Genomic DNA, 57,671 nt, shown 5'->3' on the forward strand with positions numbered 1-57,671 from the left:
GGGCCTAAGCAGCAGCCGGGCTGCCAGCAGGATATCGTCGTCATCGTCGACGATCACGCAGCGATCAAATTCAGGCCCCATCCCGTCCGCTCTCGTACAGTCACCGTTCGACTTCGGACAATCAAGTCTTGTGCCAGCCCTATCAAGTGACAGTCTTTCAATACCTTGACCGCCATTGTCCGATTTTCCGCGTCGGCGCCTCTTCCTAAACCTTGGCGGCTATATCCTGAAAGTCGGGTAATTTCCGGTGTCGCAGCGGGCGGAACCCACAACGGCGCGGCGGGCCTTGATTGCAATCCGACGTTGGCCGGCGAGGGTTCGCCCGCATCTGGCACGCCGCCTGCAAGTGGCCGCGCATGACTAAAGCGCCTCTTGCCCGTTTGATGCTGCTCCTCGCCATCACGATGGCCTGCGCTGCCCTCGTCAGGGCGCCGGGAGGAGCGGCCACGCCGATATTTGCACTGTCACTGACCACCCCGAACCTCAGCTTCTCGGTGGCGTTGTGAACCGTTCGTTTTCGCACACTCCTGTCCGGAAGCGGACGCGATGAGCGTCTTGCGCATGCCGCAGGATCACGCGGCGGAGCCGCGCGCCGTGTCCGGCAGCGGCATGGACCGCGTGGTGGCCCGCAAGCACCTGCCCCGGTCCTGGATATTCGCTGGCGCCGCGGTAATCCTCGCGGTCGCGATGCTCCTGTTCTGGTGGCTTGCGCCACGGCCCGGCACGCAGTCCATCGCCGCAGACCGCCTGACGATCGCCGCCGTCCAGCGAGGTACGTTCGAGGACTACATCCCGCTGCGCACGCGGGTCACCCCGCTGCTGACCGTCTATATCGACGCCATCGAGGGCGGGCGCGTGGAAAAGGTACTGGTCGAGGATGGCACCATGCTGACCCAGGGTCAGCCAATCGCCATTCTGTCCAATGCCGAACTTCAGCTGTCCACGCTCGCGCGCCAGACCGAGGTCGAGCAGCAGATCAACAACATGCGCTCTCAGGAATTGTCACTGGCGCAGACCCGCGTGCTGAACGAGCGGGCCGTACTGGAGGCGCAGCTTGCTCTCGAAAAGGCGCAGCGTCAGTTTGATCGCGAAGCGCCGCTCGCTGCACGGGGCTTTGTCGCCGGCCGGCAGTTTGCCGATACGAGCGATCAGTTGCGCTACGAGCGGCAGCGGCTGTCCGTGGTCCGTCAGGGCCGCAGTACGGACGAGAAGTTGCAGCGCGGCCAGCTGGCACAGCAGCGCGCCTCCACCGCATCGCTTCAGGCCGGCCTCCAACTGGCACGCGCCAACCTTGATGCGCTGAACCTGCGTGCCCCCGTTTCGGGGCAGTTGTCGGGCTTCTCCATTCAGGTCGGCCAGTCCATGTCGCCCGGTGAGCGGATCGGCCAGATCGACTCACCAGGGCGAAACAAGCTCCAGGCCGGTGTGGATGAATTCTTCCTCGGCCGTGTGGAGGTTGGGCAGAAAGCGCGGATCGATGCCGGCACCCGCACTCATATGGCCCGCGTCACCAAGATCTTCCCGCAGGTCCAGAACGGCCAGTTCCAGATCGAGCTTCAGTTCCTCGGCGTCGAGCCGGAGCGGCTGCAGCGCGGCCAGACTGTGCAGGCCCGCCTGACGCTCAGCGATCCGTCACCGGCCCTGCTGATCCCCAACGGCGCCTTTTACAACGACACCGGCGGCGCCTGGGTCTTCGTGGTGGCGCCCGATGGCCGCTCCGCCGTGAAGCGCCAGGTACGGCTTGGCCGACGCAACAATGATCATGTCGAGGTACTCGACGGGCTCACGGCGGGTGAGCGCGTGATCACCTCTCCCTATACCGGGTTCGCCGACAAGGACGCGCTCGATCTCACCCAAGGAAAGGATGTTTGATGCTGCGGATGCGTGACCTGATGCGGCTGTATCGCACGGACAGCGTCGAGACGGTGGCGCTGGACGGGATCGACCTGGACATCGCCGCGGGGGAGTTCGTCGCCATCATGGGGCCGTCCGGATGTGGGAAGTCGACGCTGCTGAACGTCGTCGGCTTGCTCGATAGCCCGACCAGCGGCTCGTATGTCTTCGATGGCACCGAAGTCGCCGGCCTGGGCGAGGCGAAACTGGCGGAGTTTCGCAAGGCGCACATCGGGTTCATCTTCCAAAGCTTCAATCTCGTCGATGAGCTGACTGTTCGGGACAATATCGAGCTGGCGCTACTATACCACGACGTCTCCGCCAAAGAGCGGCGGGCGCGGGCGGAGGAAGTGATGGACCGCGTCGGCATCGGGCATCGCGCCCGCCATCGTCCCAGCCAGCTTTCCGGCGGCCAGCAACAGCGCGTCGCCGTGGCCCGGGCCCTGGTCGCCGCGCCCAAGCTCATTCTGGCAGACGAGCCCACCGGCAATCTCGACACCAATCACGGCGAGGAGGTGATGCGTATGCTTCAGCAACTGAACGCCGAAGGGTCGACCATCGTCATGGTCACCCACTCGCCGGCTCATGCCGATTATGCGAGCCGTGTGGTCAACATGCTGGACGGCCGCATCCTCCAGGAACGCCGCCGCGCCGCATGACCGCGCTCGCTGCCCTGATCCAGCCTGTCGGACCCGCCTAGGAGGCGCCCTGCCATGTGGCGAAACTATCTCACCGTCGCGATCAACGCTCTGGCCAAGAACCGCGCTTATTCGATCATCAACCTGTTGGGTCTGGCGATCGGCATGGCCGCCTGCCTGCTGATCCTCGCCTTTATCCGCTATGAAACCAGCTTCGATCGCTGGATGCCGGATGGCGAAAACACCTATCAGTTGCAGACGTGGTTCCCCAACCCGCGCGATGGACCGCCGTTCTTCTTGCAGATGGCAAGCTACGTTGCGGAAGAGCGAATCCGGAAGGATTTTCCGCAGGTCGAGAGCACGGTGTACCTGCTCGCGGGCAGCCCGACGATCGTCAAGGATGGGCAGGTCACGACCGCAAAGGATTATCTGGTCGCCAACGGCGACCTCCTGTCGGTGATCAACCTGCCAGTGATCAGGGGATCGAAGGGGGCTCTCAACGCGCCCGACACCGCGATCCTAACGCGGTCGGAAGCGATGCGGCAGTTCGGTACCGATGATGTGGTGGGCCGCACGATCAGCCTCATCCAAAAAGGCAAAACCTATGATTACCGCATCAACGCGGTACTCGCGGATCTGCCGAAGAATTCACACCTAAAAATCAATGCAGTCGTCCGCCGTGATTTTGCGTCCTATTTTGCGCAGGAGCGGGAGTTTCTGAGCTGCTGGGGATGCCAGTCCGGCTGGGTTTATGTGAAGCTGAAGCCCGGCAGTGACGTGAACACCATCAATGCGCAGATGCCCGCCTGGGAAAAACGCAACATCCCTGATGAGAATTTCGGTGGTAATCGCTTCAATCAGGGCGATGATGCGGACTGGAAGCTCGTGCCGGTCGCCGATGTGCATCTGGGCAAGGCGCAGTCCGGATCGCTGACGCCGGGCAATGATCGCGGCACGATCGTGACCTTCGCGATCATCGCAGCATTGATCCTCAGCATGGCAGTGGTGAACTTCACCAACCTGGCGACGGCCAGGGCCGGTCAACGCGCACGGGAGGTGGCGCTGCGTAAGGTGCTCGGGGCCACGCGCAAGCAGCTGATCGGGCAGTTCGTTGGTGAGTCCCTGCTGGTGGCGCTGATTGCAGTTGTCATCGCCTTAGCGCTGGCGGAACTGCTGATCCGGCCGTTTGCCAGCTTCCTCGATGCCGATCTTACCTTTGATTATTTCGGATCACGCGGAATGCTGCTGCCGGCCGTATGTCTGGTAGGCATCGTCGGCTTGCTCGGCGGGCTTTACCCGGCGTTCTTCCTGTCGCGTTTCCAGCCGGCAAGCGTGCTGAAGGCCAACAAGTCCTCGGCGGAAACGCCGGGAAGTGGACGGCTGCGCAGCGTGCTTGTGGTGGGGCAGTTTGCGATCTCCATCGCTCTCATCATCTGCACGGCCATCGTCTATGGCCAGACGGTGTACGCGCGCTCGGTCGATCCCGGCTACAAGCGCGATCATATTCTGCAGGTGGAGAATATGAGCCGGTACCAGCTGATCGGCCGCGGCGAGCAACTGGCCGAGCGGATGAAGCGCGTGCCTGGCGTGGTCGCGGTGGGCCGGACAGACATCGGCGTTGCGACGATGAACAACAGCAACACTGGCGTGCTGGTGCCCGGCCGTTCGGAGCCGGTTTCACTGGGGCGCTACCGCGTCGATGCAGGTTTCCGCGACGCGATGGGGCTGGATGTTGTCGCGGGCCGCTGGTTCGACCCGAGTCGCCCGATGGACGACCAGACCCTCTCGTTTCCTGAAACTCCTGAGGAAACGCGCGCGCTTGTCGCCAGGGGATCCAATGTCGTGATCAACGAATATGCGGCGCGAAAGCTTGGCGCGAGCACGCCGCGTGAAATCATCGGCAAGACCTTTCGGCTCGGCATGGGGCCCGAAGTCGGCGAAATGCCGATCACGGTTGTCGGCGTGGTGAAGGACTCGCGCTTCCGTTCGGTGCGCGAACCCCTGGATCCGATCGTGTTCCTCGGCACGCGGGAAGGCACTACTCATATGGTGATCCGCTACGATGGCGATCCCGCCGCGGTGCGCGCCGGCGTCGAACGGGTGTGGAAACAAGCCGTCAGCGACGTACCGTTTGAGGCACAGTTCAGCGAAGCGATCGTCGAGGATCTCTACAAGGCGGAAGAGCGGCGCGCGCAAATCTTCGCCGGCTTTGCGATCCTGGCGGTGGTGATCGCCTGCCTCGGGCTGTTCGGGCTCGCCGCTTTCACGGCCGAACGGCGCACCAAGGAGATCGGCATTCGAAAGGTGCTTGGCGCCCGCACGCTCGACATCGTTCGGCTGCTGGTCTGGCAGTTCAGCCGGCCGGTGCTGGCGGCCAATGTCATCGCCTGGCCGATCGCTTGGTGGGTGATGCGGGACTGGTTGAACAGCTTCGACACGCGAATGGCCATGACGCCCGTGCCGTTTCTGTTGGCGGGTTCGCTGGCGCTGTCGATTGCGGTGATCACGATCGCGGGCCATGCCTTCAAGGTCGCACGGGCCAATCCGATCCGGGCGCTCCGCTACGAATGAGGTGGGAGCAGCCTGCGGTTGAGCGGGGAGGGGGGTGACGAGAGTGGATGGGGCCGCGTAAGCAACGCCGATGCGGCACCGCCTCCCTTCGTCAATCCTGCGCGAATATGACATTCGCGGTACTGTCGGCCAATCGCTGAGCGCCCCAGATGCAATGGCGATAGGGCGTGCCTTCGGATCGATTGTTCGAAGAGGCGGAGGTGCCCGGGTGGTGGTTGGCCGCGACGGCCGCCTTTCCTCGCCGATGCTGGAAGCAGCGCTGGTTGATGGCCTGCTCGGCGCCGGGATCGACGTGGTTCGGATCGGCGTCGGCCCCTCCCCGATGCTGTACCATGCCGAACGCCACCTCGACGTGGACGGGGGTATCCAAGTCACCGGCAGCCACAATCCCCGCGACGACAACGGGTTCAAGATGGTGCTTGGACACCGCCCGTTTTTCGGATCGGACATTACGGCACTGGCCGCGCTCTCGGAGCAGGGTGATGTGGAGAGCGGCGCTGGACGCGTTAGCGAAAGGGCGATGCTTCCCGACTATGTCGGTCGTCTCGCTGCGGCCGACGGTCTTGTTCCGCTCCGTATTGCCTGGGACGCCGGCAATGGTGCCGCCGGGCCGGCGATTGAGCGCCTCGTTCGATTGCTGCCGGGTGAGCACCATTTGCTGTTCACGGACGTGGACGGCAATTTTCCCAACCATCATCCCGATCCTACCGAAGAGGCAAATCTCGCCGACCTGAAGGCGCTGGTCGCGCGGGAAAGGCTCGATCTCGGCGTAGCTTTCGACGGGGATGGCGATCGCATCGGCGCGGTTGATGGAGAAGGGCGGGTGATCGCTGGCGACCAGTTGCTTTCCATCCTTGCAGGACCAGTGCTTCGCGAGCGCCCTGGAGCGGCCATCGTGGCGGATGTGAAGGCGAGCGGCACCTTGTTTGACCACATCGCCGAACTGGGTGGCCGACCGGTGATGTGGAAGAGCGGTCACAGCAATATCAAGACGATGATGCACGAGGTTGGCGCGCCACTGGCCGGGGAGATGAGCGGGCATATCTTCTTCGGAGAGCTTGGCGGGCACGATGACGCACTCTACGCCGCGATACAGCTGATCCGCGCTATCGGAGCGAGCGGCAAGACCTTGGCGGCGTTGCGCGATGCCATGCCGAAAGTGGTGGCCACGCCTGAGCTGCGCTTCCCTGTGGATGAGGCGCGGCGAGAAGCGGTGGTGCAGGAGGTACTGGCGCGCCTAGCCGCAGATGGGGCTGAGGTCGACCGCACCGATGGCGCCCGTGTCACCACTGCGGATGGCTGGTGGCTGCTGCGTGCGTCCAACACGCAGGCGATGCTGACCGCTCGTGCCGAGGCGCGGGATCAAGGCGCGCTTGATCGGCTCGTCGCCGCGATTGACCGCCAACTGGCGCTCAGCGGGGTAAGCCGCATCCAATAAGCCGCGCGGCCTATCGATGCTTCAACTCGGCCGACGGATCGCAGAGCGTGCGCCGCAGTTCGAACGCGACGTCCTGAGCGGTCCGGGAGACGCTCGCCGCCGCGGAATTCGGCGCGGGTGCGTCTCCCAAGCGATTATCACGTCAGGCTGGCATCCGGTGCATCGCACACAGCTTGTTGCCGTCAGGGTCGCGGAGATAGGCGAGATACAGGCTGCCGAAGCCACCGGTGCGCACACCCGGCGCGTCCTCGATCGAAACGCCGCCGTTCTCGACGCCGGCCTTGTGCCACGCATCCGCCTGCTCGGGTCCGGACATGGCGAAGCCGATTGTGCCGCCGTTGGCATGGGTCGCCGCCTCGCCGTCGATCGGCTTGGTGACCAGGAACAGCCCGCCATTGTGCATGTAGATCAGACGGCCCTTGTCATCCTCGATCGCCGGGTTGCCGCCCAGCGAGCCAAACAGGGCGTCATAAAATTTGCGCGAACGAGCAATGTCGTTCGATCCAACCATTACGTGGCTGAACATCGGTCCTCTCCCCTAGATTTAGGGAGCTGTCATGCCTACCCGCCGTGCAGGAGTCGAGGGGCGGGCTGGATTTCGCCCGTCCCTCCATCATCCGCTCGCGACTGGCTCAGTATACCACGACGCTGCGAATGCTTTCCCCGGCATGCATCAGGTCGAAACCCTTGTTGATGTCGTCCAGGGTCAGCCGGTGCGTGATCATGGGATCGATCTGAATCAGGCCGTTCATGTACCAGTCGACGATCTTCGGCACGTCGGTGCGGCCGCGCGCGCCGCCGAACGCGGTGCCCTTCCACACTCGTCCAGTGACGAGCTGGAACGGGCGGGTCGCGATCTCTTTCCCGGCCTCTGCTACGCCGATGATGATCGATTCGCCCCAGCCGCGATGTGCGCTTTCCAGCGCCTGGCGCATCACCACCGTGTTGCCGGTGCAATCAAAGGTATAGTCACCCCCGCCGTCGGTCATCGCGATCAGATGCTGGACGATGTCGCCAACGTCCTTGGGATTGACGAAGTCTGTCATGCCGAACCTGCGGCCCCATTCCTCCCGGTCCGGGTTGATATCCACGCCCACGATCCGCGCTGCGCCCGCGAACTTGGCGCCCTGGATCACGTTAAGGCCAATACCGCCGAGGCCGAAGACGATAACAGTCGCGCCGGGCTCCACCTTGGCGGTGTTCACCACCGCGCCGACACCAGTGGTGACTCCGCAGCCGATGTAGCAACTGGTGTCGAACGGCGCATCGGTGCGGATCTTGGCCACCGCGATTTCGGGCAGGACGGTGAAGTTCGAGAAGGTCGAGCAGCCCATGTAATGAAAGATCTGCTGGCCCTTGTAGCTGAAGCGGCTGGTGCCGTCCGGCATCAGGCCTTTGCCCTGAGTCGCGCGGATCGCGGTGCAAAGGTTCGTCTTCTGGCTGAGGCACGATTTACACTGGCGGCATTCCGGCGTGTAGAGCGGGATGACGTGATCGTCGAGCGCGACGCTGGTCACCCCGGGTCCAACCTCGCGCACGATACCGCAGCCTTCGTGACCGAGGATCGAAGGGAAGATGCCTTCGGAATCGAGGCCGTCGAGCGTGTAGGCGTCGGTGTGGCAAATTCCGGTCGCCATGATCTCGACCAGAACCTCGCCGGCCTTCGGCCCTTCAAGGTCGAGTTCGACGATCTCCAGCGGCTTCTTCGCCTCGAATGCGACGGCTGCACGGGTTTTCATTGGGGCGCTCCTTGGTTGGGCTCGCCCACCTTCTAGGATGAAATCCAGGGATTTCTACCACCTGCCCGTCCATTGGGCAGCCTCAAATCAGGCGAGCGCCGCCCGCAGGATAGCGCGGGTGCCGCGATGCGACGGATCATATTCGACGCTCGACTGCAGGCTTTGTGCCATAGCCCGGATCAGCTTTGTGCCGACACCGGTTCCGCCTGGCGAGATGCCGCCCGACATGCCGACACCATCGTCCTCAACCGCCAGCAGAAACACGTCATCGCCTTCCCGATGCAGGGCAATACGAACTTCGCCGCTGCCGGCAGGGTAGGCATATTTGCAGGCGTTGCTGACGAGTTCGGTTACGATCACGCCCAGCGACACGGCCCGGTCTGTCGGCAATCGGATCGGTTCTGCCGCTAGCCGGAGCGCGCGCGGGCGATCGACGGTCGACCATGTTTCCGCAAGCTCGTCGACCAGCGTGCCGAGATATTCGCGCATGTCGACATGTTCGACGTCGCCGCCGGTGTAGAGCCGACGATGCACCTGAGCGATGGCGCTGATCCGGCGTTGCGTATCTTCCAGCGCAGCCCGTGCGCCGGGATCGGTGAGGGCACCCGCCTGCAACCGCACCATCGCCGATACGAGCTGCAGCGAATTGGCGACCCGGTGGTTTACCTCCGCCAACAGCGCTTCCAGCCGTGCGTTGGAGACGCGCAGCGACTCCTCGGCGGCGGATTTCTGCTTCTCCAGCTGGGCATGCGCCACAACTGCCCGGAATGATGCGTCGAGCAGGTCGAAAAAGTCGTCGCCTACCGATTTCACGACATAGTCGGAAGCACCGGCACGCAGCGCGGCTACGGCGACCCGTTGCTCTTCCGAACCGGTGACATAAACGACGCTTGGCGGATCGGGCAGCTGCCGAAGGCGTGCCAGCGTTTCCAGCCCGTCGATTCCGGGCATGTAATGGTCGACGGCGACGAGATGAAAGCGCTGCTCGGCGGCGATGCGCACCCCCAGTTCGCCACCGTCTGCCGTCGTAACGTCCCACCCGCGACGAGCCAGGGCGCGCGAAGCGAGGCGACGAATACCCTCGTCATCGTCGATGTAGAGAATGCGATCCATCAGGCGCTCGCATCCAGATCGGCCTCAGAACGCACCAGGCGACGACCGACGCCCGCAAGATCCGCCGCTGGGCCAAGGCAGCCGCTCGCGCGGCCGCAATCGCGCGGCTGACCACTAGACACGATCGGAGAACCGCCGCGCATCATCCCTCGAGATCGGGAACCTGGATCACGGACAGGAAGAGGCCGAGCTGGCGGATCGCCTGAGCGAAGCTTTCGTAGTTCACCGGCTTGGTGATGTAGACGTTGGCGCCAAGATCGTAGCAGCGCTGAATCTCGCGGCTATCGTCTGTCGTGGTCAGGACCACCACCGGCGTGCGCTTAACCGGCCCATCGGACTGCTTGATCTTCGCGAGAATATCCGTCCCGCTCATGTCCGGGAGATTGAGGTCGAGCAGCACCAGCGCGGGGCCGTTCAGGGCCGGGCCGTCAGGCGCGTTGAACAGATAGTCGAGCGCGCTGGTCCCGTCGAGAAAATGCTTGATGTCGTTGAGGATGCCCGCACGACGGATGTTCTTTTCGATAAGGCGCGCGTGGCCTTCGTCATCCTCGATCATCACGATGCTGACGGATTGATGTGCGTTCATCTCAAGATTTTTCCTGCAAGGTCAGCGTCGGCGGCAGCGATAGGCTGAAGGTTGCCCCTTCGCCAAGCGCAGACCGCAAAGTAATCGTACCGCCGAGGCGATAGGCAAGAGCGCGGACATGGGCGAGGCCAATGCCTTCGCCGGGCTGGTCCTGCGTGCCGGACCGACGAAACAGATCAAACACACGCTCGTGATCGCGCGGGTCGATGCCGCGGCCATTGTCAGAGACGGCGATCCACACCCGGTCACCCGCCGTGCCACCACTCACCTGTACTTCGACGGGGCGGTCAGGGTGGCGATATTTAACCGCGTTCTCGATCAGGTTCGACAGGATCTGCTCGATTGCCACGCGATCGCTGACCAGCGCCGGTAGGATGCCGTCAACATTGATACGGGCGCCCGTCTCATCCAGTCGGTGCGCCATCGAATCGCGGATCTGGCCCACCATCCGCATCAGATCGAGCGGCTCGGGCGCAAGCACCCGCCGCCCTTGTCGGGATAGGGCGAGGATCGCGTTGATCAGCCGATCCATCTTCTGGGTCGATGTGCGAATAAAGCCGATCGCTTCAGGCAAGTCTTCCTGCGCGGCAAGGCGGGCGTCATCGGTCAGGATGGCCGGCGCATCCTGCTCCACACGCTCGACCAACGCGCGCAAAGCCGCTGCCGCTGCTTCCAGTTCGGAAGTGAAGCCCATCACGTTCACGAGCGGCGAGCGAAGATCGTGGCTGACGATATAAGCGAACCGCTGAATCTCGTCATTGGCGCGAGAAAGATCCGCCGTGCGATCCACCACGATCGCTTCAAGGCTTTCGTTCAACTGCTGGAGTTGCTCGCGAGACTGCGCCAGATCGCTGGTGTAGCGCACCACCACCAGAAGCGCCGCCACCGCCACTGCAACCAGCAGCACCCCCGCCACCGCCAGGACCGTGTAGAACAGGCCGATGCTGCGTTCCTGTTGCGCATCACGCGCCGCCAGCAATTCTCGTTCCTCCCGTGCCATGGCATCGAAGACAGCGCGGATTTCGCCAAGGCGGGTACTGCTCAGTTCGGCCTGAAAGCGCTCGTTCGCTTCCTTCACCTTACCGCCGATGATGAGCTCCACACTTTGCGCGCGCAGCGCTAGCAACTCGCGAAGGTGCCGTTCCAGCGTGCGGATGTGTGACTGTTGCCGCGGATTGTCGTACGTCAGCTGCCGCAGCCTTTTGGCCGCGCGTGGCAGCGCTGCCGCCGCCTCATTGTAGGATTCAAGGAAGCTCGGCGTGTCCGGAGACAACAGGAACCCGCGGCGCGTCGTCTCGCCCTGCTCGATCAGGCGGCGGGTGTCCGCGATCGCCAGCTCGACCTCATAGGTATGCGAGACAGCCTGGCTGTGCCGCGCCAGCTCGCCCGTCACCCATGCAGCGGCAAAGCCTGCGGCGATCAGCGCAAGAAAGCCGACCGCCATAAAGGCGATCAGCACGCGCCCGATCTTGCCTTCGCTGGTAGCGAAGTTTTGCCCCCGTTCCCCGGCCATCGCAGATGCGTCTAGGAGCGGATCGGAGAAAACGCCAGAGCTGCTGTCCTGACTTTGCTAAAGCAGCAGTTCCTGGGCGCTCATCCGGCCGACGAGCCCACCACCACGGCGGCGGGCCAACTCGGTTTCGGCGGTGAACCGCACGTCCGGATCACGATCAGTCAGGAACTTGATCAGGCTCTCCTCCTCGATCTCGTTCCACGGCTTGCCGCGGTCTGGGCCGAAGCGCACCCGTGGCAGCAAGGCCGGTATGCTGGACCATTCAATCAGCTGCTCAACACTGGCTTCGTTCAATTGATCCCGCAGATGGTGGGCCGTGACATAGGCGTCCGGGAACGCGCGGTGCGCCGGCAAGCCACGCTCATGGTCCAGGCCCTCCGGCTTGCGCCAGTATCGTAGCACCTGATTGGAAAAACTGGGCGAGTCGGGCCAGAGGCGTAAAGCGCACTTCCATGTGCAGATCCACTGCGCACCGTGGGTGAGCGCGGGCGTGCAGAATTGCTGCTCGAAATCGGCGCGATGCGCAGCGAGCGCAACGCGGCGGGGATAGGGATCCAGGACGTTTCGGGCGACGTCATGCCACCATGGCGCGTCGGCCACATCCTCATCGCGAATATGATGGATCGCTTGTGTGATCGGCGGCATGGACCGGCCCGGATTGACCAGCCGCTGCCCGCCTTCGCCGTACAGCTCCCATCGTCCGTCTGGTCCGAGCGCCACATCCTGCCAACCGATCTCACATACGCCATGCTGGGGCGGAGCGTTGCCGGTGGTTTCGAGATCGATGACGCGGATGATGCTTGGTTGGCGACGCATGATGCCCATGTGGGGACTTGCGGCGGCGCTGTCATCCGTCCCGCGCAAGTTCCCTCGCGCCGCCGATCAGGCCGCGACCATTACCGACAGCAAATCATCCACATTCCCGACGGCAAAGGCGCTGTACTCGTCACCAATCGCATACGGCAACAGGATGCGCCTGCGGTGAAGCAGCGCACCGCAGCTATAGGTGACATTGGGCACGTAACCGCCCCGCTGCTCGGCGCTGGGAAACAGGAGCGGTGAGGGGGTGCGTGCCAGCACACGGGACGGATCGGCCTTGTCGAGCAGACAGGCACCGACGCAATAGCCGCGCACCAAGCCTACACCGTGGGTGAACACCAGCCAGCCTTCGTCGATTTCGATGGGCGAGCCGCAGTTCCCCATCTGGACGAACTCCCATGGATATTTGGGCGCGAGGATCCGCACGCCGTCGTCCCAATGTTCCAGCCGATCGGACCGGAGCAGCCAGATGTTCTCATTGTCCTGACGGCCCAGCATCACGAACTGGCCGCCGATCTTGCGTGGAAACAGCGCCATGCCCTTGTACCCGGACATGGCGCCGGTCAGCGCGCGCATCTCCACGGTGCGCATATCGACCCCGCGAAGCATCTCCTGCCGGGCGGTCACCCCGTCGAAGGCAGTGTAGGTCCCGATCACGCTGCGATTCCCGTCATCGTCGGTGAAACGAACCATGCGCAGATCCTCGATGCCTGAGCGTTGGCTGGGCAGCACCGGAAACAGCACGGTTTCCGAAACATCATCGCTCTCGTCGCACAGCAGCCGGATCCATCCGGCTTCTTCCTTGTCTATTCGCGGCGGAACACCTTGTTGGCTGGCCGGATGGACGATGACCTGGTCGCCCGCATCCCATGTTCCCGTGCGGAATGTCACGGAGGAAATATGACCCTCCCCGATCCCCCTCAGGGATAGCAGAAAGGCAAGCGAGTCGTCGTTCTCGTCCGCATCCGGCAGTGGAATGATGCTGGGATTGAAGAGAGCGGCCGACTCGAAGGCATATTCCTGGCTGAAGTAAGCGCCGATCAGCAGGCGGTCCGTCTCGTCGAGATTTGGCGGCAGCTTCAGATCGCCGGCGACATCAGCGAAGCGGCGCAGAAAGGTGGCGTCTGCATTGCGGTGGCGTTCATGCATCGGCCGCTGGAGCAGCATGCGCATTCGTTCACGCATCGGCTTGTCGAGCGACAGCAACCGATCGGCCACCTGCTGCATCCGCTTGGGGCGGTCTTTGCCGAATGGCTCGGGATAGGCGAAGCTGAACGGGCGGATGACGGTGCGGGACGGGTCCGGCTTCAACTCGATCGATAAGGTGCTGAACACGTCCGCTGCGTTCATCGTGGTATCCCTTGCGGTTGAAGTGGAGATCAGGAATTCTCGGGCGGTGCACTGGAATGCGCCATCGGCCCGTCTTGGTCGGCGATTGGCGGCTTTGGCGCCAGAAACAATGTGCGGGTCGGAACGGCGATGGTGATACCGGCCGCGCTCAGCCGCTCGTAGATCGACAGCAGCAAATCCTGCCGCACGGTCGTGCTTTCCCCAAAGTCACTGAGTGCGATGTAGGAAAATACCTCAATCTCCAGTGCGCTTTCCCCGAAGTTGTTGAACCGCGCCCGCGGCCCATCCTTTGAGATGTTCTCGTTCGAGAGCAGCACGTCCTCAATGATCGCCACCGCCTCCCGGATTTTATCGGGGGTGGTATATTCGATGTAGATCTTAGGCGCGAAAAGGAAGCGGTCCCGTTTGGCGAAATTCTCGATCTGACGGGAGGAGAAATCGCCGTTCGGGATGGTGACGATCGTCCGATCATTAGTGCGAATACGAGTGGATCGGATGCCGACGTCCTCCACCGTACCGACTACGTCTCCCACTCGGCAAAAATCGCCGACCTGAACGGGACGATCGGCAATCACGGTGACACTGCCGACCAAGTTCTCGACTGTCTTCTGCGCGCCTAGTGCGAGGGCGATACCGCCAATACCCAGTGCCGCAATGCCGGTCGTGACATCGATGCCGAACGTGTCGAGCACGGCGACGATGCTGAACACCAACAGCAGGATCTTCGCCGCCCGCCGCAACAGCGTGACGACCGAAACGGCCTGACGGCGGGATCGGCGATGCATCCGTGCAATGGCGACATCCGCGACTGCATCGACCAAGCGAAGGCCGAACCACACCAACGCAATGGCCGCGACCCCGCCGGCGTACCGCAGCAGCGTCTGGCGGGCGACGATCGCTACCTGAAGGCGCTCGGCCCAAGTGTAAAATGCCATGACCGCGATGAAGAGGCTGAGCGGCGGCAGAGCGGCGTGGAAGAAGCGATATACTGCATTCGCATCCGGATCGGTGATGCCGCGGCGCATTACGGCCAGTGCAGCGGCAGCAATCAGTCGTAAGATCACAAAGCTGAGCGCAGCAATGCCGATCAGCAATGCCCAGTCTTCGGCCGGTGCGCCGGCAACGTCGATGCCGACGACGGCGTCGGTCGTAGGGGCGGCGACCTTTGTGGCCGGCACTGCCATTAACTGCCGGATCGTATCATGTGAGATCCGCCACACGGAGCGACCGTTCAACGATCCATGGGTCAGCAAGATCGGCGCGTCGCCGGTGCTTCCCTTGAGATCGCCGGCAAGTTCGCGGTCGAGCGGCAGGTCGTCGTCGATGCGCCCCGCAGGCTCATTGGATAGCCGAGCAAACGGCAACAGCGTGCCGCCACTGTCCAGCAGCACTTGCAACCGGCGGGCCAGCTCCGACGCGCCGTCCATCACTCGCGCGTCGTCCTGCACCGGCAGGTCGAAGTAATTGGCGGCTCGGTTATAGTCGCGCTTCGCGAGTGCTTCGATCAATCCGCTTACGGTGGAACGCGGCGTTTCACGACCAAAAGGGTCCGCCGGGATGGTCGGCGCGGTACTATTCGCGGGTGCGTCCTGAGCCAGCGCAGGTATGCCGGTCATCGTGGCGAGAAGGAGAATGAGGAGGAAACGACGAAGATAGCTGAGCACGGTCACCTGCGGCGTTTAAGACGTCCGTGAAGGGAACGCCGTTGCCCGCCGAAAGGTCGCACCATCCATGGTGTCAGGACAACGCTTCGCCCCCCGCGGCTGATATAGCCGCTCGCGCAGTGCCCGGCGGCCGCACCGCTCAGTCCCGCGACGATCGCGCTTCGGCGATTGCTTCCCGCAAACGATCAAAGGGCAAGGCGCCAGAGAGTACCTTATCACCCACTACCCACGCCGGCGTCCCGCTGATGCCCAACTTCGCAGCCAGGCCCAGATTGCCTGCGATCTCCGTGTCGACGTCATCAGGCATTTTGGTGAGGTCCACGCCGGTGCTCCGCGCCGCGGCGGCGATCGACTGCGCACTTACTGCCCCGCCTGCGTATAGTGCCTGGTGAAAGGCCGGAAACCGTCCTTGTGCAGACGCGGCAAGGGAAGCACGGGCCGCATCCCGACTTTCTTCGGCCAGAATCGGCAGCTCGCGGAACACGACCCGCAACTTTGGGTCGCTCTTCACCAGTCGATCGATGGTCGGCAGGCTCGCCCGGCAATAGCCGCAGTTGTAATCAAAGAACTCGACGAGAGTAACGTCGCCATTTGGGTTGCCCATCACCGCGCCCCGATACGGCGTTTCGATTCGGGACCGATTGGCCGCCACCGCACGGCCGCTTTCGCGCTCCTGCAACTTCTGCATCGCCTGCGGGATTATCTCGGGATTGCTGAGGAGGTAGTCATGCACCACCTTCTCGATCTGCGCCTTGTCACTTACGCGCAGGTCACCGGGGGCAGCCCGTTCGGCCAGCCACATGCCCACGGCACCGAAGGTCGCGCCCAGCAGCACGACCAGCAACAGGGTAAGTCGGTTCATTTGCGCTTGCGCTTGTCGCCGTCGAGGGAATTGGCAGATGTCATCGCGATATCCTGTGCCCGGATCCAGTCAGGCGTATTTTGTGGGATGCCTGCAAGGGCATAGCGTGCGCTAGCCGCAGCCGTGCGGTGATCGCCTACCATGCTGGCGCGTTCGGCCGTGGCGAGCGCTGCCCGCGCAGGATCGCCGGTGCGCTCGTAAACGGTACCGAGTTGATACCAGGCGAAGGGGTTCTGATCATCGCGGGCGACGGCCGTACGCAGCACGCGCTTGGCTTCCTCGTAGTTCGCCTTGTCCTCCGTTGCGATCAGTGCATGGCCGAACGTGGTGGCGATCAGCGGGTTGTTGCGCGATCCGTCAGTTGCGGCGCGCAGCGGCGCCAAGGCCTCCTGCGGCTTGCCTGCCTCAAGCAGGATCTGGCCCTTGATCTCCAGGAAGTAGGGATCGTTGGGCTTGTTGGCGACCAGGGCGTCGGCCTCAGCGTCTGCCTTCTCGGGATAGCCGCTGCGGTGATAGGCATAGGCGCGGGCGTAGTGCGCGTAGATGGTCTGGGTGCCCTCCGGATATTTCTGGAGCGCCTGCGCGGGCGGTAGCAGATAACCGTCCAGTTTGGCCTGGACCCGCTTGAAGCGCTCTTCCCAATCCTGATTGAGCGGCTTGTTCCAGGCTGCCGAAGCCTGCAGCGTTTCTGAAACCGCCGCCACGCGTTCGGACGAAACCGGGTGGCTGAGCATGTACTCAACTTTGCGGGTGATGCCGTAGCGATATTCAAGCTGCTGCATCGTCTTGAAGAAATTGAGATATCCCTTGCCGCTGATCCCGGCGGCGTTGAGATATTTCGCGCCGGCGGCGTCGGTCGAGGCCTCCTGCTGACGCGAGAAGGCGAGATACTTGGTCATGGCGGCTTGCTGCCCGGCAGCGAGAACGCCGGCGCCCGCTTCCCCGGCACCAGCGGCCATTGCCGCCAGGCCCAGCACCATGGAAAGGATGGAGATGCCCGTCGCTTCCTGAAAGCCGCGGCCGGCAAGCGAGACGTGCCCGCCCGTAATGTGGCCGAGTTCATGGGCGATGACGCCCTGCACTTCGTTGGCGGTCTTAGCCGCCTGGATCGTGCCAGAGTGCACATAGACGATCTGACCGCCCGCTACGAAGGCGTTGATCGAATCATCGTTGACCAAAACGACCTTCACGTCGCTGGGCCGCAACCCGGCGGCGGTGATGAGCGGAGCCGTCATGTCCGCCAGCAACGTCTCAGTCTCGGCGTCGCGCAAGATCGACTGCGCCTGGGCAGCCTGTGCCATGGAAACGCAGGCCAGGGCCGCAGCGGCCAGTAGGCGAAGAGCAGCGGAGCGGCGGGTCACAGCTGCGGGCGCTGCATGATCGATCGGCGAGCGACGGACATGCGCCGAACCCAGCATGATGGTGGCTTAACCATCGCTGAAGCCCGGCGCATGTCGATCACCGGCAACGTGTCACAACCGGCGGTTTACGCACCGAAGGTCCGCTGCCACCAGCCGCGGCGCGGCGCTGCGGCGGGTTCCTCGGCGGTGCCTTCTCCGGTTTCGGCCGCAGTGCCGGCAGTAGCCGCATCGGCAGCGTTAGCGTCGCTGGCCGGGGTGGCTGCCGCGTTCGACGGTGCAGCGCCAGCGTCCGCTGCGGGCATATCCGCGGCGCCTTCTGTCGCTGCATCCGCCTTCTTGCGCCGGGTGCGCTTCGGCTTGGCGGGTGCTTCCGTCGCTTCGGCTGGCGCTGCCGCCTCGGCTGCGGCGGTGGCATCCGTGGTCGGAGCGTCCGTTTTCTTGCGCCGAGTGCGCTTCGGCTTGGCCGGTGCGCCTTCCTCCGTCGCCGGCGCGATCGCGTCGATGCCGGGCGTTTCGATGACCGCCGGTGCCTCTGCCGGCGCAGCGACAGGTGCCTGCTCGACCGCCTTCTTGGCACGCGGGCGACGCCGGGTCTTCGGGGCCGGCTGCTCCGCTTCCGCAGCTGCGTTGGCGGTCGCGTCTGCGCTTGCTTCGGACGCGACGGGCTCCACAGCAGGAGCTTCGGTGATCGCGGTCTCGACCAACGGCGCTTCCGCGGTCTCCGCTTCCACGCTCACCTCGGCCGCGGTGGAGACGCTGTCGCCCTCGACGCGATTGGCGTCGCGTTCGGCCCCATTCTCACGGCGCCGCCGGCGCCCGCGGCGATTGCGCCGGCGACGACCGCCTTCGCCCTCTGCCGTGCCCTCGGAATCGTCGTGGTCGGAAGTAGCTTCCGCTTCCGCCGCATCGACAGCCTCGTCTTCGCTGGCGGCGTCGCTTTCATCACCTTCGCTGAGGTCCGCGTTCGACGCGGGCGCTGCGCCGGCTTCGCCATTCGTCCGACCGCGCCGGCCACGACGGCGACGGCGCTTGCGACCGCCCTCACGCTGCTCGTCACCCCGTGCTTCCTCGGCGCGGGGCGCCTCGTCCTCGGCCTCGAGCTCTTCCTCTTCTTCCTCCTCGATCTCCTCGGGGAAGTCTTCCTCAATCTCCTCGAGCGGCGGCGCGAATTTTGGAGCATAGGCCGGCGGCGGACCCGATGCCTCGACCGACATGCGCGCGCCTTCCTGCTCACCATCCGGCAGGATTTCCACGGCTACGCCATAACGATCCTCGATCTCGGCGATGTCGGCCCGCTTGCGATTGAGCACATAGAAGGCGGCTTCCTGGCTGCAGCGCAGCGTCAGCAGCGAGCCACGGCCACGCGCGGCTTCGTCTTCGATCAGGCGCAGCGCGCTGAGGCCCGCGGACGAGGCGGTGCGGACAAGACCGGTGCCTTCGCAATGCGGGCAGGGGCGGGTGGAGGCCTCGAGCACGCCGGTGCGCAGGCGCTGGCGGCTCATTTCCATGAGGCCGAACGACGAGATGCGGCCGACCTGGATGCGGGCGCGATCGTTCTTCAGCGCCTCCTTCATCGCCTTCTCGACCTTCCGGACATTGGAATTGTTGTCCATGTCGATGAAGTCGATGACGACGAGACCGGCCATGTCGCGCAGGCGCAACTGACGCGCGATTTCCTGTGCCGCCTCGAGGTTCGTCGCGGTCGCGGTCTGCTCGATATTATGCTCGCGCGTCGAACGGCCCGAGTTGATGTCGATCGAGACCAACGCCTCGGTCGGGTTGATGACGAGGTAGCCGCCCGACTTCAGCTGCACCACCGGGTGGTACATGGCGGCGAGCTGATCCTCGACATGGCAGCGCTGGAACAGCGGAATGGGATCGCTGTAATGCTTCACCCGCTTGGCGTGGCTTGGCATCAGCAGGCGCATGAAGTCCTTCGCCTGGCGATAGCCTTCGTCACCCTCGACGATGACCTCGTCGATGTCCTTGTTATAGATGTCGCGGATCGCGCGCTTGATGAGATCGCTGTCGCCATAGATGAGCGCTGGTGCCGCGCTCGTCAGCGTCTTTTCACGGATGCCGTCCCACAGGCGGGCGAGGTAATCGAAATCACGCTTGATCTCGGTACGCGTGCGGCTGAGACCTGCGGTGCGCACGATGCAGCCCATTGAGGGCGGCAGTTCCATTTCCGCCATGATCGACTTCAGCCGCTTGCGATCGGCCGAATTGCTGATCTTTCGGCTGATCCCGCCGCCGTGCGAGGTGTTGGGCATCAGCACGCAATAACGGCCCGCCAGCGACAAATAGGTCGTCAGTGCTGCGCCCTTGTTGCCTCGCTCTTCCTTCACGACCTGGACCAGCAGCACCTGGCGGCGGCGGATCACGTCCTGGATCTTGTAGCGGCGGCGCAGGTTCATGCGGCGCTGGCGCAGCGCCTCCACCTGATCGTCGTTGATGCCGGTGGCGGCGCGGGCGGGGCCCTCTTCGCTATCGACATCGCCCTCGATTTCGTCACCGCCGTCCGCGTCGTTGTCCGCCTCGTCCTCGAACTCGGCATCACCCTCGGGGGCGTCAAGGTCGGCGTCTTCGGCGGCCTCCTGCTCGGCACGCAGCTTTGCTTCCTCGGCTGCATGCTCCGCTTCTTCGCGCAGCAGTGCCTCGCGATCCTCCTTGGGGATCTGATAGTAATCGGGATGGATTTCCGAAAAAGCGAGGAAGCCGTGGCGATTGCCACCATAGTCGACGAACGCCGCCTGCAGCGACGGCTCGACCCGCGTCACCTTGGCAAGATAGATATTTCCCTTGAGCTGCTTGCGCTCGGCACTCTCAAAATCAAACTCTTCGATGCGGTTTCCCTTGACGACGGCCACGCGGGTTTCCTCCCGGTGGCGTGCGTCGATCAGCATGCGCATGGTCATTATATGGTCTCCGCGCGCGACTCGCGCCGCCGGACGGCGGGGTCACGCGATGATAAGGCGCTGCCGGCTCTCGTTCGCCGGGCAAGCGGATGGTGGTGACTTGTGCCTTCGTTCGCCGCGCACGTCCGGGCGCAACGCCCTGGATCAGCCCCGCGCCCGCGCCGCCGGCAAGAGCCGGTCGAAACTGCGGTGGGGGAAAATGCGACATGCGAACGTCAACCTGATGGCCCGGGCCGGCGTGAACAGCCGGTCGGGCGGTGGGTCGGCAGCGGGCGCAAAGGCCTGCAATCCGATCAACGTGGTGACTAGCAAGTCGTTTGTCATTCGGCAACCGGAACGTCCTTGCCGGACAAGCGGCAAAAACGTGCCGAACAGCTTGTTAACCCCAATGAGCAACTGCGATTTGACCAGCAGCGGCGTAACCCGAATCGGGCAGGGAAGAAGGGTTTGCGTATCATGGCTTTTCGCTGGACCAGCGAGCAGCCGACGCGGCATGCAGGGCAAATGTCGATGCTGCTCGCGTTCTTGGCTGGTCTTTCATTCGGCACTCCGGGCTGGGCCGCGACGGTGCAGCGCGTGGACGTGCGAGAGGGGCGGATCACGATCCGTTTCGATGAAGCGGTGCGCGGCGCGTCCAGCTTCATCCTGAACGGGCCGCAGCGCATTGCGATCGATATCGACGGCGCTCGTCCGGGCCGCGCGAGTGGCGGCGACGGGGCGATCACGGCGGTGCGGCAGGGTTGGCGCGGGGCCGATAGCGCGCGCGTGGTGCTGGACCTTGCTGAACCGATGATCGTATCGAAGGGCGAGTTTCAGGATGATGGGCGCACGCTGGAGCTGTCGCTGCGCCAGGTTGACGGGCGCCGCTTCGCCGCGGCCAGCGTGGCCTCGCCGTTAAGTTTCCTTCCGTTCGGCTGGGGAAAGGCCAAGCCCAAGTACAAGGTGTCGATCCCGGTGCCGCCCGCGCGCAAGAGCGCTTTGCCGCGTGTGCAGGGGGATGACAGCCGGCCACTGGTGGTGATCGACGCCGGTCACGGCGGAAACGATCCGGGCGCGATCAATGCCGAAACGGGTCTGCGCGAAAAGGACGTGACGCTCAAGATCGCCCGCGCGATCAGGGATGAGCTGCTGGAGTCCGGACGCGTCCGCGTAGCGCTGACGCGTGATGATGATCGCTACATCCTGCATCGCGAGCGATTCGGGGTGGCTCGTCAACTAGGCGCGGACCTGTTCATCTCCATTCACTGCGACAGTGCCGGCAACGTCGAGGCATCTGGCGCCACCGCCTACACGCTTTCGGATGTCGCGTCCGACAAGGAGGCCGCGCGGCTTGCCGCGCGCGAGAACAAGGCAGACATCATCGCTGGGGTGAACCTGGATGAGAGCGAGGACGTGTCCTCCATTCTCATCGATCTGACCCAGCGGGAAACGATGAACGCGTCGGCCGGATTTGCGCGCCTGCTCGGTCGCGAGGCAAAACCTTTGATTCCGGTGAAGAGCAACTTCCACCGCATGGCTTCGCTGCTGGTGCTAAAGGCGCCCGACCTGCCTTCGATCCTGTTTGAAACCGGCTATATCTCCAACGCTCAGGATGCTGCATTCCTTGACAGTCGCGAGGGGCGCGAACGGATCGCGCAAAGCGTGCGTCGGGCGGTGGAAATACACTTTGCGCGCCGGATGGCTCAAACCGCTGCGCGTTAATGTTTGCCGGGCGGTGAGCGGACCACATGGACGTGTTCGCCCGAAGGTGTGCGGTGCGGCGCTATGGGCGACGGTTCTCGATCCGGCGCGCGGCGTACGGGCTTGATGTTGCCAGCCGCACGGCCGCTCCCTAAACACCGGCGTCGCGTATGGCGTCCACTCCCCCCGAACCCATGACGGTGCAACGGCGCACCAGCGGCCTTGGCGAGCGCTTGTCGCGGCTGTGGGCGCGCTGGTGGGTGAAGGTGCTGGCCGTGCTTGCCGCGATCGGGCTGCTCCTGCTGGGCGGCGGCTGGTATTTCATCACCCGCGATCTGCCGTCGGTGGAACAACTGCGTACGTACGAGCCGCCGCTCCCTACCAATGTGCGCGGCATCGATGGTGCTCCCGTCTATTCCTATGCGCGCGAGCGGCGGGTCGAGCTCTCCTTTGCGGAATATCCCAAAACGTTGGTTCAGGCGTTCCTGGCCGCGGAGGACAAGACCTTTTTCGAACATCACGGCGTCGACTATCCGGGCCTTGCCGGTGCGGTGGTGGATTATGTTTCCAAGCTCGGCAGTGGCCAGCGCGCGCGCGGCGGGTCCACGATCACGCAGCAGGTCGCCAAGAACCTGCTGATCGGCAACGAATATTCGCCGACCCGCAAGATCAAGGAAGCGATCCTCGCGTGGCGGATCGAGGACACGCTGTCCAAGCAGCAAATCCTTGAGCTCTATCTCAACCAGATCTTCCTTGGCCGGAATGCCTATGGCGTCGAAGCGGCCAGCCACGCCTATTTCGACAAGGAACTGGATGAGCTGAGCCTTTCGCAGATGGCCTATCTTGCCATCCTGCCGAAGGGGCCGGCAAACTATGATCCGTTCCGGGATACCGAACGGGCGCTGGAGCGGCGCAACTGGGCCCTGGGTGAGATGGAGCGCAACGGCTTCATCACGGCAGCGCAGCGTAGCGAGGCGCAGGCGCAACCGATTGGCGCGATCGTTCGGCGCGTGCCAAAGTTCGAGCGGGTCGGCGGCTACTTCGTGGAGGAAGTTCGGCGCGAGCTCATCAGCCGGTTCGGCGAAACCGCTCGGGACAGCGCCAATAGCGTTTATTCCGGCGGTCTGTGGGTGCGCACGTCGCTGGACCGGCGCGTTCAGGCAGCGGCGGCTGAAGCCTTGCGGGACGGCTTGCTGCGCTATGATCGCGGCCGCGGCTTTTCGGGCCCGCTCCGCCATGTGGAAATCGACGGGGACCGGTGGCAGGTCGCGTTGCTGAACACCAACATCAACCTCGATCATGCGGACTGGCGCGCGGCCATTGTGATCTCGCGGGGAGACAGCGAAGCACAGATCGGCTTCGCTAACGGGGACCGGGGTACATTGCCGCGCTGGGGCGCGCAGATGCCGACCCGCGGCAGCAGCACGCCGGCTTTCGGCACGCTGAAACCGGGCGATGTGATCGCGGTCGCCCCCTCGGGCAGTCAGTTCGCCCTGCGGTCCGTGCCCAAGATCTCTGGCGGGTTCGTGGTGCAGGAGCCGGAGTCTGGCCGCATCCTGGCGATGCAGGGCGGCTTCGACGCGTCGCTTCAGTCGTTCAATCGCGCCACCCAGGCGATGCGGCAGCCGGGCTCCACCATCAAGCCGATCGTCTATGCCGCTGCGCTGGAACACGGCATGACGCCCGCCTCCATCATCGTGGACGGGCCGTTCTGCGTGGATCAAGGACCACGGCTTGGCCAGAAGTGCTTCCGCAACTTCGGCAATTCGCGCGGTGCCGGGCCGCATACGATGCGATGGGGCGTTGAGCAGTCGCGCAACCTGATGACGGTGCGTGCCGCGGCGCAGACGGGCATGGCGAATGTCGTCCGCCTGATGAAGGCGATGGAGATCGGCGACTATCAGCCCTATCTTTCCTACGCGCTGGGCGCCGGCGAGACGACCGTTATGAAGATGGTCAACGCTTATGGTGTCCTCGCTAACCAGGGCCGGTGGCACGCACCCACGTTGATCGACTTCGTTCAGAACCGTCGCGGCCAAGTGATTTGGCCGGAGAATTGGCGCGCCTGCGATCGCTGCAACATGCCTGATTGGGATGGAAAGCCGATGCCGCGTCCCGCGCGCCGTGGCCGGCAGGTGCTGGATGCCATGTCGGCCTATCAGATGGTGCACATTGCCGAAGGGGTGATCCAGCGCGGCACCGCGACGGTGCTGCGGGATCTCAATCGCCCGATCTTTGGCAAGACTGGCACCAACTCGGGTCCGAAGGACGTCTGGTTCATCGGCGGTACGCCGCAAATGGTGGCGGGTGTCTACATCGGGTATGATTCGCCGGTGAACCTGGGTGGCTACGCCCAAGGCGGAACGCTCGCCGCGCCGATCTTCAAGCAATGGGCGATCAAGGCTTATGAGGGAATGGACCCGCTGCCGTTCCGCGCCCCGGCCGGGATCCGCATGGTGCGGATCGACCGGGCCAGCGGTCGACCGGTGTTCGGCACGTTCCCGAACGACAATGATCCGAAGCCCGCGGTGATCTGGGAAGCGTTCAAGCCGCAGGCGGAAGCGCGCCGCGCGCCGCGTAGGCCGACCGCCCAGCCCACGGCCGCGCCGACCGCCACCGGTGCCCGCACGCAGCCGAGCGACAGCGACTTCCTGCAGCGCGAGGGCGGCATTTACTGAGCGGTCGGCGCTGGCATTGTCCTGCCGCCGTTCTGGTCCTAAGTCCGCCAACCAAATATCGTCATCCCAGCGCAAGCTGGGATCTCCCGGTTACGAAGCATTGCTCGTGCCGCACGAGATTCCAGCCCGCTGGAATGATGTAAGAAGTGGAGAAAGATAATGCGCGCCGAAGCGCAGGCCCATGCCGACACGATCAACGAGGCGCTCGCGCTGCTCCGGCGCAGTCTCGACTGGGATCGTGCGCTGCGGCGGCTCGATGAACTGAATGCGCGGGTCGAGGACCCGACGCTGTGGAACGATCCCAAGGCGGCTCAGGACGTGATGCGTGAGCGTCGCCGGCTGGACGAGGCGATCACCGCGACCCGCACCATCGAGCGCGAACTCAGCGACACTGCAGAGCTGATCGAGATGGCAGAGGCCGAGGGCGACGAGGAAATGGCGTCGGAGGGCACGGCTGCTCTCGCCCAGCTTGCGGAGCGCGCGCAGAAGGACAAGGTGAAGGCGCTGCTGTCGGGCGAAGCCGACGCCAACGACACGTATGTGGAGATAAACGCCGGCGCAGGCGGCACGGAAAGCCAGGACTGGGCCGAAATGCTCCAGCGCATGTACACGCGCTGGGCGGAGCGCCAGGGCTACAAGGTGGAGTTGATCGACTATCACTCCGGCGAGCAGGCGGGCATCAAGTCTGCCACGTTGCTGGTGAAGGGCGAGAACGCCTATGGCTATGCCAAGGTGGAAAGCGGCGTTCACCGACTGGTTCGCATCAGCCCGTATGACAGCTCGGCACGTCGCCACACCAGCTTTTCGAGCGTTTGGGTCTATCCGGTAATCGACGACTCGATCGACATCGAGATCAATGACAGCGAGCTGCGCATCGACACCTATCGCGCTTCGGGCGCGGGCGGACAGCACATCAACACGACCGACTCGGCCGTGCGTATCACCCACTTGCCCACTGGCATTGTGGTCGCCTGTCAGAACCAGCGGTCCCAGCACAAGAACAAGGCGGAGGCGTACAACCAGCTGCGTGCGCGCCTGTACGAGCATGAGCTGCGTAAGCGCGAGGAAGAGGCGAACACCGTCAACGCCGCCAAGACCGATATCGGCTGGGGGCACCAGATCCGCTCCTACGTGCTTCAACCGTATCAGCTGGTGAAGGACCTGCGTACCGGTGTCACGTCAACGTCGCCGGGGGACGTGCTGGACGGCGATCTCGATGATTTCATGGCGGCCGCGCTTGCCCAGCGCGTCACGGGCGAAGCGGTCGAGGTGGAGGACGTCGACTGAGGATGCTCGGCGCCTCATCGAATTCCTGTCGAGGGGAGCGAGCGCCCGCGCTTGGGTGTCGTTCCGCTGCTTCTCGCCCGCGGCATGGCCGCAGCATGGCGCGATCCCTCGCTGCGGCTGCTCTCCTGCTGCTGGTGGCCGGCTGCGAGGGCGGTGAGCCCTTGCTCAAGAATGAGCCCAAGGATCCGGGGCCGTTCCCAGCAGCCGACCGGCCAGTGGCTCACATCGTGTCGTCGCGCTGGTCAAACGAGGAAGCGCGCGATCGTTTGAACGAGGCGGGCACGGTGATGACGCGCGCCGCCATCACACCGGGCATGACCGTCGCGGATATCGGCGCCGGCGAGGGTTATTACACCATGCGTCTCGCCCAAAAAGTGGGCGAAGAAGGGCGAGTACTGGCGCAGGACGTTGTTCCGAGCGTCCGCGATGCTCTTGCCGAGCGCGTCGCGCGCGGGCGTCTCGACAATGTGAGTGTGAAGCTCGGCGCACCGGCTGACCCGAAGTTGCCTGAGGCGAGCTTCGACCGGATCTTCATGGTGCATATGTATCATGAAATCGAGCAGCCCTATGAGTTCCTCTGGCGGATGCGCCCGGCGCTCCGGCCGGATGGGCTTGTGGTGGTGGTCGACGCCAATCGCACCACCGTCAATCACGGCACGCCGCCTGCGCTCCTCCGCTGTGAATTTGCAGCCGTAGGCTACGAGCTGGTGACGATGACCCCCATGCCCTCGGCCGGTGGATATTTCGCTACCTTCCGCGCAATAGGACAGCGGCCCGAGCCGGAGGCGATCCGGCCTTGTCGCCTCGACCAGTCACAGCAGGCCCCGCGCCCGAAAGCTGACAATGCTGTCACCGGCCAGCACGAGATGGTCGACCAGCCGGATCCCTAGGCTGTCCAGTGCTTCCGCCACCCGGCGGGTGGTGCGAAGATCCTCCGGCGAAGGCTCGGCATCTCCGGATGGATGATTGTGCGCCATCACGACAGCACGCGAATCATGGGCCATGGCCACCGCCACGATGGTGCGTAGCGGCACGTCGACTGATGACACGCTGGCCGACAGGATGTGATGCAGGCCGAGCGTGCTTCCGCGCTCGTCGAGAAAAACGAACGCGATCGATTCGGTCAAGGCGCGCGCCATCGCGGCAAGATGTCCGCTGATTGCCGGATCGAAACCATACATGATGACGGAGTCGTTGGCTGCGATCGGCCGCGCAAGGTATCTGCGCCGGAACGGATCGGTTCACGAGCGGCTTGGCGTGGCCGCGGGGCGGCTGTAGCGTCCGGCCCATGCGCCAATATCTTGATCTCATGGCCCGCGTGCTCGACTCGGGCGCGCAGCAGATGGATCGCACGGGCACGGGCACGCTCAGCGTTTTCGGGCACCAGATGCGGTTCGACCTGGCTCAGGGCTTCCCTGTGCTCACCACCAAGAAGCTGCATCTGCGCTCGATCATCGTGGAATTGCTGTGGTTCCTGCGTGGCGACACCAACGTGCGCTGGTTGCAGGATCGGAAGGTCAGCATCTGGGACGAATGGGCTGACGAACAGGGTGATCTCGGCCCGGTATACGGCAAGCAGTGGCGCGACTGGGTGGCGGCGGACGGCCGGCATATTGATCAGATCAAGGGACTGGTGGAGGACATCCGAACCAATCCTGCATCCCGTCGCCAGATCGTGACCGCGTGGAATCCCGGCGATCTCCACGCGATGGCGCTGGCGCCCTGCCATTGCCTGTTCCAGACCTATGTGGCGAACGGCCGATTATCGCTTCAGCTGTACCAGCGGTCGGCCGACATCTTCCTGGGCGTGCCGTTCAACATCGCGAGCTACGCCTTGCTGACCCATATGCTCGCGCAGCAATGCGGATTGGAGCCCGGCGAGTTCATCTGGACGGGCGGCGACTGCCACCTGTACGCCAACCACCTGGAACAGGCGCGCCTCCAGCTTGGCCGTGAGCCCGGCACGCTGCCGCGGCTGGAAATCCGGCGCAAGCCGTCTGCGATCGACGCCTATGAGCTCGAGGATTTCGTGCTGCACGATTACGTCGCCCAGGCTCACATCAAGGCGCCAGTCGCTGTATGACCGCTTCGTTCACCCGGGGTTCAGCCGTATCGACTACAACCGTAGTCGAAGAGAGGGAGGCTGGCATGCGGGATTATCTGATCACGATTGCAACGGCCACGCTGGCTGCCATGCTGCTGCAAGTCGGCAGCCCGCCGGCATGCGCTGACGCGCGCTCATCCTCTGACGCCGTTCACGGCCGGTGACGGTTTCGCTTCATCTTGCTCGCGCCAGCAACGGCGTGATTGGTCGTGACGGTGGCCTGCCGTGGCATCTGCCCGCCGACCTGAAGCGGTTCAAGGCGCAGACGATCGGGCGGCCGATGATCATGGGGCGCAAGACGTTCGAAAGCTTCCCTGCGCCGCTGCCGGGACGCCGGCACATCGTCCTGACCCGCGACCGCGCTTGGTCTGCTGAAGGAGCGGAAGTGGTGCATGGACCTGCCGAAGCACTGGCGGCAGCCGGCGAGGATGTCGCGGTGATCGGCGGCGCGGATGTATTTGCCTTGTTCCTGGATCTTGCCGATCGGGTCGAGCTTACCGAGGTCCATGCCGCGCCGGCTGGAGACACGATCGTGCCGCCCTTTACCGGCTGGCGCGAGACCGGGCGCGAAGATCATCCGGCCGTTGGCGACCTGCCGGCCTATAGTTTTGTAACACTGGTGCGCTGACGCGAGCGTCGCTATGCGCCCGTGCCATGGATCGGCATGGGATCATCCGGCTGGGCAAGGGCGAGGCGCTGTCGGATGCGTTGCGCGGTGGTATCGTCGCGCTTGGCAACTTCGACGGCTTTCACCTCGGCCATCAGGCTGTCGTCGGGCGAGCCGTCGAGCGCGCGCGTGCCGAAGGGCGGCCAGCATTGGTCGCGACCTTTGATCCTCACCCGATGCGTTTCTTCAAGCCGGACAGTCCTTGGTTCCGGCTGTCCACGTTGGAACAGCGGGCGGAGCTGATGCAGGCGGCGGGCGTCGATGCGATGCTCGTCTTTGCCTTCGATGCCGAGCTTGCCGCCTTGTCGGCGGAGGCGTTCGTCACCTCCCGGTTGGTACAGGAGATCGGCGCCGCCGGTGTGGTGACTGGTGCTGACTTCACCTTTGGCAAGGCGCGGTCTGGCGATGTCTCGTTGCTTGCGGCGCTCGGGCAGGCGCATGGCTTCTCCGCTGACACGGTGGGCGCCGTCACATATGAGGGAGGCACCGTCTCCTCCACCCGGATCCGCGCCGCGCTGCGCGAGGGTCGGCCACGCGACGCTGCACGGCTGCTGACGCGGCCCTTCACCATCCGCGGTGAGGTGCGCCACGGTGACAAACTGGGCAGGGAGATTGGCTACCCCACCGCCAATGTCGATCTCGGAAACTACCTGCGTCCCGCCTACGGCATCTACGCGGTACGCGTGACGCTGGAGGACGGGCGCGTCTTCAACGGTGCGGCAAACCTTGGTATCCGGCCAAGCTTCGATCCGCCCAAGGAATTGCTCGAACCTTATCTGTTCGACTTCTCCGGTGACCTTTACGGTCAGACGATCGACGTGGCGCTGATCGACTATCTGCGGCCCGAGGCGAAATTCGATACGCTCGAAGCGTTGAAAGAGCAAATGGCGGCGGACTGCGACCGGGCGCGAAAGTTGCTCGCGCGCTAACCCTTCTTGCAGGGAGGGGAGGTAAAGCCGTAATGCGCGCGGCACTCATGGCCGACGATACACCCTCCGCAGCGACTGCCGATCAGAAGGATTGGCGCGACACCGTCTTCCTGCCGAAGACCGACTTCCCGATGAAGGCGGGTCTGCCGCAGAAGGAGCCCGCGATTCTGGAGCGGTGGCAGCGGCTCGGCCTGTACCAGCGGCTGCGCGAGCAGCGCGCGGATCGTGAGAAGTTCATCCTCCACGACGGCCCGCCCTATGCCAATGGCGACATGCATATCGGCCATGCGCTGAACCATATCCTGAAGGACATGGTGGTGCGCACCCAGACGCTCATGGGCAAGAACGCGCCCTACGTTCCCGGATGGGACTGCCACGGCCTGCCAATCGAGTGGAAGGTCGAGGAAGAATATCGCAAGAAGAAGCTGAACAAGGACGAGGTGCCGCCGGCGGAATTCCGCGCCGAATGCCGCGCCTATGCCCAGAAGTGGGTCGATACGCAGCGTGAGCAGCTGAAGCGGCTGGGCGTCAACGGTGACTGGGACAAGCCGTATCTGACCATGGACTTCGCCGCGGAAGCGACGATCGTTGCCGAGCTGATGAAGTTCGCGGAGACGGGCCAGCTGTATCGCGGCGCCAAGCCGGTGATGTGGAGCCCGGTCGAGAAGACCGCGCTGGCCGAAGCCGAAGTGGAATATGAGGACGTGGTGTCGACGCAGATCGACGTCGCGTTCGAGATCACCGAGGCGCCGAACGCGCCGGAGCTGGTCGGCGCGCATGCGGTGATCTGGACGACGACGCCGTGGACGATCCCGGTGAACCAGGCGCTCGCCTATGGCCCGGAGGTCGAATACGTCCTCGCGCGCTTCGACGACATGGTGGAGGGGCCGCGCACCCTGCTGGTGGCGCGCGATCTGCTGGAGAGCTTCGGCGCCCGCATCGGCCACCCGGTGGTGGTGAAGATCGGCGATGCGGCGGGCACGGTGACGGTGCTGGCGGCGTTCAGCGGCGAGAAGCTGGCGGGCGCCGTCGCGCGCCATCCGATGCATGAGCTGGGCGGCTTCTTCGCCAAGCCGCGTCCGTTCCTGCCGGGCGATTTCGTCACCACCGATGCCGGCACTGGCCTCGTCCATATGGCGCCCGACCATGGCGAGGACGATTTCGAGCTGTGCAAGGCACATGGCATCGATCCGGTCTTCGCGGTGGATGCGGGCGGCATGTACCGGCCGGACTGGCTGTGGCTCGGCGGGCAGGGCAGCGTCATCAACAAGAAGTTCGTCGCCGCTGAGGGGCCGATCTGCACCGACCTCAGCGAAGCGGGCGCGCTGATCGCCGCGAGCGACGATTTCAAGCACAGCTATCCGCACTCCTGGCGCTCAAAGGCGAAGGTGATCTTCCGCTGCACCCCGCAATGGTTCATCGCGGTCGACAAGCCGATCGAGGGTGGCGACACGCTGCGGCAGAAGGCGGTGGCCGCGATCGCCGCGACTCGCTTCGTGCCCGAGAAGGGGCGCAACCGCATCGGCGCGATGGTCGAGGGGCGGCCGGACTGGGTGATCAGCCGGCAGCGCGCCTGGGGCGTGCCGATCGCGCTGTTCGTGCATCGTGCGACGGGCGAATTGCTGGTCGATCCGGCGGTGAACGCGCGCATCGTCGAAGCCTTCCGCGAGAAGGGCGTCGATGCCTGGACCGACGAGGCGACGGCTGGCTTCCTTGGCGAGGGGCGTGACCCCGCCGACTACGAGCGCGTCACCGACATTCTCGACGTCTGGTTCGATTCGGGCTGCACCCATGCCTTCGTGCTGGAAAGCGGGCGCTGGCCGGAACTCAGCTGGCCAGCGGACCTTTATCTAGAGGGTTCGGACCAGCATCGCGGCTGGTTCCAGTCGTCGCTGCTGGAAAGCTGCGGCACGCGCGGGCGGGCGCCTTATGATGCGGTGCTGACGCACGGCTTCACCATGGACGCCAAGGGCATGAAGATGTCCAAGAGCCTGGGCAACACGATCAACCCGCTTGATCTGATGCGGGATTACGGCGCGGACATCCTGCGGCTGTGGGCGCTGTCGGTGGACTTCACCGAGGATCACCGCATCGGCAAGGAGATCTTGGCCGGCGTCGCGGATCAGTATCGCAAGCTCAGGAACACCTTCCGCTACCTGCTGGGTGCGCTCGACGGCTTCGACGAGGCGGAGAAGCTGCCGGTCGCCGAGTGGCCGGAGCTGGAGCGATACATGCTCCACCTGGTCCATGCGCTGGACCAGCAGCTCAAGCGCGCGATCGCCGACTTTGACTTCAACGGCTATGTCCGCCTGCTGAGCGATTTCGCCAACGAGGACCTGTCGGCCTTCTTCTTCGATATCCGCAAGGATTCGCTCTATTGCGACGCGCCGGACGACGTGAAGCGCCGGGCGTATCGCACGATGCTGGACGTGCTGTTCCACGCCATGGTGCGCTGGGCGGCGCCGGTGCTGGTCTTCACCGCCGAGGAAGTGTGGCAATCGCGCTTCCCGAGCGAGGATGGCTCGGTGCACTTCCTCGACTGGCCGGAACTGCCGGCGGAAGCGGGCGAGGATGTCAGCGCCCGCTGGCTCGAGGTGCGACGCCTTCGCGAGCGCGTGACCGAGGCGATCGAGCCGCTGCGGCGCGAGAAGATCGTGCGCTCCAGCCTTGAGGCGGACGTGATCGTCACCGAAACGCCGCTGCCGGTCGACCAACTGGCCGAGGCGTTCATCGTGGCGAAGGTATCGCCGGGCGATGAGGTGACGGTGAGCCGGACCGATTATCACAAGTGCGGGCGCTGCTGGCGTCTGCTGCCCGAGGTTGTCGAGGACAATGCGCTGTGCGCGCGCTGCGCCGACGTGGTGAACGACGAGGTGGCGGCGTGAAGCGCAGCGTGCCTGTTGCCGGCCTTGTCGCCGCGGCAGTCGTCTTCGTGCTCGACCAGCTGATCAAATGGGTGGTGACCGGGCCGCTGGGCATCAACTTTCTGGGCGCATCGCGCGAGATCGTGTCGTTCTTCGATCTTCGCTTCGTGCAGAACATGGGCGTCAGCCTTGGCCTGCTGCGCGCGGAGAGCGAGCTGGCGCGCTGGGGACTGGTGGCCATGACGGCGGCGATCGCCGGTGCGGTGACCTTCTGGATGTGGCGCGAGGAGAAGGCGGCGGACAAGCTGGCGCTCGGCCTCGTACTGGGCGGCGCGCTCGGCAATATCGTCGATCGGGTGCGTTTTGGCTATGTCGTGGACTTCGCCGATCTGCACTTTGGCGAATGGCGGCCGTTCCTGGTGTTCAACGTGGCGGATGCGGCCATCACCATCGGCGTGCTCATTCTGCTGGTGCGCGCGCTGCTGATTCGCGATAAGCCCACGGCAAAGCCTGACAAGATGGCTTCGGAGAATGTGAATGCGTAAGTCGATTGTCATGGGCGCTGGCCTTGCGGTGCTGCTGGCCGGGTGCGCCAGCAACGGCCTCAATCGTGACCGTCCTGACGAGTTCGCGGTGGCGCGTCAGCCGTCGCTGATCATCCCACCTGACTTCGCGCTGGTGCCCCCGACGCCCGGCGCAGCACGCGTGCAATCGGCCACCAGCGCCCAGGCGCAGACGCTGGAGGCGCTGTTCGGCAGCGCACCGCGCAGTGCTGGCGAAACCGCTGCGCTTCAGGCGGCGGGCGAACAATCCGCTGATCGTGGTATCCGCTCCTCAGCCGGAGATCCGCAGACCAACGTGATCGACAAGGGCCAGACCACCCGGGACATTATCGCTGCGCCGGAAGGCGATGGGCAGGAAGCACGCGCGAACGCGCCACGCTGACCACGAACCGCCGCCTGGTCGAAGCGGGGCGGCGGATATCGGCAAGGCAGGGGCAGCGGGTCGCTTGCCCCACCGGCCCTTGATCCCCTCAATTCTGCGGTTGATCGCCGCTCATGGGCATCGGCGCTTCTCCGGGGCGCCCGGGCCATTCCTTCACATGAATGTCGTGCTGGGCAAAGGGCAGGGCGATCCTCGCCTCTTTGAATTTCCACCACAAGCGATTGAGCACGTCGGACTTCACGTTGCCCACGCCGCTCTCCGGGTCGCTGATCCACGCCAGGATCTCGTGTTCTACCCCGTTCACGCCGAAACCGGTGAGCCAGACATTGGGGCTCGGGCTGTCGAGCACGCGCGGTGACTCGGTGGCCGCCTTGAGCATCAGCTCCTGTGCGAGCCGGAGATCGCAGTCGTAGCCGATCCTGACGGGAATGCGGACGCGGACGTTGCGGTTGGAAAATGACCAGTTCTCCACCTCCTGGGTCATCAGATTTTCGTTGGGGATCAGGTGTTCCTTGCCATCGCGTGTGATCACGCTCACGGCGCGCACCCCGATCTTGTTTACCCAGCCGAAACTGTCGCCCACCACGATGACGTCGCCCGGCTTGATGGATCGATCCATCAGCAGGATGATACCCGCAATCAAGTTGCCGACCGTCTTTTGCAGGCCAAAGCCGACGGCAAGGCCCATGGCGCCAGAAAAGACCGCGAAGGCGGTCAGGTCGATGCCAAGCAGGTCAATCGAGAACAGGAAAGCCGCAATGACGATCGCGATGGTGGCGAGCTTCTGTCCCAGCAGCTTCTGCGTGGCGTCCAGCGTGGAGGTGCGCGCAATGGCATGGCTGACGATGCGATTGGTCAGCCGGACGATCGCAACGATGATGACGATGACGAGCAGCGCGCTGGTGATGGCGAGCAGCGACAGGCGCCGCTTGCCGACATCCACGCCCACGCCGTCCAGCGTTGCGGTAATCGCGTCCAGGCCGCCGACCGCTCGGCTGAACAGCGCGACGAGCAGGATGCCGGATACCAGCCACGAGGCCCAGCGCGGAATGCCGAGGCCGCGCAGGATCTGATGAGCCACCATTGCCGCCGCGCTGCCCAGCGTCAGCCCGATCGGCAGCCCGCCCCAGGGGGACCAAGGATAGGCTGACATCACGATCGCCGCCGCCAGCGCGGTGACCCCGTGTCGAATGATGGCCGGCATCCGCTCCCACAAGCCTTCGCCGTGGTGGGCGACATGGGTCTTCCACAGCTGGCCCGCGCGAACGCCAAGCGCTCGACCGGCGAAGACGCCGAGCGCCAGCGCCAGCAGCATCAGCGCGCCGGCGATCGCCACCTCCAGCGCGTCGGCCCGCGACGGCAGGGAAAGGCCGTTGGCATTCAGCCAAGCTTCGACCGAGGTCATCCCAGCGTCGCGCGAAAACGGTCAAGCCCGGCGGCGAGGTCGGCAATCAGATCGTCGGGATCCTCCAGCCCGATCTGCAGGCGCACCAGCGGCCCAGCGAAAGTCGGTACGGTGGCGGTACGGTGGCGTTCCGGATCCGCAGGGATCGCTAGGCTCTCGAACCCGCCCCAGGAATAACCGATGCCGAAATGGTCAAGCCCGTCGATCAGCGCCGCCCGCGCGGCTTCGTCGCCACCTTTCAGCACGAAGGAGAACAGTCCGCTGCTGCCCGTGAAGTCGCGAACGAAATGTTCGTGGCCCGGACAGGAGGGCAGGGCGGGATGCAGCACCCGATCCACCTCGGCGCGTGTTTCCAGCCAGCGGGCGATCTTGAGCGCGCTGGTTTCATGCTGCGCCAGCCGCACGGCCATGGTGCGCAACCCACGCGAGCCCAGCCAGGCATCATCGGGGCTGGCGACCTGTCCCAATTGGAAGCTGGTCTCGCGCAAGCGGCGCCAATGCAATGGTGCAGCGGTGACGCTGCCCAACATCACGTCCGAATGGCCGACGACATATTTGGTGCCGGCAAGGATCACCAGATCCACGCCCTTTTCGATGGCGCGGAAGCGCAACGGCGTTGCCCAGGTATTGTCCAGCAAGGTGGTGATGCCACGCGCCTTGGCCGCCGCGACAATGGCAGGCACGTCCTGCACCTCGAAGGTCAGGCTGCCCGGGCTTTCCATGAAGATGGCGCGGGTATGCTCGCCGATGAGGTTCTCGATCCCGGCGCCCACCAGCGGATCATAGAAGCGCGTGGCGATGCCGAACCGCTTCAGCAGCCCCGTCGCCATGGAGCGGGTCGGATCATAGGCCGCGTCCGGCACCAACAGTTCGTCACCTGGCGACAGAACACTGAGCAGCGCAGCGGCAATGGCCGCTACGCCCGATGGATAGAGGAAGGTCGCCTCCGCACCGGGCTCCAGTTCCGTCAGCGCGTCGGCCAGGCTCCACTGGGTCGGGCTGCCGCGCCGGCCGTAGAACAAGCGGTGGTGGGTGTCGCGGGCGCCATTTTCCCGCAGTTCGGCGATCGAGCCGTACAGGTGGGTAGAGGCGCGCCACACCGGAGGATTGACGATCCCTTGCGTCCACTCCACCCGGCGCCCCGCGGAAACGACGCGGGTCGCGTCGGCGATCGGCCGATCCTTGCTCATGCGCCGGTCTCCTTTGGTGTGGTCGGATCGCTGCCCCATTCCGCCCAGCTTCCGTCGTAGATCGGCACCTCGCGACCCAGCAGGTGTGCGGCAAAGGCGATGACGGCGGCCGTCACTCCCGAACCGCAGGTCGCTACCATTGGCCGGTCCGGATCGATGCCGGCCGATGCGAACAGAGCGCGCAGCTCATCGCCCTGCTTCCACGTGCCGTCCGGATGGAAGAAGCGGGCATAATGAAGGTTGGTTGATCCAGGGATGTGCCCCGGCGTCACGCCAGGTCGCGGCTCAGGCTCGGCACCGGCGAACCGGTTGGGTGAGCGCGCGTCGACGATCTGCTCGGCACCGCTCGCCTGAACGGCCGTGACATGAGCGAGGTCACGAACCGCCCTGCCGCGATCGCGCGGTGTGATGTGCCGCGGTTTGGGTGTTTCCTCGCCGCTCGCCACTGTGCCGCCCGCCGCGAGCCAGGCATCGAGCCCGCCGTCCAGAATGGCGACGTCGTTGATGCCGAAGCTGCGCAACATGGCCCAGCCGCGCGCCGCGGTATGATGCGGTGACTGATCGTACAGCACGATGCGCGTGCCATCCCCCAGGCCCAGCCGGCCCATACGGCTGGCGAACTTTTCGGGACCGGGCAGCATCATCGGCAGGCTGGTGCCCGTATCCGCCATGTCGGTCAGGTCGAGGAAGACGGCGCCCGGGATGTGCCCCGCTAGATATTCGGCCCGAGCGTCGCGTCCTTCGCCCGGCAGGAACCAGGTGCAATCGGCGATGCGGAGATCACGCGCGCCGATCTCGGCAGCGAGCCACTGGGCGGAGACAAGTGCGTCCATTCCGTTCTCTTAGCGTCCAATCCCTGCATGTCGAAACTTGGCGCGGCGTGCCCTGGCGAACTGGCAACCGTGGGCCGCTGCCCCTATCTGGCGCGGCATGACACTCCATCTCGGCAAGAACAGCCCGCTTCCCACCAGCCCGGAAGAAGCGGTTCTCGATTATGTTCCCAATCCGCGGCCCGGCCGGCAGTATCTGGTCCGCTTCGTCTCGCCTGAATTCACGTCGCTATGCCCCGTCACGGGCCAGCCGGATTTTGCTCATCTGGTAATTGATTATGTGCCGGGCGAGACCATGGTGGAATCCAAGTCGCTGAAGCTGTTTCTTGGCAGCTTCCGCAATCACGCCGCCTTTCATGAGGACTGCACCGTCGGCATCGGCGAACGATTGGTCGAGGAGATGAAGCCGGTGTGGTTGCGGATCGGCGGCTATTGGTACCCGCGTGGCGGCATACCGATCGACGTTTTCTGGCAGACTGGCGCACCGCCGGCGGACCTCTGGGTGCCGGATCAGGGTGTTCCGTCGTACCGGGGGCGCGGCTGAGCGCTTTCGAGGATAATTATTCGCTGCATTGCAGCAGGCTGCGCAACCAACCCGCTGTAAGCTGGTTGTATCGGTGAACGCCATGTGAACGGGCGTTCTCCGTAGCAGAGGCATAAAAGGATGAACCACACGGTCGTAAACGATAGCGTCAAGCACATCGCCCTCATCGGCAACTTTCTGCCGCGTAAGTGCGGGTTGGCCACTTTTACGACTGACACGTTCAACGCTTTGAAGACCCGGTACCCGGATCTGACCGTCGATGTTTATGCGATGGACGATCACCCGGGGCGCTACGATTATCCTGCCGCTGTCACGGGCACGATCCCGCAGGAAGACCGCGCCGCTTATCTCGCAACTGCACGCGCCATCGAGGCCTCCGGGGCTCAGGCGGTGTGGCTGCAGCACGAATATGGCATATTCGGCGGCGCCGCTGGCGAGCATATCCTGGCGCTGCTTGACCGCATCAATCTGCCCCTCATCGTTACCCTGCACACCGTGCTTGAGAAGCCGAGCGCGCAGGAGCGAACGGTGATGGAGGGGCTGCTTCGTCGTGCTGCCAAGGTTATCGTCATGGCGGAGCGCGGGCGGGACATCCTGACGCGGGTGCACGGCGCCAATCCGCGCTCGATCGTCAACATTCCCCATGGCGTGCCGGATCGTCCGTTTGCCGATCCCGCTACCTTCAAGCCGCGCTTCGGGTGGTCGGGGCAGGTCATCCTCACCTTCGGACTTCTCGCCCCGGGCAAGGGCATCGAAACCGTGATCGAGGCGATGCCGGCGGTGGTGGAGCAGCATCCGGAGGCGAAATATGTCGTCCTGGGTGCCACTCATCCCAATCTGGTGGCTCACGAAGGCGAGAAATACCGGGACGGCCTGAAGGCGCTTGCTCGCAGCCTGGGCGTCGAAAACAACGTCGCCTTTGTCGACGCCTTTGTCGAACAGGATGAGCTGATCGACTATCTCCAGGCGGCGGACATCTATGTCACCCCGTATTTGAACCCGGCGCAGATCACGAGCGGAACGCTCTCTTATGCCGTTGGCGTGGGCAAAGCGGTGATCTCCACGCCCTATGTCCATGCGACCGAGATCCTTGCTGATGGGCACGGTGTGCTGGTCGACTTCCGCGACTCCGCGGCCTTCGCGCGTGAGATCAGCAGCCTGCTCGGCAGCGAGCGCAACCGCTCGCGCTTGTCCGCGCGTGCCTATGAGCGCGGCCGGACGATGACTTGGTCCCGCGTGGCGGAGCGAGCAATGAACGAGATCACGTCGATCATCGATGGCCGCCCGCAGCGGATCGCTTCATCCGGACCGATCAAGCCGCATGCGCCGGACCTTTCCGCCGTGGAGCGGATGAGCGATTCGACCGGTATGCTTCAGCACTCGATCTATTCGGTGCCTGACCGGCGTCACGGCTATTGCATCGACGATAACGCCCGTGCGCTGATCCTGATGAGCGCGATGGACAACATCGACGACGCGGTTCGCGACAAGTGGACCACGGTTTACGCGTCGTTTGTCCAATATGCCTGGAACCCGGAACAACGCCGGTTTCGGAACTTCATGAATTTCGATCGCACGTGGTGCGAGGATGCGGGCTCGGAGGATTCCAACGGTCGGGCGCTTTGGGCGCTTGGTGTTACTGCCCGTGACGCACGCAGCCGCAAGCACCGCGACTGGGCGACAATGATGTTCGACATGACGGCGAGCCTCGCCTTCGAGTTGGGCAGCCCGCGGGCGCAATCCTTCGCGATGCTTGGCGCCGCGGCCATGCTGGAGGCATCGCCGGGACATCAGCTGGCGCATTCGATCCTCACGCGCTTTCCCGAGGAGCATATGGCGCTCCTCGACGAGGCGCGCCGGCCCAATTGGGTCTGGTTCGAGATCGTGCTGGCTTACGACAACGCCCGCCTGCCGGAGGCGCTGATTCGCGCTGGCCAGGCGATCGGCCGCCGCGATGTCGTTGAAACCGGCCTCGAAACGCTCGCCTGGATCATCGAACAGCAGAAGAGCCCCGAGGGTCGCTTCCGTGCGGTCGGCACCGAAAGCTTCGGCCGGCCCTATGCAGAGCCGCTGCCATTTGACCAGCAACCGCTGGAGGCGCAGGCCACCGTTGATGCGTGCTGCGCCGCTTATGCCGCGACGGGCGACGCCCGCTGGCGGGTGGAGGCTGAGCGTGCCTATGGCTGGTATTTCGGGCAGAACGATCTCGATCTGCCGCTCGCTACGGTGCAGGACGGCGGTTGTTTCGACGGTCTTATGCCTACCGGTCTGAACCGAAATCAGGGCGCCGAATCCATTCTGGCGCTGCAATTGTCGAACTGCGCAATTTCTAGGCTTTCAAAGGCAGCGCAAGGCGTGGCAGGGACGGGGCGCGCTGTCGCGTAAGCCCCGCTTGCCTTGGCGCGTCGACTTCCGGACGACAATACGAGGCCTTCTTCTTGGACTTGTTCAATCATCGGCTCCGGCTTCATGCCGATCCGTCGCGTGTCGTGGTGCGCCCGTTCCACATCGCCAAATCGGCGATGAACGGTCAGGGACAAAGCCGTTCCCAGCGCATGATCGACGAAGTGCTCGCCATGACGCCGCTTCAGGCCAGCGAACAGCTTGCCGTTGTGCTCAAGGATTTCGAGGCGCGTCATTGGCAAACCCGTCGCGTGTTCATGACCCGCTACGAGGAGATTGCCGAGCTTCACGGCTTGGATGGCGATGCGATCGACGACGAGAAACGTCAGTTGATCGGCGCCTATTTCTGTCACGAATATAGCTATGCGGCGGCCGCGCTGATGAACCCCAGCGCCGTGCCGCATCCCGACCAGTCGGGCATGACCGAAGGCTCGCAGCGCATTCTGATGAGCCTGCGCTCGGTCGGTGAGGGTCACATCTCGTCCGTCGCCTTCCGCGAAGGGATCATCACCGAAGAAAACCAGCTCATGCTCGCGCCCGAGCCGCCCTTTGCCACCGCCGCCGATGCGCATGGTATCGATGGGCAGGACATGCCGACCGGGCCGATCACCGTGCACCGGCATCGCGACTCAACTCTGTCCGGAACGGTGATCTTCCCGATCACCGAGGCTCAGTCCAAGGGTCTGGAGGATCTGCGCCTCGTTCACTTCACCCATGATGACGGGTCGATCGAGTGGCTGGGCACCTACACGGCGTATAACGGCGCCAGCATTCAGTCAGAGCTGCTTCGCACCCGCGACTTCCGCGCCTTCGATCTGGTGCCGATGACCGGGTCGGCCGCCCGTAACAAGGGCATCGCGCTATTCCCGCGCACGGTGAACGGCGAATATCTCTCCATCGGTCGGCAGGACGGTGAAAACCTGTACCTGCTGCGTTCGGACCGGCTGGATCATTGGGATGACGGCGAGCTGATCCTGACGCCGGTCTATCCGTGGGAGCTCGTGCAGATCGGCAATTGCGGCCCGCCGATCGAGGTGGACGAGGGCTGGCTGCTGCTCACCCATGGGGTGGGCGCGATGCGCAAATATTCGATTGGCGCCGCGCTGCTCGACAAGAATGATCCGTCAAAGGTTCTCGGCCGCACGCGCGAACCGATCCTGGCCGCGGCTGACCAGGACCGCGAAGGCTATGTGCCCAACGTGGTCTATACCTGTGGGGCGATGCGGCAGGGAGACAAGCTGTTCATGCCCTACGGCATCGCCGACAGTTCGGTCGGATTCGCCTTTGTGGAGATCAAGAAGCTGTTGGCGTTGATGTGACGGCGCGTCGGGTACCGCGGTAAAGCCACCCGATCAGCGCCACGAACAGCAGGGCGCCGCCGGCGAGCGCGACGGGCGCAAAGCCGTCGCCGACCACCGCCAGCGGCGTGTCGCTCCCGCTCGCTGCGACGATCCCCGCGAAGCCGACGCCCCACAGGCTCTCGCCCACGATCATGCCGGTGGCGGTCAGCGTGCCCATGCGACGCGCCGCTTCCGTATCGGCGGTGCGATCCGCCCAGCGATCATAAGCAGCGCCGATCAGCGCGCCGAGCACCACCGGCAGGATCACCGCCATCGGCAGGTAAATGGCGATGCCGATCGCCAGCGGCGGCAGGCGCATGCGGTTCATTCGTCCCAGCACTTCGTCCAGCGCGATGAAGATCACCCCGGCCAGCGCCCCCCAGCGCAGCATCGACCAATTGAGATCGCCACCAAGCACGCCTTTCGCCAGTGAGGAGATCAGCCCGGCTTGCGGCGCCGCCAGCGCATTGGGGCCGGCACCCGGAGCTCCGGCGAAACCGAAGGCGGTGTTCAGCAAGTCGAGCACGGGCGGCACGACGATGGAGCCGAAGACCACGCCGATGACCAGCGCGACCTGCTGTTTCCAAGGAGTCGCGCCCACCAGTTGCCCCGTTTTCAGGTCTTGCAGGTTGTCGTTCGCGATCGTGGCGATGCCAAAGACGAGGCCGGTGACGATCAGCGCATAAGCGACCAGCGCTGCCGTCGTATCCGGCGGCAGATCACGCCCGAAGAGGCCAACCAGCAGCAGCGAGGCGGCAAGGATGGAGAGGATGCCGATGCCCGAAACGGGCGAGTTGGAGGCGCCGATCAGGCCGGCCATATAGCCGGTCACCGTGGCGATCATCAGACCGATCACCACCACGAATGCGAGGGCTCCCGCAACGAGAATGGCGGCGGATCCTGCGATCGGCCCGGTGCTGGCGACGCTCCACAACAGCCATGCAATCGGCAGCAACAGCGCCACCGACACGCCGGCGACCACCCCGATCGGCAGATCCTGCTCCTCGAGCGCCAGTGCTTCACCAGCATGGCGGGCGCGGCTTGCTGCCAGCGCCGAAGTGATCCCGCCAATCACTGGCCGGGCGATCCGCACCAGCGTCCATACGGCGGCGACACCAATCACGCCCGCGCCGAAAAAGCGCACGTCTTCGCGGAAGATCGCACCGGCCCATGCTTCCACGTCCCCCGTCGCCGGCTGCGCTGCGGTAAGGATTGGCAACAGGATGAACCAGGCGGTGACCAGGCCGACAAGCTGGGCCAGCCCGACCGACAGACCCACCAAGTGCCCGACGCCGAACAGCGCAAAGGACAGGCTGCCGGCCGCGCCCGTCGCGCCGCTACCCAGCCGGAACCAGGTGCCGACTTCGGCAGCGGCCAGCTTCATCTGGGTCAGGATGGCGAAACCTGCGGAGGCGAGGCTGCCGGAGACCAGCAGGCGAAGGCCCGCCGCGCTTTCCGCTGCGCCTGCGCGTGAGCCCGATCCGACTTCCAGCACTTCGGCCGCGGCGCGCCCTTCGGGATAGGGAAGGTCACTCTCCACCACCAGCGCGCGGCGGAGCGGTACCGAGAACATGACACCCAGAATGCCGCCGAGCGCCGTGATCCCGGCGGTCAGGTGAAAGGGAAAGCCCTGCCACCACCCGATGATCACCAGCCCCGGCAGCACGAAGATGATCGCCGCGAGCGTGCCGGCCGCGCTTGCGATCGTCTGGACGATATTGTTTTCCAGGATCGACGAGCCACGGAACTGACGCAGGATCGCCATGGAAATCACCGCCGCCGGGATCGACGTGGCAAAGGTGAGGCCGACCTTCAGCCCGAGGTAAACGTTGGCGGCGGTGAACAGCAAAGTGATCAACCCGCCGAGCAGCACGGCGCGGAGGGTCAGTTCGGCGACATGCTTGGTCGGTGTGCTCATGCCATCATGCTTGCACATCAAAACCACGCAGCCAACGCGAACCTTGCCCAACCCTGCCGTTCGGGGATTCGGCACATCTCACCATGATGTGGCGGAAAGTACGATGTTCGCGCCCGCGGGTCCGCGGCGGAATGTTATAAGTCTTTGATTATGCCGAAGATCGCGTTTGGCACAGAAGCTGCAAAAGGTTGGTCACGAACGGCAAGGCCGTCACTGATCGGAGCAATCTAATGACCACCGAAGCCAAGAAGCTTACCAACCCCAAGGACAATCTACTGGGCATTTGCAACGCGCTTGGGGAAGATTTCGGTTTCAATCCGCTGTGGCTGCGGCTTGCGCTCGGCGCAGCGTTCGTCATCCAGCCGGTCGGCGTTGTCGTCACCTATCTCGCGCTCGGCCTGGTGGTTTTGGTGTCGCGAATCGCATTCCCGAATGCTCGCGCGAAGCAGGACCTTCAAAACGTGAGTGCTTCCGCCGGGCCGACCGTCGCGCCCGCCAATGAACCGGAAGGCCCGGCATTCGCCCAAGCTGCGTAAAGCCCCAAAAAGTTGCCCGGTCCTTTCGTTGGGAAAGGAGCCGGGCAGGTTGCCCGTGAAATCACGGGCTTGGGTCGCACATGATGGTTGGCAGGTTTTGCGTCGCCGGCACATCCCCCAAAAGGGGGAGAACCCAAAAAAACGAACGAGTTCGGACCTAATTGCGCCCGTCCGGCTTGCGTGGTCGACACGGCGATGCCGAGCGCTTAGTCGCTCCTGGCGATCAGGGGGTGACGATGACGACAGCATTGCGCGTGGCACTGGCGGGGCTCGGAACGGTTGGCGGGGGCGTGATTCGCGTGCTCGAGGCGAACCGCGAGTTGATCACGCGGCGCGCTGGCCGGCCGATCGAGATCGTTGCTGTTTCCGCGCGCGATCGCACCAAGGATCGCGGCGTCGACATCAGCGGCTTCGAATGGGTCGACGATACCAGCGCTCTGGCGCGGTGTGATGCCGATGTGATCGTCGAACTGGTCGGTGGGGCTGACGGTCCGGCGCTGGCGCTGGCGCGGACGACATTGGCGGCGGGCAAGGGCTTTGTCACCGCGAACAAGGCCATGCTGGCCCACCACGGACTGGAACTGGCAGAGGCTGCGGAATCAGCAAAGGTGCCGCTGAAGTTCGAGGCCGCGGTTGCTGGCGGTATCCCTGTGATCAAGGGCTTGCGCGAAGGTGCCGCCGCCAACGCGATCGGCCGGGTCTATGGCATCCTGAACGGCACCTGCAATTTCATCCTCAGCAAGATGGAAGCGGAGGGGCGCGACTTCGCCGAGGTGCTCGCAGAGGCGCAGGCGCTGGGATACGCCGAATCGGATCCGTCCTTTGACATCGACGGGGTGGATGCCGCGCATAAGCTTTCCATTCTCTCCTCGGTCGCCTTCGGCACGCGGCCTGCCTTCGGCAATGTCGCGGTCAGCGGCATCCGGCACGTGATCGCCGCCGATATCGCCGAGGCAGCGGCGCTTGGTTATCGTGTCCGGCTGGTCGGCGTGGCGGAAGCGAGCAGCAATGGCCTGTTCCAGCGGGTTCACGCCCACCTCGTCCCGGCGGATCACCCGCTGGCGCACGTCACCGGCTCGACCAATGCAGTGGTGGCAGAGGGCAATTTCGTTGGTCGTCTGCTGTTCCAGGGCGCCGGCGCGGGCGATGGGCCGACTGCGAGCGCAGTGGTGGCTGATCTGATCGACATTGCGCGCGGCGAATATGGCCCGCCTTACGCGATGCCGGTCGCCTCGTTGGCAGAAGCCCCCGCGGCACCCGTCGGTGAGCGCCGCGGCCGCGCCTATCTTCGCTTCACCGTCGCCGATCGAGTCGGTGTGCTGGCGGAGATCGCCGCTGCGATGCGGGATGCTGGCGTGTCGATCGAAAGCCTGATCCAGCGCGCCGCGTCGGTAGACGGAACGGCGCTGGTCGCGATCGTCACTCATGAAGCGCCGGAGTCGCACATCGGGGCCGCACTGGAGCGTCTGCGCGGCTCCCAGAGTCTCGCTGGCGAGCCGCTCTGGATGCATATTCTCGACTGATCTGTTGGGCATGGAGGGGCGGCTCGCCGGCCTCCCGGCACTTCAGGGGCTGGCCTACGCTGCTATTTGCTGTATTAAGGCAGCATGACAGCGCTGAGCAACGAAGACAGCCCGGTCTACATCAGGCTCCGCGGAACCATCGCGGCGGGAATTTTGCGCGGTGATTTCCGCGCGGGCGATCAGTTGCCTTCGGTGCGGGCGCTTGCCGCGGAACATGGTGCGAATCCGCTGACGGTGGCCAAAGCTTATCAGTCGTTCCAGGACGAAGGTTATGTCGAGGTCCGGCGGGGCGTGGGCATGTTCGTATTGCCTGGTGCCGCTGAACGCCTTCGGCTCGCGGAGCGGGACGCGTTTGTCACCCAGCAATGGCCGCGGATTCGGGCCTATATCGATCTTCTCGGGCTCGACACGGCGACCCTGCTGGATCGCGAATCGGCCTGAGCCTCAGTGGCTCGCGCAACGCTTTGGTTCGTGGCAGGCTGGCTACCCCTTGGAGGCTCGGCTTGATGGACCTCACCTTCGTGAAGCGTAGCGGGAAGTTCGATGAACTCACCATTAGGCGGGCGGATGCCACCACGGAGACGATTTCGTGCCCAAAACAGGGCATCATCCCCCACGACATGATCCACTATGCGGTGGAAAGCGTGCTCGCGCACCGTGGCTTTCTCTCGCTCGTGGCACAGGGGCAAACGGCTGACTACGCCACCAGTGGCGGTGCTCACGAGGAAGCGATCGAGCGGCTGGTCGAGACGTTTCAGGCTGAAATGTGGGGCGGGCGGGTTCCCGCGGCAGATCTTATTGCAACGTACGAACATGCTTGCGGAGCGCGGGGCCACGCCATTGTCGCAGTCGCAGCGAATGACATTGCAGCCATCCGTGACCGGCTTGACGAGCTTGGCCGCCAATGGGCCGGCGTTCCCACCAACGGAACGCTGACCCTCCGCCTTTAACCGAACCGGAGGCAGTAGCGCCGGTTGCGCCCTAGCTTCCGGTGTTCTTCATCGCCTCGAGCAGCGCCTTTACTTCCTGGCTGCGTCCGCGCGGTAGCACGAGCACGTCATTGCCTGATGCCACGACAATCAGGTCGCTGACGCCGACCATGGCGATCCGCACGCCATCGCTGCGCGCCAGGCAATTGCTCGTGTCGAGCGCGATCACTTCGCCGCGGATGGCGTTGCCCGCCTTGTCACACGCGCTGATCGAATGGAGCGCATCCCAGCTGCCCACATCGTTCCAGCCCATTGCCACCGGCACCACGGCCACGCGATCCGACTTTTCCATGACCGCATAGTCGATCGACTGGTTTGGCGCCTCCGAAAAGGCGAGCGTGGACGGGCGGATGTGGGTGCCGGCGCGTTCCCCGTCTGCGATGGAGCGTCGTACCGCGTCGAGCATCGCCGGTTCATGCTGCGCCAGCGCTTGGAGGAATGCATCGGCGCGAAACAGGAAAATGCCGCCATTCCAGGCATGGTCGCCGCTGGCCAGCATGGCCTCTGCTACCTCGCGCGGCGGCTTTTCGACGAAGCGGTCGACGCGATGGACCCCCTGCTGAATGGGCTCCCCCACCTTGATATAGCCATAGCCTGTTTCCGGCGCGTCCGGTGTGATCCCGAACGTGACGAGCCAGTCCTGCTCCACCATCGGCAAAGCGGTTTGCACTGCGGTGCGGAACGCCTCCACATCCTCGATCACGTGATCCGATGGCATGACCAGCAAGGGAGCGTCCGGTTCGCTGGCGCACAGCGCAGCCAGCGCGATCGCGGGCGCCGTGTTCCTGCCGATCGGCTCCAGGATCAGTGCTTGCGGGCGGCAGCCAACGCCAGCGAGCTGCTCCTCGATCATATCGGCATGGCGCGCGTTCGCCACGACGATGGGGGCGTCGAACCGCTCGCCCGACGCGCGCGTCGCTGTCAGTTGAAGCATGGTCTGCTCCGCCGTCAGCGCGAGCATCTGCTTCGGTCGTTCAGGCGTCGACATGGGCCACAGCCGCGTGCCCGATCCACCGGACAGGATTACCGGGATGATCGACGTCATGCGCGCAAGCTCCTCATGGCATGATGCACGGGCCGCAGGGGTGCGGTCCGCGCGAAGGAAAGTGGAAGATGCCCCGTCGCTGAATGCATCGGGATTGTTTTCGATCCAACCGCCCGTTCAATCTTTCTTTGCCAATTCCTGTAACAGCCCTCGTGTCGGTTTCCCTTACACCATAGGGACAAGCGCGGGCGATGATCAGGGTCTTCAAACATTACGTGCCGAACGCGGTAGTCCTGCTGGGGCTGATCGACTTTGTCCTGCTGCTCGCCGCGGCCGAAGCTGGGTGGCTGTTGCGTGCCGCCCAGATCGACATGCTGCCGGAGCCGATCTGGGGCCGGCTTCCGCAGCTTGCCGCCTTTGCCGTGCCACTCACGGTCGCGATGGTGGGGGTTGGCGCTTATCAGGCTGACGTTCTGGTCTCGTTCCGCCAGGCCGTGATGCGGCTGACCGTGGCGGTGTGCCTTGGCGTGATCTTCCTCAGCCTGCTCTATTTTCTTATGCCGACGGTCACGCTCTGGCGGTCCAGCCTGTTCTACGCGATGCTGTTCGCGATTGTTGGGCTCATCATGGCCCGGCTGCTGTTCCGGCGCATGCTGGGAGGGGAGCGGTTCCGGCGCCGTGTCGTGGTGCTGGGCGCCGGCCATCGTGCTGCCCGGCTCGGCGCGCTGGAACGGGCGAATGGCGCCAGCTTCGTCGTTGCCGGCTACGTCGCGATGGGCGAGCCGATCATCGCGGTGACCGAAGCCGTGCCGCGCGCCGACATTCCCAATCTCGCGACCTTTGTCGTCGAACGGGGCGCGACCGAGGTGGTGCTGGCGATTGAGGAACGCCGCAATGCCCTCCCACTCAAGGATCTCCTGCGCGTCAAGACGACCGGAGTCCATGTGAATGAGTTTTCGACCTTTTTGGAACGCGAGACCGGGCGCATCGACCTGGCGAGCGTCAATCCATCCTGGCTGATCTTCTCCGATGGCTTTGCGTCCGGACGAATGCTGTCCGCCATGGCAAAGCGCGCCTTTGACATCGCCGCGAGCGGCCTGCTCTTGTTGATCGCGCTCCCGGTGATTGCTCTGACTGCCATTGCCATCAAGCTGGAAAGCCGCGGGCCAGCCTTCTATCGTCAGCGCCGTGTCGGCCTCTACAACGAGCCGTTCGACATCCTGAAGCTGCGCTCGATGCGTCAGGATGCCGAGGTTGGCGGAGAGGCCGTCTGGGCGCAGGAGCGCGATCCCCGCATCACCCGCATCGGCCGCGTGATCCGCAAGGTGCGCATCGACGAACTGCCGCAATGCTGGAGCGTGCTGAAGGGTGAGATGAGTTTCGTCGGCCCGCGTCCCGAACGGCCGCAATTCGTCGAGGAATTGGAACAGCAGCTCCCATTCTACGCGGAGCGGCACATGGTGAAGCCCGGCATCACCGGCTGGGCACAGATCAACTATCCCTACGGCGCGTCGATCGAGGACGCGCGTCACAAGCTGGAATATGACCTTTATTACGCCAAGAACTACTCGCCCTTCCTCGATTTGTTGATCCTGCTTCAGACGCTGCGGGTCGTGCTCTGGCCCTCGGGCGCGCGGTGAACGCTGCCCCGATCACCTTGTGGACCCATGCGCTCGCCGCGCTGCTGTTCGGCACGTTGGCGCTGTCGCAATGGCGTGGCGGCGGGGTTTTGCCGCGCGCGCCCTTTCTGGCCGGCCTGTTTGCAACCGCGCTCTGGGCCCTCGCCGTGGCCGGTCTCGACGCCCGCGACGTCGCTACCCGGCTGGCCGAATGCGCGCGCAACCTGACGTGGCTCTGGCTGATGTATTCTCTCGCCCGGCGCGAGCCGAATGATCGTGCCTGGCCGTCGGTTCGCGCCGTCTATGCGGCGGTGGCAGTCGTAACGATCGGGTGCGGCATTCTCGCTCTCGGGTCGGTCATGGTGAACGATGCGCGGGCCGTGCTGGCACTATTGCGCACCCGCTTGCTGCTTCAGATGCTGGGCGCGACAGGCGCGCTGATCCTGGTGAACCGTCTGCGGCAAGGCAGCGTTTGGCGCCGGCACAGCGGGGAGCGGATGGCCATCGTCGCGCTGGCGATGATGTGGTCCACCGATCTGTTGGTGTTCGCCAGCGCCTGGCTCACCGGCCACTGGCCGGCCGGTCTCATTGACTTGCGCGGTGCGGTGATGGTCGCGCTGACGCCGCTGTTCAGCCTTGCCGTGCAGCGGGCTGACGAGCGTAAGATGCAGGCTTCGCGCACCGTGGCCCTGCTCTCCCTCGCGATGGTCGCGGTCGCGCTGTATGTTGCCGTGACGGCGCTGGCCACCGCGATCATCGGTTCGGTCGGTGGCAGCTACGCGCGGGTGGTGCAGACGGCGCTGATTTTCGGCACGACGGCGGCCTTGCTGGCGCTGGTGTCCACGCCTTGGACTCGGGCGTGGGCGCGGGTGCTGGTGTCGAAGCATTTGTTCAGCCACCGCTACGATTATCGAACCGAATGGCTGCGTTTCACGGAGACGCTCGGCGCGCCCGGCACGCAGGAAGAGTCGCCCCTCGACGTTCGCGTGGTCAAGGCGGTCGCGGACCTGACCGACTCGCCCCGCGGGCTCCTGCTCCTGCCCGATGGTGCTGCGCTGGGTACCGCGTCGGCGTGGAACTGGCCGGACGCGCCGTCGACTGATCAGCCGGACGAGCGGCTCTTTGTCCATCTCGCCGCCACCGGGAGGATCATCGAGCTCGACGCTGTGCGCGCCGGCACGGCCGATCCTGCCGACCAAGGCTGCGTCTCGCCATGGCTTCGCGACGATGAACATGCCTGGGTGATTGTCCCGCTGCGGCATCTGGGCCAGCTCGCCGGCGCCGTCGTCCTTGCACGGCCAGCGATAAACCGAGCGCTGGATTGGGAGGATTTCGACCTGTTCGGCGTGGCCGGGCGCCAGGCTGCCAGCTATCTGGCGGAAGCACGCGCCCATGCCGCGCTCGCCGATGCGCAGCGGTTTGACGAATTCAATCGCCGCTTCGCCTTCATCATGCATGATTTGAAAAATCTGGTCAGCCAGTTGACGCTCGTCGCCCGCAATGCGGAGCGGCATGCGGACAATCCCGCGTTCCGCGCGGACATGGTGGCCACGCTGACCGATTCGTCGGATCGGATGAATGCCCTTCTCGCGCGGCTGTCGCAGCATCATGCCAGCCGCGCGGAAAAGGCTCAGCCGGTCCCGCTGCTCGCGCTGGCGGAACGGATTGCCGCTGGACGCCGCGCCCAGCATCCGGTCACGGCGTCGGGGGACCCTGGCGCGCTCGCGCTGGCTGACCCCGGCGCTCTGGAGACGCTGATCTCTCACCTCGTCCAGAATGCGGTGGAGGCAAGCGCGGCGGGAGCGGAGGTGCAACTGATCGTCTCGGCGGCTGACGGAGAGGCCAGCATCACGGTGGCCGATTACGGGCGCGGCATGAGTCCGGCGTTCGTCCGCGATCAGCTGTTCCGCCCCTTTGTCTCAGGAAAGCCCGGCGGCTTTGGCCTCGGCGCGTTTGAGGCACGCCAGCTTGCCGAAGGGATGGGCGGCTCGATCAGCGTGTCGAGCCGCGAAGGGGCGGGATCCAGCTTTCGCGTGGCATTGCCGCTGGCGCCGCGGACCATGGGGGGAATGGAATTGGCGGCATGAAGGGAACGCGCAAGCTGCTGATCGTGGAGGACGATCTCGGGCTGCAGCGCCAATTGCGCTGGGCCTATGATGGTTATGAAGTGCTTGTCGCGGCCGATCGCGCTGGTGCGATCGACATGGTACGCGCCGAGGAGCCGGCGGTGGTCACGCTCGATCTTGGCCTTCCGCCCGATCCGGACGGCACCAGCGAGGGCTTCGCGGCCCTTGCCGAAATCCTGTCGTTGAAGCCAGACACGAAAGTGATCGTGGCGTCCGGGCACGGTGCCCGCGAAAGCGCGCTGCAGGCGATCGCTGATGGCGCCTGGGATTTCTACCAGAAGCCGATTGATATCGACGCCCTCGGCCATATCGTGGCACGCGCCTTTCACGTCCACGATCTGGAGGCCGAGAACCGGCGTCTCGCCGCCCGCGACGCGGGTCCGGCACTCGGCGGCCTGATCACCGCGGCACCTGAGATGATCAAGGTGATGCGCACTATCGAACGGGTGGCACCGGCTGACGTGTCGGTCATGCTGCTCGGCGCCAGCGGAACGGGCAAGGAGCTGCTCGCCCGTGGGCTGCACGACGCGTCCCGACGCTCCGGCGGGGCATTCGTAGCGATCAACTGTGCGGCAATCCCAGACACGCTGCTGGAAAGCGAACTGTTCGGGCATGAAAAGGGCGCGTTCACCGGGGCGGTGAAAACCACCGAGGGGAAGATCGAGCAGGCGGCCGGCGGTACCCTGTTTCTCGACGAGATCGGCGACGTGCCGCTCCCCCTCCAGGTAAAGCTGCTGCGCTTTCTTCAGGAACGGGTGATCGAGCGGATCGGCGGCAGGCGCCCGATCCAGGTCGATACGCGCATCGTGTGCGCCACTCACCGCGACATTGATGCGATGGTCGCGGACGGCTCGTTCCGCGAGGACCTTTATTACCGCTTGGCCGAAATCGTCGTGCGCATTCCCTCGCTCGCCGGTAGGCCCGGCGATGCGGCATTGCTCGCCAGGCATTTCGTCACGCGATACGCGTCGACGATGAACCCGGCGGTTTCCGGCCTGTCATCCGACGCGCGCGCCGCCATCGACGCTCATGACTGGCCCGGCAATGTGCGCGAACTGGAAAATCGCGTGAAGCGGGCAGTGATCATGGCCGATGGCAAGTCGGTGACCGCCGCGGATCTCGACCTCGCGGCGGCCGGGGATGAAGCCGTCAACTTGCGCGCTGTCCGTGAGGCGGCAGACCGGCGCGCCATCCGTCAGGCTCTCGCCCGCGCGGATGGCAACATTTCCCAGACTGCGCGCCTCCTCGGCGTCAGCCGGCCGACCCTGTATGATTTGCTGAAAAGTTACGGCTTGCATGATTGAGGAGGGCAGGCGCTATCCGCTGCTCCGCCGACGGCGGCGTAGTCGCACGGGCGCGAGCGCGGGCATGGGCAAGGCGTCGTGGCGGATGGCGCGCGTGGTGGCGATGCTCGTCGTTATAGCGCTGGTGCTCGCCGCGATCGTGCTCGTGGCACGCCGCGCCTCTCGGCCTGATCCGGATGAAGCATTGCGAGCCAGTTTCGCGGCGCTGAAGCGCGGCAACTACAGCGCCGCGCGCAATCACGCTCTTGTGGCGGCCGATGGGCCGGACGCCGGGCGCGGCAATGCCGTGCTTGGCCGCATCTATCTCCTCTTGGGTGACGGCGCTGCAGCGGAAGGAGCGCTGAACCGCGCCGTCGCTGCCGGCATGCCGCGCGCGCGCCTCCACCAATTGCTGGCCGACGCTTATCTGTTGCAGGGCAATGCGGATCGTGCACTGTCGGAGGCGGCGCACGCTAGTGGCCGCTACGCCGCCTATGCCGCCCGTGTCCGTGCCCGTGGCATGGCGACCAAGGGCGACGTGCCCGGCGCCACGGCGCTGCTGAACACGATCCTGTCGCGCAGCCGGAACGATGCGAGTGCCTGGGCTGATCTTGGTCGCATCCGCATGGCGGCGGGCGACGTAGCTGCCGCCGACCTCGCGGCGCGCCGGGCCGTTGCCTTGGCGCCTGCCAGCCTCGACGCGATCGTGCTCTCGGGGGAGGTGGTGCGCAGCCGCTACGGCCTCACCGCTGCGCTCCCATGGTTCGGCCGGGCGCTGGAACTCGACGCTTATTACCTGCCCGCGCTCATCCAATATGCCGCCACGGCCGGCGACGCTGGCCAATATGCCGGCATGTTGCAGGCCACCCGCCGCGCCCTCGCTGCGCGGCCAAACCACCCTCAGGCGCTGTACCTTCAGGCCGTCATGGCTGCGCGCGCCGGCAACCGCGATCTCGCCCGGGCGCTGCTCGGGCGGATGGGCGATGCCGGCCTCGCGATGCCGGGCGTGGTGCTGCTCACCGGCATGATTGCCTATGCGGACGGCGCCTATGAACAGGCCGTCGTCAGCTTTCGTGAAATCGTCGGGCGTCAGCCGATGAACCTGGTCGCACGTCGTCTGCTCGGTGCTTCGTTGCTGCGCTCAGGCGATGCGCGTGGTGCGCTTGATGTGCTGCGGCCGATCGCCGTTCGCGCTGACGCCGACAGCTATACGCTGGCGCTCGTCGGGCGAGCCTTTGAGGCGACGGGCGAGCGCGACTGGGCGGCGCGGTTCCTGGATCGGGCGGCGCGCCCGGCGCTGGCTGATCCGGAACCGTTCGCCAGCGACGGGAGCACAGGGACGTTAGCGGCCGCTGTTGCTGGTGCCCCCGGCGACCCGGCGATCGCGGTGGCTTATGTCCGCAGCTTGCTCGACGCAGGTGAGGCCGTTGCCGCGGAGCAGCGCGCCCAGGCTATTGCCACAGCCTCGCCCGGCGCGCCCGAAGCCCAGCTGCTGGCCGGGGACATCCTGGCGATCCAACGCCGGTTCGGCCCGGCGCTGGCCCGTTATCGGCAAGCAGCCAACCTCCGGTTCGACATGCCCGCGTTGCTGCGGCTGGCGGAGGCGGCGAATCGCACGGGCGACGGCCGCGAAGCAGTCTCGGCCCTGTCGCTCTATCGGGCGCAAAACCCGCAAGCCATCGCCGCGCATCGGGCGCTCGCCAATCTGCAGCTCGGCGCGCGCGACTGGGCGGGCGCGGTCGAGACGCTGGAAGGGCTGCGCCACAATGTCGGCGAGCGCGACGCGCTGATCCACGCCCAGCTTGCGTACGCCTATACGGCCGCCGGCGATCCGCAGGGCGGCGCGGAACACGGCCGCACTGCCTATCAGCTGTCACCCATGAACCCTGCTGCGTCCGACGCCTACGGCTGGGCATTGTACGAGGCCGGTGACACGGGCGCGGCTTTGCAGCTGCTGGAAAAGGCGGCGAAGCTCGCGCCTGCCCACGCCGGCATCCGGTGGCATTTGGGCCAGGCGCTGGCTGAGGCAGGCCGCATTGTTGAGGCACGTCAGGCAATCACTCAGGCCCTACGCGACCCTGGCTTTCCCGATCGCGCACCGGCGGCCGCCTTGCTGAAGCTTCTCGGCCACTGACGGCCGCACGCGACCGGGCAACGCCACGTGGTTGCAGTGCCGCCCGACCGAACCTAGCAGCAGGCTATGGACGATCTCGCCCGCATCGCCGCCGCGCTTGAACGTTTGGCGCCGCCACCCCCACAAGCGGCTGATCCGCTGGCGCACCCCGCTTATGTCTGGCGGGACGGCGCCCTGGTCGCGGCGCGCGCCTTCGCGCCGCTGCCGCTCGATCTCCTGCGCGGCGTCGAGGCGCAGCGAGAGCCGTTGCTCGCCAATCTGACGCGCCTGTCCGACGGGCATGCCGCTCAAGACGTGCTGCTCTGGGGCGCGCGCGGGACGGGCAAGTCGGCGCTGGTCAAGGCATGCGTCGGGGCTATCCAGTCTGCCGGGGGCCAGCTTGCCCTGGTCGAGGTGCCGGCCGATCGGTTGGACAGTTTGCCGGCATTGTTCGACACGATCGCCGGCGTGGAGCGCGCCTTTGTGCTGTTCCTGGACGATCTCGGCTTCGACGCCGCCGCCGACGCGCGCAGCCTGCGATCCTTGCTGGAGGGCGGGGCAGAGGCTCGGCCGGCCAATGCGCGTCTGGTGGTCACGTCCAACCGCCGGCACCTGATCCCGCGCGACATTCACGAGCAGGAGAATGCGATCAACCCGCGCGACGCCGTGGATGATCACCTGGCGCTCGCCGACCGCTTCGGCCTCAGCCTCGGCTTCCACGTCGTCGATCAGCCGCTCTATCTCGACATCGTTCAAGGCTATGCCGATCGCCATGGCCTCGCGTTTGACCCACAGGATGCGCTGCTATGGGCGACCAAGCGCGGCAGCCGATCGGGCCGGGTCGCGTGGCAATATGTCGTCGATCTCGCCGGTCGCGCCGGCAAAAAGCTATAAGGCCGGCACTGCTGCGATCGAGGCCGTTTTGCGCCGCACCTAGGCCAGCGCTTCCGCCATCTCGGCCAGTTCGAGCCAGCGCAGCTCCGCCATTTCCTTCTCCTCGCGCGCCGCCGCGATCGCTTTCATCAGCCGATCGAACTTCGCCGGATCACGCGCGTACAGCTCCGGATCGGCCAGCAGCGACTCGTCCCGCGCGATCGCTGCGTCGAGCTGCTCGATCTTCTTGGGCAGCTGATCGAAGTCGCGCTGATCCTTGTAGCTCAGCTTGGTCCTCGCCTGCGGAGGCGGGGCAGGGGCCGCGGGCGCTCCCTTGGCGACTGGCTTCTTCTCGATCTGCGGCGCGCGCTGCCGCTCCCAATCCTCATATCCCCCGGCCACCACGTCCACCTTGCCGGAGCCCTCCAGGCCCAGCGTGACGGTGACGGTGCGGTCGAGAAAGTCACGGTCATGGCTGACAATCAGGACAGTGCCCTCATAGTCTGCGATGACCTCCTGCAGCAGATCCAGCGTCTCGAGATCGAGATCGTTGGTCGGCTCGTCCAGCACCAGCAGGTTGGAATGACGAGCGAATTCCCGCGCGAGCAACAGGCGTGAGCGCTCGCCACCGGAAAGTGAGCCTACCTTCGCCTCGGCAAGGCTGGGATCGAAGAGAAACTCCTTGAGATAGCCGTGGATGTGCTTCTTCGCGCCCAGCACGTCGATCCAGTCGCCGCCATCCGCCAGCACTTCGCGCACGGTCTTTTCGGGCGCCATCAGCTTGCGCTGCTGGTCGATGACGATGCCGTCCAGGGTCTTGGCCAGCTTTACGGTGCCGCTGTCCGGTGCAAGTTCACCGGTGAGCAGGCGAAGCAGCGTGGTCTTTCCCGCGCCGTTTCTGCCGACGATACCGATGCGGTCGCCCCGGGTAACGCGAAAGGTCAGATCGCGGATGATCGTGCGCCCGTCATAGCTCTTGTTGACGTGCTCGGCGTCGATCACGACCTTGGTCTTGTTGTCGTCGCTGCCCATCGCCAACGCGGCTGCACCCTGCGGCCCGATCATGGCGGCCCGCTCCGCTCGCATTTCCTTCAGCTTGGAAAGCCGGCCCTGATTGCGCCGGCGACGACCGGTGACGCCGCGCTGCAGCCAATGTTCTTCGATCTTCAGCTTGGCGTCGAGCTTTTCCGCGGCGCGCTGCTCTTCGGCATAGACCTGCTCGGTCCAGGCATCGAAACCGCCGAAGCCCACTTCCGCCCGGCGCAGGTTGCCACGGTCCAGCCACAGCGTCTGCTTGGTAAGGCGCGTCAGGAATGTGCGGTCATGGCTGATGACAACAAAGGCACCCCGGAAACGCCGCAGCCAATCCTCCAGCCATTCGATGGCCCCAATGTCCAGGTGGTTGGTCGGCTCGTCCAGCAGCAGCACGTCGGGATCCTGCGCGAGGGCGCGCACGATGGCGGCACGACGCCTTTCGCCGCCCGAGGCGGTCGCTGCTTCGCGCGACAGGTCGATGCCGAGCTGGTCCGCAATCGCGGCGGCTTCGAAATGCTGCGGGGCATCGCTGCCGGACAGCACATAATCCGCAAGGGTCGCAAAGCCGGAAAGGTTGGGATCCTGCTCCAGGAGGATCACGCGGGTTCCAGGAACGATAGTACGTCGGCCCTCGTCGCTCTCGATAGTGCCGGCGATCAGCTTCAGCAGTGTCGTCTTGCCGGCGCCATTGCGACCGATCAGGGCAAGTCGATCGCGTGGGCCGACATAAAAGTTCAAGTCGCGGAACAGCCAGCCGGCCCCCTGAATGAGGCCGAGGTCTTCATACGCTAGAATTGGGGCAACCATGGACGCGGCAGATAGGGGCGCGGGGGCGATGCGCCAAGCGTCGTTCACGCGGTTCGTCGTCAAGGCGCCGATTGGGACGAGGTGCCCGCCGCCACGGATGAAAACAAGAAAGGGACCGGATGCGCCTGGCACCCGGCCCCTTCTTGATCGGATCGACCACGGCTGTGCCGTTGCTGAGCCATCCGACGTCGTATCGGGCGCAGCCTGGGCCGCGCCCGTCCGAAATCAGAAGTCCATGCCGCCCATGCCGCCGCCCGGCATTGCCGGCATCGCGGGCTTGTCTTCCGGCAGCTCTGCCACGGTGGCTTCCGTGGTGATGAGCAGGCCGGCGACCGAGGCTGCGTTCTGGAGCGCGGTGCGCACGACCTTGGTCGGGTCGATCACGCCGGCCTGAACCAGGTTCTCGTAGGTATCGGTCGACGCGTTGAAGCCGAACGAAGTGTCGCTCTGATCAAGCAGCTTGCCCGAGACCACTGCGCCGTCATGGCCAGCGTTCTGCGCGATCTGACGCACCAGCGCGGTCAGCGACTTGC

General features: G+C 64.9%; 47 protein-coding genes (2 of these 47 cut by a window edge). 27 read left to right on the top strand and 20 right to left on the bottom strand.

The genetic code is table 11. The features are described 5' to 3' along the window. Positions 1-81, bottom strand: the 5' end (the start) of a protein-coding gene (locus LK535_RS06710) for a sigma-54-dependent transcriptional regulator (RefSeq protein ID WP_227771142.1). 1,281 nt of this gene lie to the left of the window's left edge; 81 of the gene's 1,362 nt are visible here — the first part of the coding sequence; the start codon lies at positions 79-81; its stop codon lies off the left edge, out of view. Between the two features lie 275 nt (positions 82-356). Between LK535_RS06710 and LK535_RS06715 the strand changes: the two genes are divergently transcribed. The 5 genes from LK535_RS06715 (at position 357) to pgmG (ending at position 6,540) form a co-directional block, all read left to right on the top strand. Next, positions 357-506 (top strand): hypothetical protein, encoded by a 150-nt coding sequence (locus LK535_RS06715; protein WP_227771143.1) that lies wholly within the window; start codon positions 357-359, stop codon positions 504-506. 40 nt (positions 507-546) lie between these two features. After that, positions 547-1,872, top strand: coding sequence for an efflux RND transporter periplasmic adaptor subunit (locus tag LK535_RS06720; RefSeq protein ID WP_227771144.1), 1,326 nt, complete (start codon positions 547-549; stop codon positions 1,870-1,872). After that, positions 1,872-2,552: an ABC transporter ATP-binding protein gene (locus LK535_RS06725; RefSeq protein ID WP_227771145.1), complete on the top strand. Its 681-nt coding sequence runs from the start codon at positions 1,872-1,874 to the stop codon at positions 2,550-2,552. Before LK535_RS06720 ends, LK535_RS06725 begins: the two co-directional genes overlap by 1 nt. A gap of 54 nt (positions 2,553-2,606) precedes the next feature. Further along, positions 2,607-5,102, top strand: a complete 2,496-nt coding sequence (locus LK535_RS06730) for an ABC transporter permease (protein WP_227771146.1) — start codon at positions 2,607-2,609, stop codon at positions 5,100-5,102. Between the two features lie 70 nt (positions 5,103-5,172). Further along, entirely contained in the window at positions 5,173-6,540 is a 1,368-nt protein-coding gene (gene pgmG / locus LK535_RS06735; RefSeq protein ID WP_227771147.1) for a phosphoglucomutase/phosphomannomutase PgmG, read from the top strand. 142 nt (positions 6,541-6,682) lie between these two features. Here pgmG and LK535_RS06740 read toward each other — a convergent pair whose 3' ends face one another. The 11 genes from LK535_RS06740 to LK535_RS06790 all read right to left on the bottom strand — a co-directional run bounded on the left by LK535_RS06740 (position 6,683) and on the right by LK535_RS06790 (position 20,453). After that, complete coding sequence (locus tag LK535_RS06740; RefSeq protein ID WP_227771148.1) at positions 6,683-7,066, bottom strand: VOC family protein; 384 nt, start codon at positions 7,064-7,066, stop codon at positions 6,683-6,685. Between the two features lie 106 nt (positions 7,067-7,172). Then, complete coding sequence (locus tag LK535_RS06745; protein ID WP_227771149.1) at positions 7,173-8,279, bottom strand: S-(hydroxymethyl)glutathione dehydrogenase/class III alcohol dehydrogenase; 1,107 nt, start codon at positions 8,277-8,279, stop codon at positions 7,173-7,175. Positions 8,280-8,366: 87 nt separating this feature from the next. Continuing rightward, complete coding sequence (locus LK535_RS06750) at positions 8,367-9,392, bottom strand: sensor histidine kinase (RefSeq protein ID WP_227771150.1); 1,026 nt, start codon at positions 9,390-9,392, stop codon at positions 8,367-8,369. Positions 9,393-9,534: 142 nt separating this feature from the next. Next, the gene (locus LK535_RS06755) at positions 9,535-9,978 is read right to left on the bottom strand and encodes a response regulator (protein WP_227771151.1); all 444 of its coding nucleotides are present in this window, start codon (positions 9,976-9,978) and stop codon (positions 9,535-9,537) included. A 1-nt stretch (position 9,979) separates the two neighbouring features. Beyond that, a complete protein-coding gene (locus LK535_RS06760) occupies positions 9,980-11,491 on the bottom strand; it encodes a sensor histidine kinase (RefSeq protein WP_227771152.1) in 1,512 nt (503 codons plus the stop codon). Positions 11,492-11,548: 57 nt separating this feature from the next. Then, the gene (locus tag LK535_RS06765) at positions 11,549-12,307 is read right to left on the bottom strand and encodes an exonuclease domain-containing protein (RefSeq protein ID WP_227771153.1); all 759 of its coding nucleotides are present in this window, start codon (positions 12,305-12,307) and stop codon (positions 11,549-11,551) included. Between the two features lie 66 nt (positions 12,308-12,373). After that, a complete protein-coding gene (locus tag LK535_RS06770; protein WP_227771154.1) occupies positions 12,374-13,660 on the bottom strand; it encodes a glycoside hydrolase family 130 protein in 1,287 nt (428 codons plus the stop codon). A 29-nt stretch (positions 13,661-13,689) separates the two neighbouring features. Continuing rightward, on the bottom strand, positions 13,690-15,324 hold the full coding sequence (locus tag LK535_RS06775; protein ID WP_227771155.1) for a mechanosensitive ion channel family protein: 1,635 nt from the start codon (positions 15,322-15,324) through the stop codon (positions 13,690-13,692). A 139-nt stretch (positions 15,325-15,463) separates the two neighbouring features. Then, positions 15,464-16,186, bottom strand: a complete 723-nt coding sequence (locus LK535_RS06780; RefSeq protein WP_227771156.1) for a DsbA family protein — start codon at positions 16,184-16,186, stop codon at positions 15,464-15,466. Continuing rightward, positions 16,183-17,487, bottom strand: a complete 1,305-nt coding sequence (locus tag LK535_RS06785) for a M48 family metalloprotease (protein ID WP_227771157.1) — start codon at positions 17,485-17,487, stop codon at positions 16,183-16,185. The genes LK535_RS06780 and LK535_RS06785 overlap by 4 nt, the downstream gene beginning before the upstream one ends. A gap of 185 nt (positions 17,488-17,672) precedes the next feature. Beyond that, the gene (locus tag LK535_RS06790) at positions 17,673-20,453 is read right to left on the bottom strand and encodes an Rne/Rng family ribonuclease (protein WP_227771557.1); all 2,781 of its coding nucleotides are present in this window, start codon (positions 20,451-20,453) and stop codon (positions 17,673-17,675) included. A gap of 468 nt (positions 20,454-20,921) precedes the next feature. Here LK535_RS06790 and LK535_RS06795 point away from each other — a divergent pair, with 468 nt between their 5' ends. The 4 genes from LK535_RS06795 (at position 20,922) to LK535_RS06810 (ending at position 27,000) form a co-directional block, all read left to right on the top strand. Next, positions 20,922-22,166, top strand: a complete 1,245-nt coding sequence (locus LK535_RS06795; RefSeq protein WP_227771158.1) for an N-acetylmuramoyl-L-alanine amidase — start codon at positions 20,922-20,924, stop codon at positions 22,164-22,166. 149 nt (positions 22,167-22,315) lie between these two features. Beyond that, positions 22,316-24,823, top strand: a complete 2,508-nt coding sequence (locus LK535_RS06800) for a penicillin-binding protein 1A (protein ID WP_415837101.1) — start codon at positions 22,316-22,318, stop codon at positions 24,821-24,823. 159 nt (positions 24,824-24,982) lie between these two features. Beyond that, on the top strand, positions 24,983-26,110 hold the full coding sequence (gene prfB, locus LK535_RS06805; protein ID WP_227771159.1) for a peptide chain release factor 2: 1,128 nt from the start codon (positions 24,983-24,985) through the stop codon (positions 26,108-26,110). A gap of 95 nt (positions 26,111-26,205) precedes the next feature. Beyond that, on the top strand, positions 26,206-27,000 hold the full coding sequence (locus LK535_RS06810) for a class I SAM-dependent methyltransferase (protein WP_227771160.1): 795 nt from the start codon (positions 26,206-26,208) through the stop codon (positions 26,998-27,000). Here LK535_RS06810 and LK535_RS06815 read toward each other — a convergent pair. Continuing rightward, positions 26,923-27,291 carry a JAB domain-containing protein gene (locus tag LK535_RS06815; RefSeq protein WP_227771161.1) on the bottom strand — a complete coding sequence of 123 codons (369 nt, stop codon included), beginning with the start codon at positions 27,289-27,291 and terminating at the stop codon, positions 26,923-26,925. The genes LK535_RS06810 and LK535_RS06815 overlap by 78 nt on opposite strands. A 107-nt stretch (positions 27,292-27,398) precedes the next feature. Between LK535_RS06815 and LK535_RS06820 the strand changes: the two genes are divergently transcribed. From LK535_RS06820 to LK535_RS06845, 6 genes are all read left to right on the top strand, one after another. Further along, positions 27,399-28,193 carry a thymidylate synthase gene (locus tag LK535_RS06820; RefSeq protein WP_227771162.1) on the top strand — a complete coding sequence of 265 codons (795 nt, stop codon included), beginning with the start codon at positions 27,399-27,401 and terminating at the stop codon, positions 28,191-28,193. A 181-nt stretch (positions 28,194-28,374) separates the two neighbouring features. Next, on the top strand, positions 28,375-28,842 hold the full coding sequence (locus LK535_RS06825) for a dihydrofolate reductase (protein ID WP_227771163.1): 468 nt from the start codon (positions 28,375-28,377) through the stop codon (positions 28,840-28,842). A gap of 26 nt (positions 28,843-28,868) precedes the next feature. Next, positions 28,869-29,810 (top strand): bifunctional riboflavin kinase/FAD synthetase, encoded by a 942-nt coding sequence (locus LK535_RS06830; protein ID WP_227771164.1) that lies wholly within the window; start codon positions 28,869-28,871, stop codon positions 29,808-29,810. Positions 29,811-29,842: 32 nt separating this feature from the next. Continuing rightward, positions 29,843-32,695 (top strand): isoleucine--tRNA ligase, encoded by a 2,853-nt coding sequence (ileS, locus tag LK535_RS06835; protein ID WP_227771165.1) that lies wholly within the window; start codon positions 29,843-29,845, stop codon positions 32,693-32,695. Then, a complete protein-coding gene (gene lspA, locus LK535_RS06840; RefSeq protein WP_227771166.1) occupies positions 32,692-33,219 on the top strand; it encodes a signal peptidase II in 528 nt (175 codons plus the stop codon). The genes ileS and lspA overlap by 4 nt, the downstream gene beginning before the upstream one ends. Then, positions 33,212-33,619, top strand: coding sequence for a DUF3035 domain-containing protein (locus LK535_RS06845; RefSeq protein ID WP_227771167.1), 408 nt, complete (start codon positions 33,212-33,214; stop codon positions 33,617-33,619). Before lspA ends, LK535_RS06845 begins: the two co-directional genes overlap by 8 nt. A gap of 88 nt (positions 33,620-33,707) precedes the next feature. On the opposite strand, the gene LK535_RS06850 is transcribed toward LK535_RS06845, so the two are convergent. The 3 genes from LK535_RS06850 to LK535_RS06860 are packed head-to-tail and all read right to left on the bottom strand — an operon-like array spanning position 33,708 to position 37,047. After that, a complete protein-coding gene (locus tag LK535_RS06850; protein ID WP_227771168.1) occupies positions 33,708-35,024 on the bottom strand; it encodes a mechanosensitive ion channel family protein in 1,317 nt (438 codons plus the stop codon). Further along, entirely contained in the window at positions 35,021-36,214 is a 1,194-nt protein-coding gene (metC, locus tag LK535_RS06855; RefSeq protein ID WP_227771169.1) for a cystathionine beta-lyase, read from the bottom strand. Before metC ends, LK535_RS06850 begins: the two co-directional genes overlap by 4 nt. Beyond that, positions 36,211-37,047: a sulfurtransferase gene (locus LK535_RS06860; RefSeq protein ID WP_227771170.1), complete on the bottom strand. Its 837-nt coding sequence runs from the start codon at positions 37,045-37,047 to the stop codon at positions 36,211-36,213. The genes metC and LK535_RS06860 overlap by 4 nt, the downstream gene beginning before the upstream one ends. A 97-nt stretch (positions 37,048-37,144) precedes the next feature. Between LK535_RS06860 and queF the strand changes: the two genes are divergently transcribed. The 3 genes from queF (at position 37,145) to LK535_RS06875 (ending at position 41,310) form a co-directional block, all read left to right on the top strand. Beyond that, entirely contained in the window at positions 37,145-37,588 is a 444-nt protein-coding gene (gene queF, locus LK535_RS06865) for a preQ(1) synthase (protein WP_227771171.1), read from the top strand. A gap of 120 nt (positions 37,589-37,708) precedes the next feature. Next, complete coding sequence (locus LK535_RS06870) at positions 37,709-39,973, top strand: glycosyltransferase family 4 protein (RefSeq protein WP_227771172.1); 2,265 nt, start codon at positions 37,709-37,711, stop codon at positions 39,971-39,973. Between the two features lie 53 nt (positions 39,974-40,026). Beyond that, positions 40,027-41,310, top strand: a complete 1,284-nt coding sequence (locus LK535_RS06875; protein WP_227771173.1) for a glycoside hydrolase family 130 protein — start codon at positions 40,027-40,029, stop codon at positions 41,308-41,310. Here the strand turns inward: LK535_RS06875 and LK535_RS06880 are convergent. Continuing rightward, a complete protein-coding gene (locus tag LK535_RS06880) occupies positions 41,285-43,249 on the bottom strand; it encodes an OPT family oligopeptide transporter (protein WP_227771174.1) in 1,965 nt (654 codons plus the stop codon). The two genes, LK535_RS06875 and LK535_RS06880, sit on opposite strands and share 26 nt — an antisense overlap. Before the next feature lie 230 nt (positions 43,250-43,479). Between LK535_RS06880 and LK535_RS06885 the strand changes: the two genes are divergently transcribed. From LK535_RS06885 to LK535_RS06900, 4 genes are all read left to right on the top strand, one after another. After that, entirely contained in the window at positions 43,480-43,785 is a 306-nt protein-coding gene (locus LK535_RS06885) for a PspC domain-containing protein (RefSeq protein WP_227771175.1), read from the top strand. Between the two features lie 236 nt (positions 43,786-44,021). Beyond that, on the top strand, positions 44,022-45,308 hold the full coding sequence (locus LK535_RS06890; RefSeq protein ID WP_227771176.1) for a homoserine dehydrogenase: 1,287 nt from the start codon (positions 44,022-44,024) through the stop codon (positions 45,306-45,308). Between the two features lie 84 nt (positions 45,309-45,392). After that, entirely contained in the window at positions 45,393-45,749 is a 357-nt protein-coding gene (locus LK535_RS06895; RefSeq protein WP_227771177.1) for a GntR family transcriptional regulator, read from the top strand. Positions 45,750-45,814: 65 nt separating this feature from the next. Next, the gene (locus tag LK535_RS06900; RefSeq protein WP_227771178.1) at positions 45,815-46,258 is read left to right on the top strand and encodes a hypothetical protein; all 444 of its coding nucleotides are present in this window, start codon (positions 45,815-45,817) and stop codon (positions 46,256-46,258) included. A 31-nt stretch (positions 46,259-46,289) separates the two neighbouring features. Here LK535_RS06900 and LK535_RS06905 read toward each other — a convergent pair whose 3' ends face one another. Then, on the bottom strand, positions 46,290-47,285 hold the full coding sequence (locus tag LK535_RS06905) for a mannose-1-phosphate guanylyltransferase (protein WP_415837114.1): 996 nt from the start codon (positions 47,283-47,285) through the stop codon (positions 46,290-46,292). 248 nt (positions 47,286-47,533) lie between these two features. Here LK535_RS06905 and LK535_RS06910 point away from each other — a divergent pair, with 248 nt between their 5' ends. The 5 genes from LK535_RS06910 to LK535_RS06930 all read left to right on the top strand — a co-directional run bounded on the left by LK535_RS06910 (position 47,534) and on the right by LK535_RS06930 (position 55,317). Then, on the top strand, positions 47,534-48,922 hold the full coding sequence (locus LK535_RS06910) for a TIGR03013 family XrtA/PEP-CTERM system glycosyltransferase (protein ID WP_227771180.1): 1,389 nt from the start codon (positions 47,534-47,536) through the stop codon (positions 48,920-48,922). Next, positions 48,919-50,988, top strand: coding sequence for an XrtA/PEP-CTERM system histidine kinase PrsK (gene prsK / locus LK535_RS06915; protein ID WP_227771181.1), 2,070 nt, complete (start codon positions 48,919-48,921; stop codon positions 50,986-50,988). Before LK535_RS06910 ends, prsK begins: the two co-directional genes overlap by 4 nt. Then, entirely contained in the window at positions 50,985-52,331 is a 1,347-nt protein-coding gene (prsR, locus tag LK535_RS06920) for a PEP-CTERM-box response regulator transcription factor (protein WP_227771182.1), read from the top strand. The genes prsK and prsR overlap by 4 nt, the downstream gene beginning before the upstream one ends. Positions 52,332-52,395: 64 nt before the next feature. Continuing rightward, positions 52,396-54,444 (top strand): tetratricopeptide repeat protein, encoded by a 2,049-nt coding sequence (locus tag LK535_RS06925; protein WP_227771183.1) that lies wholly within the window; start codon positions 52,396-52,398, stop codon positions 54,442-54,444. Between the two features lie 66 nt (positions 54,445-54,510). Next, on the top strand, positions 54,511-55,317 hold the full coding sequence (locus tag LK535_RS06930; protein WP_227771184.1) for an ATP-binding protein: 807 nt from the start codon (positions 54,511-54,513) through the stop codon (positions 55,315-55,317). A gap of 39 nt (positions 55,318-55,356) precedes the next feature. Here the strand turns inward: LK535_RS06930 and LK535_RS06935 are convergent, their stop codons facing one another. After that, positions 55,357-57,138 (bottom strand): ABC-F family ATP-binding cassette domain-containing protein, encoded by a 1,782-nt coding sequence (locus LK535_RS06935; protein ID WP_227771559.1) that lies wholly within the window; start codon positions 57,136-57,138, stop codon positions 55,357-55,359. Between the two features lie 225 nt (positions 57,139-57,363). Further along, on the bottom strand, positions 57,364-57,671 hold the final stretch of the coding sequence (gene groL / locus LK535_RS06940; protein WP_227771185.1) for a chaperonin GroEL. Its footprint extends 1,330 nt past the window's final position; 308 of the gene's 1,638 nt are visible here — the last part of the coding sequence; its start codon lies off the right edge, out of view; it ends in the stop codon at positions 57,364-57,366.

It is taken from the genome of Sphingomonas sp. IC4-52, from assembly GCF_020707225.1.
GTDB lineage: Bacteria > Pseudomonadota > Alphaproteobacteria > Sphingomonadales > Sphingomonadaceae > Sphingomonas.

Coding starts and splice junctions, on each gene's coding strand:
- LK535_RS06870 (WP_227771172.1), top strand. CDS start 37,709: ATGAACCACACGGTCGTAAACGATAGCGTCAAGCACATCGCCCTCATC.
- LK535_RS06810 (WP_227771160.1), top strand. CDS start 26,206: ATGGCGCGATCCCTCGCTGCGGCTGCTCTCCTGCTGCTGGTGGCCGGC.
- LK535_RS06885 (WP_227771175.1), top strand. CDS start 43,480: ATGACCACCGAAGCCAAGAAGCTTACCAACCCCAAGGACAATCTACTG.
- LK535_RS06730 (WP_227771146.1), top strand. CDS start 2,607: ATGTGGCGAAACTATCTCACCGTCGCGATCAACGCTCTGGCCAAGAAC.
- LK535_RS06890 (WP_227771176.1), top strand. CDS start 44,022: ATGACGACAGCATTGCGCGTGGCACTGGCGGGGCTCGGAACGGTTGGC.
- LK535_RS06790 (WP_227771557.1), bottom strand. CDS start 20,453: ATGCTGATCGACGCACGCCACCGGGAGGAAACCCGCGTGGCCGTCGTC.
- prsR (WP_227771182.1), top strand. CDS start 50,985: ATGAAGGGAACGCGCAAGCTGCTGATCGTGGAGGACGATCTCGGGCTG.
- LK535_RS06780 (WP_227771156.1), bottom strand. CDS start 16,186: ATGAACCGACTTACCCTGTTGCTGGTCGTGCTGCTGGGCGCGACCTTC.
- LK535_RS06800 (WP_415837101.1), top strand. CDS start 22,316: ATGGCGTCCACTCCCCCCGAACCCATGACGGTGCAACGGCGCACCAGC.
- queF (WP_227771171.1), top strand. CDS start 37,145: ATGACACTCCATCTCGGCAAGAACAGCCCGCTTCCCACCAGCCCGGAA.
- LK535_RS06910 (WP_227771180.1), top strand. CDS start 47,534: ATGATCAGGGTCTTCAAACATTACGTGCCGAACGCGGTAGTCCTGCTG.
- LK535_RS06880 (WP_227771174.1), bottom strand. CDS start 43,249: ATGAGCACACCGACCAAGCATGTCGCCGAACTGACCCTCCGCGCCGTG.
- LK535_RS06725 (WP_227771145.1), top strand. CDS start 1,872: ATGCTGCGGATGCGTGACCTGATGCGGCTGTATCGCACGGACAGCGTC.
- LK535_RS06750 (WP_227771150.1), bottom strand. CDS start 9,392: ATGGATCGCATTCTCTACATCGACGATGACGAGGGTATTCGTCGCCTC.
- LK535_RS06815 (WP_227771161.1), bottom strand. CDS start 27,291: ATGTATGGTTTCGATCCGGCAATCAGCGGACATCTTGCCGCGATGGCG.
- LK535_RS06760 (WP_227771152.1), bottom strand. CDS start 11,491: ATGGCCGGGGAACGGGGGCAAAACTTCGCTACCAGCGAAGGCAAGATC.
- LK535_RS06795 (WP_227771158.1), top strand. CDS start 20,922: ATGGCTTTTCGCTGGACCAGCGAGCAGCCGACGCGGCATGCAGGGCAA.
- LK535_RS06745 (WP_227771149.1), bottom strand. CDS start 8,279: ATGAAAACCCGTGCAGCCGTCGCATTCGAGGCGAAGAAGCCGCTGGAG.
- LK535_RS06770 (WP_227771154.1), bottom strand. CDS start 13,660: ATGAACGCAGCGGACGTGTTCAGCACCTTATCGATCGAGTTGAAGCCG.
- LK535_RS06860 (WP_227771170.1), bottom strand. CDS start 37,047: ATGGACGCACTTGTCTCCGCCCAGTGGCTCGCTGCCGAGATCGGCGCG.
- LK535_RS06740 (WP_227771148.1), bottom strand. CDS start 7,066: ATGTTCAGCCACGTAATGGTTGGATCGAACGACATTGCTCGTTCGCGC.
- LK535_RS06930 (WP_227771184.1), top strand. CDS start 54,511: ATGGACGATCTCGCCCGCATCGCCGCCGCGCTTGAACGTTTGGCGCCG.
- LK535_RS06905 (WP_415837114.1), bottom strand. CDS start 47,285: ATGTCGACGCCTGAACGACCGAAGCAGATGCTCGCGCTGACGGCGGAG.
- LK535_RS06715 (WP_227771143.1), top strand. CDS start 357: ATGACTAAAGCGCCTCTTGCCCGTTTGATGCTGCTCCTCGCCATCACG.
- LK535_RS06820 (WP_227771162.1), top strand. CDS start 27,399: ATGCGCCAATATCTTGATCTCATGGCCCGCGTGCTCGACTCGGGCGCG.
- LK535_RS06720 (WP_227771144.1), top strand. CDS start 547: ATGAGCGTCTTGCGCATGCCGCAGGATCACGCGGCGGAGCCGCGCGCC.
- metC (WP_227771169.1), bottom strand. CDS start 36,214: ATGAGCAAGGATCGGCCGATCGCCGACGCGACCCGCGTCGTTTCCGCG.
- LK535_RS06850 (WP_227771168.1), bottom strand. CDS start 35,024: ATGACCTCGGTCGAAGCTTGGCTGAATGCCAACGGCCTTTCCCTGCCG.
- LK535_RS06935 (WP_227771559.1), bottom strand. CDS start 57,138: ATGGTTGCCCCAATTCTAGCGTATGAAGACCTCGGCCTCATTCAGGGG.
- prfB (WP_227771159.1), top strand. CDS start 24,983: ATGCGCGCCGAAGCGCAGGCCCATGCCGACACGATCAACGAGGCGCTC.
- LK535_RS06895 (WP_227771177.1), top strand. CDS start 45,393: ATGACAGCGCTGAGCAACGAAGACAGCCCGGTCTACATCAGGCTCCGC.
- LK535_RS06785 (WP_227771157.1), bottom strand. CDS start 17,487: ATGGCACAGGCTGCCCAGGCGCAGTCGATCTTGCGCGACGCCGAGACT.
- LK535_RS06765 (WP_227771153.1), bottom strand. CDS start 12,307: ATGCGTCGCCAACCAAGCATCATCCGCGTCATCGATCTCGAAACCACC.
- LK535_RS06900 (WP_227771178.1), top strand. CDS start 45,815: ATGGACCTCACCTTCGTGAAGCGTAGCGGGAAGTTCGATGAACTCACC.
- LK535_RS06845 (WP_227771167.1), top strand. CDS start 33,212: ATGCGTAAGTCGATTGTCATGGGCGCTGGCCTTGCGGTGCTGCTGGCC.
- ileS (WP_227771165.1), top strand. CDS start 29,843: ATGCGCGCGGCACTCATGGCCGACGATACACCCTCCGCAGCGACTGCC.
- LK535_RS06830 (WP_227771164.1), top strand. CDS start 28,869: ATGGATCGGCATGGGATCATCCGGCTGGGCAAGGGCGAGGCGCTGTCG.
- LK535_RS06755 (WP_227771151.1), bottom strand. CDS start 9,978: ATGAACGCACATCAATCCGTCAGCATCGTGATGATCGAGGATGACGAA.
- LK535_RS06925 (WP_227771183.1), top strand. CDS start 52,396: ATGGGCAAGGCGTCGTGGCGGATGGCGCGCGTGGTGGCGATGCTCGTC.
- pgmG (WP_227771147.1), top strand. CDS start 5,173: ATGCGGCACCGCCTCCCTTCGTCAATCCTGCGCGAATATGACATTCGC.